This is a genomic window from Streptomyces sp. NPDC053541, from assembly GCF_044544705.1.
GTDB lineage: Bacteria > Actinomycetota > Actinomycetes > Streptomycetales > Streptomycetaceae > Streptomyces.
The window spans coordinates 300,157-356,925 of sequence record NZ_JBITXM010000012.1 but is presented as its reverse complement, the minus strand read 5'-3'; the positions used below and the strand labels follow the sequence as shown (position 1 = coordinate 356,925).

Annotated in this window: 47 protein-coding genes and 1 pseudogene (2 of these 48 cut by a window edge); 26 read left to right on the top strand and 22 right to left on the bottom strand. The window is 72.8% G+C overall.

Annotated elements, in window-relative coordinates; translation table 11 throughout:
• Positions 1 to 511, top strand: the final stretch of a protein-coding gene (locus tag ACIGW2_RS30325; RefSeq protein ID WP_399847127.1) for a hypothetical protein. The gene continues 689 nt to the left of window position 1, outside the view; 511 of the gene's 1,200 nt are visible here — the last part of the coding sequence; the start codon falls outside the window, past its left edge; the stop codon is at positions 509 to 511.
• 48 nt (positions 512 to 559) lie between these two features.
• A complete protein-coding gene (locus ACIGW2_RS30320; protein ID WP_356075260.1) occupies positions 560 to 682 on the top strand; it encodes a hypothetical protein in 123 nt (40 codons plus the stop codon).
• A 151-nt stretch (positions 683 to 833) separates the two neighbouring features.
• Here the strand turns inward: ACIGW2_RS30320 and ACIGW2_RS30315 are convergent, their stop codons facing one another.
• From ACIGW2_RS30315 to ACIGW2_RS30305, 3 genes are all read right to left on the bottom strand, one after another.
• Positions 834 to 1,781, bottom strand: a complete 948-nt coding sequence (locus ACIGW2_RS30315) for a 3-oxoacyl-ACP reductase (protein ID WP_399847125.1) — start codon at positions 1,779 to 1,781, stop codon at positions 834 to 836.
• 196 nt (positions 1,782 to 1,977) lie between these two features.
• Positions 1,978 to 3,054 (bottom strand): Zn-dependent alcohol dehydrogenase, encoded by a 1,077-nt coding sequence (locus ACIGW2_RS30310; protein ID WP_399847124.1) that lies wholly within the window; start codon positions 3,052 to 3,054, stop codon positions 1,978 to 1,980.
• Positions 3,055 to 3,078: 24 nt separating this feature from the next.
• Positions 3,079 to 3,936 carry a MaoC/PaaZ C-terminal domain-containing protein gene (locus ACIGW2_RS30305; RefSeq protein ID WP_391654397.1) on the bottom strand — a complete coding sequence of 286 codons (858 nt, stop codon included), beginning with the start codon at positions 3,934 to 3,936 and terminating at the stop codon, positions 3,079 to 3,081.
• Between the two features lie 320 nt (positions 3,937 to 4,256).
• On the opposite strand from ACIGW2_RS30305, the gene ACIGW2_RS30300 reads away from it, so the two are divergent.
• The 3 genes from ACIGW2_RS30300 to ACIGW2_RS30290 are packed head-to-tail and all read left to right on the top strand — an operon-like array spanning position 4,257 to position 7,225.
• Entirely contained in the window at positions 4,257 to 5,255 is a 999-nt protein-coding gene (locus tag ACIGW2_RS30300; RefSeq protein ID WP_399847122.1) for an ATP-binding cassette domain-containing protein, read from the top strand.
• A complete protein-coding gene (locus ACIGW2_RS30295; RefSeq protein WP_391654393.1) occupies positions 5,252 to 5,974 on the top strand; it encodes an ABC transporter permease in 723 nt (240 codons plus the stop codon). The genes ACIGW2_RS30300 and ACIGW2_RS30295 overlap by 4 nt, the downstream gene beginning before the upstream one ends.
• A 27-nt stretch (positions 5,975 to 6,001) precedes the next feature.
• Positions 6,002 to 7,225, top strand: a complete 1,224-nt coding sequence (locus ACIGW2_RS30290) for a sensor histidine kinase (protein ID WP_399847120.1) — start codon at positions 6,002 to 6,004, stop codon at positions 7,223 to 7,225.
• Between the two features lie 41 nt (positions 7,226 to 7,266).
• Here ACIGW2_RS30290 and ACIGW2_RS30285 read toward each other — a convergent pair whose 3' ends face one another.
• Entirely contained in the window at positions 7,267 to 7,461 is a 195-nt protein-coding gene (locus ACIGW2_RS30285) for a hypothetical protein (protein WP_356075250.1), read from the bottom strand.
• 77 nt (positions 7,462 to 7,538) lie between these two features.
• Here ACIGW2_RS30285 and ACIGW2_RS30280 point away from each other — a divergent pair, with 77 nt between their 5' ends.
• Positions 7,539 to 8,171, top strand: a complete 633-nt coding sequence (locus ACIGW2_RS30280) for a response regulator (protein WP_399847176.1) — start codon at positions 7,539 to 7,541, stop codon at positions 8,169 to 8,171.
• A gap of 133 nt (positions 8,172 to 8,304) precedes the next feature.
• Positions 8,305 to 9,081 (top strand): annotated as a pseudogene (locus ACIGW2_RS30275) (transposase family protein).
• Between the two features lie 208 nt (positions 9,082 to 9,289).
• Here the strand turns inward: ACIGW2_RS30275 and ACIGW2_RS30270 are convergent.
• The 6 genes from ACIGW2_RS30270 to ACIGW2_RS30245 form a co-directional block, all read right to left on the bottom strand.
• A complete protein-coding gene (locus ACIGW2_RS30270) occupies positions 9,290 to 9,643 on the bottom strand; it encodes a hypothetical protein (protein WP_399847119.1) in 354 nt (117 codons plus the stop codon).
• Positions 9,644 to 9,782: 139 nt separating this feature from the next.
• Complete coding sequence (locus ACIGW2_RS30265; RefSeq protein WP_399847118.1) at positions 9,783 to 16,175, bottom strand: RHS repeat-associated core domain-containing protein; 6,393 nt, start codon at positions 16,173 to 16,175, stop codon at positions 9,783 to 9,785.
• A 210-nt stretch (positions 16,176 to 16,385) separates the two neighbouring features.
• A complete protein-coding gene (locus ACIGW2_RS30260) occupies positions 16,386 to 20,015 on the bottom strand; it encodes a LamG domain-containing protein (RefSeq protein WP_399847117.1) in 3,630 nt (1,209 codons plus the stop codon).
• Positions 20,016 to 20,487: 472 nt separating this feature from the next.
• Positions 20,488 to 21,918 carry an MFS transporter gene (locus ACIGW2_RS30255; RefSeq protein WP_391654388.1) on the bottom strand — a complete coding sequence of 477 codons (1,431 nt, stop codon included), beginning with the start codon at positions 21,916 to 21,918 and terminating at the stop codon, positions 20,488 to 20,490.
• 33 nt (positions 21,919 to 21,951) lie between these two features.
• Positions 21,952 to 23,154 (bottom strand): thiolase C-terminal domain-containing protein, encoded by a 1,203-nt coding sequence (locus ACIGW2_RS30250; protein WP_399847116.1) that lies wholly within the window; start codon positions 23,152 to 23,154, stop codon positions 21,952 to 21,954.
• A 12-nt stretch (positions 23,155 to 23,166) separates the two neighbouring features.
• Positions 23,167 to 25,416: an acyl-CoA dehydrogenase gene (locus ACIGW2_RS30245; protein WP_399847114.1), complete on the bottom strand. Its 2,250-nt coding sequence runs from the start codon at positions 25,414 to 25,416 to the stop codon at positions 23,167 to 23,169.
• Positions 25,417 to 25,584: 168 nt separating this feature from the next.
• Between ACIGW2_RS30245 and ACIGW2_RS30240 the strand changes: the two genes are divergently transcribed.
• The gene (locus ACIGW2_RS30240) at positions 25,585 to 26,019 is read left to right on the top strand and encodes a DUF4259 domain-containing protein (protein ID WP_399847113.1); all 435 of its coding nucleotides are present in this window, start codon (positions 25,585 to 25,587) and stop codon (positions 26,017 to 26,019) included.
• Here ACIGW2_RS30240 and ACIGW2_RS30235 read toward each other — a convergent pair.
• From ACIGW2_RS30235 to ACIGW2_RS30225, 3 genes are read right to left on the bottom strand one after another with little or no spacing between them, the layout of a single operon-like run.
• On the bottom strand, positions 26,016 to 26,474 hold the full coding sequence (locus tag ACIGW2_RS30235) for a hypothetical protein (RefSeq protein WP_391654384.1): 459 nt from the start codon (positions 26,472 to 26,474) through the stop codon (positions 26,016 to 26,018). The two genes, ACIGW2_RS30240 and ACIGW2_RS30235, sit on opposite strands and share 4 nt — an antisense overlap.
• Before the next feature lie 7 nt (positions 26,475 to 26,481).
• Positions 26,482 to 27,804 (bottom strand): hypothetical protein, encoded by a 1,323-nt coding sequence (locus ACIGW2_RS30230; RefSeq protein ID WP_399847111.1) that lies wholly within the window; start codon positions 27,802 to 27,804, stop codon positions 26,482 to 26,484.
• Positions 27,801 to 28,811, bottom strand: coding sequence for a hypothetical protein (locus ACIGW2_RS30225; protein ID WP_399847110.1), 1,011 nt, complete (start codon positions 28,809 to 28,811; stop codon positions 27,801 to 27,803). Before ACIGW2_RS30225 ends, ACIGW2_RS30230 begins: the two co-directional genes overlap by 4 nt.
• A gap of 248 nt (positions 28,812 to 29,059) precedes the next feature.
• On the opposite strand from ACIGW2_RS30225, the gene ACIGW2_RS30220 reads away from it, so the two are divergent.
• Positions 29,060 to 29,689: a class I SAM-dependent methyltransferase gene (locus tag ACIGW2_RS30220; RefSeq protein WP_361587672.1), complete on the top strand. Its 630-nt coding sequence runs from the start codon at positions 29,060 to 29,062 to the stop codon at positions 29,687 to 29,689.
• Between the two features lie 141 nt (positions 29,690 to 29,830).
• On the opposite strand, the gene ACIGW2_RS30215 is transcribed toward ACIGW2_RS30220, so the two are convergent.
• Positions 29,831 to 31,432, bottom strand: coding sequence for a hypothetical protein (locus ACIGW2_RS30215; RefSeq protein WP_399847109.1), 1,602 nt, complete (start codon positions 31,430 to 31,432; stop codon positions 29,831 to 29,833).
• A gap of 662 nt (positions 31,433 to 32,094) precedes the next feature.
• On the opposite strand from ACIGW2_RS30215, the gene ACIGW2_RS30210 reads away from it, so the two are divergent.
• The 3 genes from ACIGW2_RS30210 to ACIGW2_RS30200 all read left to right on the top strand — a co-directional run bounded on the left by ACIGW2_RS30210 (position 32,095) and on the right by ACIGW2_RS30200 (position 35,119).
• On the top strand, positions 32,095 to 33,003 hold the full coding sequence (locus ACIGW2_RS30210; RefSeq protein WP_399847107.1) for an N-acetylmuramoyl-L-alanine amidase: 909 nt from the start codon (positions 32,095 to 32,097) through the stop codon (positions 33,001 to 33,003).
• A 103-nt stretch (positions 33,004 to 33,106) separates the two neighbouring features.
• A complete protein-coding gene (locus ACIGW2_RS30205) occupies positions 33,107 to 33,964 on the top strand; it encodes a hypothetical protein (protein WP_356070189.1) in 858 nt (285 codons plus the stop codon).
• A 141-nt stretch (positions 33,965 to 34,105) separates the two neighbouring features.
• Positions 34,106 to 35,119 (top strand): LLM class F420-dependent oxidoreductase, encoded by a 1,014-nt coding sequence (locus tag ACIGW2_RS30200; protein WP_399847106.1) that lies wholly within the window; start codon positions 34,106 to 34,108, stop codon positions 35,117 to 35,119.
• Between the two features lie 6 nt (positions 35,120 to 35,125).
• Here ACIGW2_RS30200 and ACIGW2_RS30195 read toward each other — a convergent pair whose 3' ends face one another.
• From ACIGW2_RS30195 to ACIGW2_RS30180, 4 genes are all read right to left on the bottom strand, one after another.
• The gene (locus ACIGW2_RS30195) at positions 35,126 to 35,686 is read right to left on the bottom strand and encodes a hypothetical protein (RefSeq protein ID WP_391654377.1); all 561 of its coding nucleotides are present in this window, start codon (positions 35,684 to 35,686) and stop codon (positions 35,126 to 35,128) included.
• A 118-nt stretch (positions 35,687 to 35,804) separates the two neighbouring features.
• Positions 35,805 to 36,881 (bottom strand): prenyltransferase/squalene oxidase repeat-containing protein, encoded by a 1,077-nt coding sequence (locus ACIGW2_RS30190; RefSeq protein WP_361587679.1) that lies wholly within the window; start codon positions 36,879 to 36,881, stop codon positions 35,805 to 35,807.
• On the bottom strand, positions 36,878 to 37,654 hold the full coding sequence (locus ACIGW2_RS30185; RefSeq protein ID WP_399847104.1) for a class I SAM-dependent methyltransferase: 777 nt from the start codon (positions 37,652 to 37,654) through the stop codon (positions 36,878 to 36,880). The genes ACIGW2_RS30190 and ACIGW2_RS30185 overlap by 4 nt, the downstream gene beginning before the upstream one ends.
• A 60-nt stretch (positions 37,655 to 37,714) precedes the next feature.
• Positions 37,715 to 39,049: a glycosyltransferase family 4 protein gene (locus ACIGW2_RS30180; protein WP_391654375.1), complete on the bottom strand. Its 1,335-nt coding sequence runs from the start codon at positions 39,047 to 39,049 to the stop codon at positions 37,715 to 37,717.
• Positions 39,050 to 39,277: 228 nt separating this feature from the next.
• Here ACIGW2_RS30180 and ACIGW2_RS30175 point away from each other — a divergent pair, with 228 nt between their 5' ends.
• The gene (locus ACIGW2_RS30175) at positions 39,278 to 39,916 is read left to right on the top strand and encodes a TetR family transcriptional regulator (protein WP_391654374.1); all 639 of its coding nucleotides are present in this window, start codon (positions 39,278 to 39,280) and stop codon (positions 39,914 to 39,916) included.
• Between the two features lie 26 nt (positions 39,917 to 39,942).
• Here ACIGW2_RS30175 and ACIGW2_RS30170 read toward each other — a convergent pair whose 3' ends face one another.
• From ACIGW2_RS30170 to ACIGW2_RS30160, 3 genes are all read right to left on the bottom strand, one after another.
• On the bottom strand, positions 39,943 to 40,485 hold the full coding sequence (locus ACIGW2_RS30170) for a hypothetical protein (protein ID WP_399847102.1): 543 nt from the start codon (positions 40,483 to 40,485) through the stop codon (positions 39,943 to 39,945).
• A 71-nt stretch (positions 40,486 to 40,556) separates the two neighbouring features.
• Positions 40,557 to 40,790 (bottom strand): ferredoxin, encoded by a 234-nt coding sequence (locus tag ACIGW2_RS30165; RefSeq protein ID WP_356070171.1) that lies wholly within the window; start codon positions 40,788 to 40,790, stop codon positions 40,557 to 40,559.
• On the bottom strand, positions 40,790 to 42,250 hold the full coding sequence (locus ACIGW2_RS30160) for an aldehyde dehydrogenase (protein ID WP_391654372.1): 1,461 nt from the start codon (positions 42,248 to 42,250) through the stop codon (positions 40,790 to 40,792). The genes ACIGW2_RS30165 and ACIGW2_RS30160 overlap by 1 nt, the downstream gene beginning before the upstream one ends.
• A gap of 140 nt (positions 42,251 to 42,390) precedes the next feature.
• Between ACIGW2_RS30160 and ACIGW2_RS30155 the strand changes: the two genes are divergently transcribed.
• The 7 genes from ACIGW2_RS30155 (at position 42,391) to ACIGW2_RS30125 (ending at position 50,268) form a co-directional block, all read left to right on the top strand.
• Positions 42,391 to 43,458, top strand: coding sequence for an MBL fold metallo-hydrolase (locus ACIGW2_RS30155; protein WP_399847100.1), 1,068 nt, complete (start codon positions 42,391 to 42,393; stop codon positions 43,456 to 43,458).
• A gap of 272 nt (positions 43,459 to 43,730) precedes the next feature.
• Positions 43,731 to 44,987: a prenyltransferase/squalene oxidase repeat-containing protein gene (locus ACIGW2_RS30150; protein WP_399847098.1), complete on the top strand. Its 1,257-nt coding sequence runs from the start codon at positions 43,731 to 43,733 to the stop codon at positions 44,985 to 44,987.
• A complete protein-coding gene (locus ACIGW2_RS30145) occupies positions 44,984 to 45,706 on the top strand; it encodes an SCO2322 family protein (RefSeq protein WP_399847096.1) in 723 nt (240 codons plus the stop codon). Before ACIGW2_RS30150 ends, ACIGW2_RS30145 begins: the two co-directional genes overlap by 4 nt.
• Positions 45,703 to 46,845 (top strand): energy-coupling factor transporter transmembrane component T, encoded by a 1,143-nt coding sequence (locus ACIGW2_RS30140; RefSeq protein ID WP_399847095.1) that lies wholly within the window; start codon positions 45,703 to 45,705, stop codon positions 46,843 to 46,845. The genes ACIGW2_RS30145 and ACIGW2_RS30140 overlap by 4 nt, the downstream gene beginning before the upstream one ends.
• Positions 46,842 to 48,563, top strand: a complete 1,722-nt coding sequence (locus ACIGW2_RS30135; protein ID WP_391654367.1) for an ABC transporter ATP-binding protein — start codon at positions 46,842 to 46,844, stop codon at positions 48,561 to 48,563. The genes ACIGW2_RS30140 and ACIGW2_RS30135 overlap by 4 nt, the downstream gene beginning before the upstream one ends.
• The gene (locus ACIGW2_RS30130) at positions 48,560 to 49,534 is read left to right on the top strand and encodes an ECF transporter S component (protein ID WP_391654365.1); all 975 of its coding nucleotides are present in this window, start codon (positions 48,560 to 48,562) and stop codon (positions 49,532 to 49,534) included. Before ACIGW2_RS30135 ends, ACIGW2_RS30130 begins: the two co-directional genes overlap by 4 nt.
• Positions 49,535 to 49,866: 332 nt before the next feature.
• A complete protein-coding gene (locus tag ACIGW2_RS30125) occupies positions 49,867 to 50,268 on the top strand; it encodes a transglycosylase SLT domain-containing protein (RefSeq protein WP_361587856.1) in 402 nt (133 codons plus the stop codon).
• 111 nt (positions 50,269 to 50,379) lie between these two features.
• Here ACIGW2_RS30125 and ACIGW2_RS30120 read toward each other — a convergent pair whose 3' ends face one another.
• Positions 50,380 to 51,558 carry a steroid 3-ketoacyl-CoA thiolase gene (locus tag ACIGW2_RS30120; RefSeq protein WP_356070150.1) on the bottom strand — a complete coding sequence of 393 codons (1,179 nt, stop codon included), beginning with the start codon at positions 51,556 to 51,558 and terminating at the stop codon, positions 50,380 to 50,382.
• 231 nt (positions 51,559 to 51,789) lie between these two features.
• On the opposite strand from ACIGW2_RS30120, the gene ACIGW2_RS30115 reads away from it, so the two are divergent.
• From ACIGW2_RS30115 to ACIGW2_RS30090, 6 genes are all read left to right on the top strand, one after another.
• Positions 51,790 to 53,043, top strand: a complete 1,254-nt coding sequence (locus ACIGW2_RS30115; RefSeq protein ID WP_399847094.1) for a cytochrome P450 — start codon at positions 51,790 to 51,792, stop codon at positions 53,041 to 53,043.
• 151 nt (positions 53,044 to 53,194) lie between these two features.
• Positions 53,195 to 54,316 (top strand): DUF2330 domain-containing protein, encoded by a 1,122-nt coding sequence (locus ACIGW2_RS30110; RefSeq protein ID WP_399847093.1) that lies wholly within the window; start codon positions 53,195 to 53,197, stop codon positions 54,314 to 54,316.
• Complete coding sequence (locus ACIGW2_RS30105) at positions 54,313 to 55,002, top strand: O-methyltransferase (RefSeq protein WP_399847092.1); 690 nt, start codon at positions 54,313 to 54,315, stop codon at positions 55,000 to 55,002. The genes ACIGW2_RS30110 and ACIGW2_RS30105 overlap by 4 nt, the downstream gene beginning before the upstream one ends.
• Positions 55,003 to 55,131: 129 nt before the next feature.
• Entirely contained in the window at positions 55,132 to 55,470 is a 339-nt protein-coding gene (locus ACIGW2_RS30100; protein ID WP_356070140.1) for an antibiotic biosynthesis monooxygenase, read from the top strand.
• Positions 55,471 to 55,535: 65 nt separating this feature from the next.
• Positions 55,536 to 56,021 carry a GNAT family N-acetyltransferase gene (locus tag ACIGW2_RS30095; protein WP_361587705.1) on the top strand — a complete coding sequence of 162 codons (486 nt, stop codon included), beginning with the start codon at positions 55,536 to 55,538 and terminating at the stop codon, positions 56,019 to 56,021.
• Positions 56,022 to 56,235: 214 nt separating this feature from the next.
• On the top strand, positions 56,236 to 56,769 hold the 5' portion of the coding sequence (locus ACIGW2_RS30090) for a peptidoglycan-binding protein (protein WP_399847090.1). The gene runs 504 nt beyond the window's last position; 534 of the gene's 1,038 nt are visible here — the first part of the coding sequence; its start codon is at positions 56,236 to 56,238; its stop codon lies beyond the right edge, outside the window.

Below are 56,769 nucleotides of genomic sequence, written 5' to 3'. Positions count from 1 at the left end.
CAGCAACGACCGCCTGCTGCTCGCCGACCCGGACAGCGGACTGCTCCTCATCCGCTCCGACGCCCCCTCCCCCGGCCACGACCGGCTCGGCTGGGGCGTCCTCGGCAGCCTGCTCCCGGTGCGCTTCCCCGACTGCCTGCGGCTCGACGACGCGGCGGTGACGCCGTTCGCGGTCCAGCCGGGCCAGGTGCTGATGCCGGAGAGCTGCGGGGTCGCGCTGCGGATCGACGCGGCCGCCGGCAGCTGGGTGGGGATGTGGCGGCCCTCCTCGCGCCGGCTGAACCAGCTGTGCGCACCGGCGGGCTGGCTGGCGGGCGCGGGCCTGTGGACGGCGGACGGGGTGCTGCGGCTGCCGTACGCGACGGAGGGCACGCCCTGCGGGCTCGCGGACCTCACGGAGCCGGCCGAACTCCCCGTACCGGAAGCGGAACCTGTCACCCCGGAGCCCAAGGTGTGCCGGCCCGTGCCGTTGCAGCAGGCTCCCCTCACGGACGGCAGAATCGCTGGCTAGACTCTCCGAGCCGCACAGCAAGAGCGACACAACGGGGTGAGTTCCACCATGAGCAACACGGACGCGCAGCAGCCCGACGGCTCGGGCAAGCACCGCGGGCCGGCCGCACCGGCGGAGGACTCCTCGTCCTCCCCGCACGGCCGCCACCGGCGCGAGCCCGAGGGGCAGTGACGGCCCGTACAGGGCGGTCACGCGCGACACCGAGCAGGCGAACGGCCCCCGGACCTCGTGTCCGGGGGCCGTTCGCCTTCCCCTCCGCACCCCCGGGTCGCGGGACGGACTCAGGACCCTTCTCCCGGCCTCAGGAACCCTTCTCCAAGCCTCAGGCGCCCTTCTTCAGGCCGAGCACCTCGGCCGCCGCGAAGGTCTCGCCCGCCGGGCGGGCCGCGTAGTGCGGGGTGAGCAGGGCGTCCAGCTCCTCGTAGCTGAAGACGTCCTTGGCGGTGTCGAACTTCGCGGACACCCGCGGCCGGTCCACGATCGCCACCATGCCGCCGTGCACGACGAGCAGTTGGCCGTTGACGCCGGCCGCCGCCGGGGAGGCGAGATAGCCGACGAGCGGGGCCACGTGCTCGGGCGACAGCGGGTCGAGCTCGTCCTCGGCGGTCGGCTCGGCGAAGCCGGCGAACACGTCCTCGGTCATCCGGGTGCGGGCGCGCGGGCAGATGGCGTTGGCGGTGACCCCGTACTTGGCGAGGGCCAGCGCGGTCGACGTCGTCAGGCCGACGATCCCGCCCTTGGCCGCCGCGTAGTTGGGCTGGCCGGCCGAGCCGGCGAGGAAGGCTTCGGAGGAGGTGTTGACGATCCGTCCGTAGACGCCGCTCTCGCCCGCCTTGGCCCGGCCGCGCCAGTGCACGGCCGCGAAGTGGGTGGTGTTGAAGTGGCCCTTGAGGTGGACCCGTACCACCGCGTCCCACTCGTCCTCGCTCATCGAGAAGATCATCCGGTCGCGCAGGATGCCCGCGTTGTTGACCAGGACGTCCAGCTTGCCGAACTCGGCGACGGCCAGGTCGACCAGGCCGCGGGCGGTCTCGAAGTCGGCGACGTCGCCGAGGTGGGCGACGGCCCGCCCGCCGGCCGCCCGGATCTCGGCGGCGACCTCCTCGGCGGGCGCCGCGGAGGCCTCGCCGGAGCCGTCGCGGCCGGGCTGCCCGTAGTCGTTGACGACGACGGCGGCGCCGAGCCGGGCCAGTTCCAGGGCCTCGGCGCGGCCGAGGCCGCGGCCGGCGCCGGTGACGATCGCGCTCAGTCCCTCAAGAGGGAGTGACATGAAGATCGGTTCCTCTCGGATCGACGCGGTGCTCGGATCTCTGGTCTCGGACCCCGGGACCCGGGCCTTGGACCTCTGCTCTCGGACCCCGGGACCCGGGCCTTGGACCTCGGATCGCGGGTCTTGGACCTCGGGACCCGGCTCTCGGACCTCAGGGGTCCCGGACCCCGGATTCCCGGCTCTCGGCCCCCGGGGCTCAGATCTCGATGCAGGTGCGGAGCGCCACGCCCGTCCGCATCTGCTCCAGGGCCTCGTTGATGCCGGCCAGCGGCACCCGGTGGGTGATCAGCGAGGCCAGGTCGATGCGGCCGGCCCGCCAGAGCGCGATGGCCCGTTCGTACGAGCGCAGCACGTCCCCGCCGCCGTACATGGACGGCAGAATCCGCTTCTCGTCGAAGAACAGCTCGAACATGTTGAGCTGGAGGAAGTCGTCGAGGGCGCCCGCGCCGACCACGCACAGCGTGCCGCCGCGCCGGGTGGTCTCGTACGCGGTGCGGGCGGTGGCGGACCGGCCGACGACCTCGAAGACGTAGTCGAAGCCCTCGCCGCCGGTGATCCGCTGCTTGGCGTCGGCGAGCGCGTCGGGCGCGACGGCCTCGGTGGCGCCGAAGCGGAGGGCGGCCTCCCGGCGGGACGCGACGGGGTCGACGGCCACGATCTGGGCGGCGCCCTGGAGCTTGGCGCCCTGGATGGCGGAGATGCCGACGCCGCCGCAGCCGATCACGGCCACCGACGAACCGGCCTCCACCTTCGCGGTGTTGATGGCGGCGCCGAGACCGGTGGTGACGCCGCAGCCGATGAGCGCGGCGATGTCGAAGGGCACGTCGTCCGGGATCGGCACGGCGCAGCCGGCGTCGACGACGACCTCCTCGGCGAAGGTGCCGGTGCCGGCGAAGCCGAAGACGTCACCGCCGGGGCGCTTGAAGTTGGGGGTGCCGGCGTTCAGGAAGCCGGCCAGGCAGAGGTGGGTCTGGCCGCGCTTGCAGGCCGGGCAGCTGCCGCAGGCGGGCAGCCAGCACAGCAGCACCCGCTGGCCGGGGGCGAGGCCGGTGACGCCGTCGCCGACGTCGACGATCTCGCCGGCGCCCTCGTGCCCGGGGACGAAGGGCGCGGGCTGGGGCAGCACGCCGCTCATGGCGGACACGTCGGAGTGGCACAGGCCGGTGGCCCGGATCCGGATCCTCACCTTGCCGGGGCCGAAGCCCACCGCCTCGACGTCGTCGAGGACTTCGAGTTTGTCCTGGCCGATCTCGTGCAGTACGGCTGCGCGCATGGTGCGGCTCCCTCCGGGACGGGTCTACGAGTGTTCGACGACGGTGTCGGCGAGGACCGGGGCGTCGGCGCGCTCGACGGCGGTGACCGTGAGCTGGATCCGGTCCCCGGCCGTGCGCCACATCCGGATGCGCAGGGTCTCGCCCGGGAAGACGACGCCGGCGAAGCGGGTGCGGTAGGCGCGGACCCGGGTGACGTCCCCGCCGAGGAGGGTGTCCACGACCGCCTTGAGGGTCATCCCGTACGAGCAGAGGCCGTGCAGGATCGGCCGGTCGAAGCCCGCGAGCTTGGCGAACTCGGGGTCGGCGTGCAGCGGGTTCCAGTCGCCGGACAGGCGGTAGAGCAGGGCCTGGTCCTCGCGGATCGGGCGCTCGGCGGTGGCGTCGGGGGCGCGGTCCGGGACCTCAAGGCGCTCGGAGGGCCCGCGGTCGCCGCCCCAGCCGCCCTCGCCGCGGACGAAGATCTGGGCGTCGCTGGTCCACAGCGGCCCGTCGGCGTCGGCGGCCTCGGAGCGCAGCACCAGGACGGCGGCCTTGCCCTTGTCGTACACCGCGGCGACGCGGGAGGTGGAGACGGCCCGGCCGGAGACCGGGAGCGGGCGGTGCAGGGTGATGGACTGGCCGCCGTGCAGGACGGCGGCGAGGTCGATGTCGATGCCGGGGGCGGAGAGCCCGCCGACGACGCCCATGCCGGCGCCGGCCACGGTGGCGAAGCTGGGCAGGACGTGCAGCCGGGATTCGAGGGTGTAGCGCAGCTCGTCGGGGTCGTTCGCGGGAACGCCCGCGCCCAGGCCGAGGTGGTAGAGCTGGACGTCCTTGTGGTCCCAGGCGATCTCCGCGCTGCGGGGCTCGGCGGCGACGGCCTTGGCGGCGTCAATGGGCATCGCTGTGCTGCTCCTTGTGGCTGGTGGAGACCTCGGCGCGGTCGTCCGCACCGTCGACCGCGCCGAGGCCGTGCGGGACCGCTCCCGGACGCCTTGTAGAACGCGTTCTAAGAACGGTGATCCCCATGTATAGCCGAGGGGTCCGGCGATGGGAACCCTTCTGACGTTACGTCAGATACCGCCGGTAAGGCGCGCGGTGGGACCCCTTCCCGTCCTCCCGCCCTCCGCCCCGGGGAAGGCCCGGCCGGGACATTTGTCACGGCCGGGTCCGTACGCCCGGACCTGCCGGGACCCGCCCCCCGCTCCGTAGCGTCGAGGGCATGACGACGAACGAACCGGCGGTCGCCTTCGAGGCCGCGACCAGGACCTACCGATCGGCACAGGGCGGCGAGGTCCGCGCCGTGGACGGCGTCGACCTGCGCATCGCGCGCGGCGAGACGGTCGCGCTGCTCGGGCGCAACGGCGCCGGCAAGTCCACCGCCATCAACCTCCTCCTGGGCCTCGACGAGCCCGACGGCGGCCGGGTCCGGCTCTTCGGCGGCCCCCCGGCCCGCGCGGTCGAGGCCGGCCGGGTCGGCGCGATGCTCCAGGACGCCCGCCCGGTCCCCCGGGTCACCGTCCGCGAGCTGGTCGAGTTCGTGGCGCGCACCTACCCCGCCCCGCTGCCGGTCGCCGAGGCCCTGCGGCTGGCCGGCCTCACCGAACTCGCGGACCGCCGCGTCGACCGCCTCTCCGGGGGCCAGGCCCAGCGCGTACGATTCGCCGTCGCCCTGGCCGGCAACCCCGAGCTGATCGTCCTGGACGAGCCGACCGCCGCCCTGGACGTCGAGGCCCGCGAGGCCTTCTGGGACGCGATGCGCGGCTACGCCCGGCGCGGCAACACCGTCCTGTTCTCCACCCACTACCTGGAGGAGGCGGACGCCCACGCCGACCGGATCGTCGTGGTGGACTCCGGGCGGGTGCTGGCCGACGGCACCAGCGAGGAGCTCAAGCGGGCGGCCGGCGGCAATCTGGTCTCCTTCGACCTGGCCGGGATGCCGACCGAGGGCCTGACCGGGCTGCCCGGCGTGACCTCCGTGGAGGTCCGCGGCGACCGCGCCCACCTGCGGAGCGACGACTCCGACGCGACCGTCCTCGCGCTGGCCGCCGGGAACGCGGTCCGCCGCCTGGAGGTGAGCCCGCTCTCCCTCAACGACGCCTTCCTGACCCTGACCCGCGGGACCACCGCCGCTCGCCCCACCGCCCACGGGACCACCGCCGCCCGCACGACCGCCCCCGGAACCTCCCGCGCCCACAAGAACCTGGAGCCGAACCGATGATCACCGCGTACGTCCGCCTCGAAGTCCGCCGCACCCTGCGCGACGTCGGTTTCGCGATCTCGTCGATCGGCGTGCCGGTCATGATGTACCTCCTCTTCACCAACCTCGGCGGGCAGAACAGCGCCGAGTTCAAGACCGCGGCGATGGTCGGCATGGCGGCGTACGGCGCGCTGGGCGCCGCGCTGTCCCTCGGCACGGGGGTCGCCGAGGACAAGTCCTCGGGCTGGCTGCGCCAGTTGCGGGTCACGCCGATGACCCCGCGCCAGGTGGTCACCGGCCGGGCCCTGACCGGCACGGTCGTGGTGCTCCCCGCCATCGTCGCGGTGCTGCTCGCCGGCGGCCTCGCCAACGGCGTACGGCTCGAAGCCTGGCAGTGGGCGGTGACGGCCGTCGCCCTGTGGGCCGGTTCGCTCCCCTTCACCCTGCTCGGCCTCGGGAACGGCTACCGTCTGTCGGCGCAGACCACGGGTGTCGTCAACGTCGCCTGCAACCTGGGCCTCGCGGTGGTCGGCGGCCTCTGGTTCCCGGTCGAACTGTTCCCGAAGTGGCTGGCCACGGTCTCCTCGTACACCCCGACCAACCGCTTCTCGGAGCTGGGTCGCGCGGTCGCGGAGGGCGTGATGCCGAGCGCGGCGGCGCTGACGATCCTGGCGGCCTGGGCGGCGGCGTTCGGCGCGTACGCGGCGATCTCCTACCGTCGTTCGGGGAGGGCGGCGTAACGGATCGGGAAGAAGGAAGGAACGGGGATGAGGGACTGGTGGCGGTGCCGGCGCGCGGCACTGCGGGATCTGGCGGAGCGGCGGCACAAGGAGGGTCCGAGCGGGCTGAGCCTGCTGCCGTGGCTGCTGATGGGCCTGGGGGCGCTGTCCCACCTCGTGAGCGGCGAGGCCCCGAACCCCTGGCTCGGCGGCCTGGGTCTGCTCGCCTTCAACACCCTCTACATCGCGATCGTCCTCCGCGCCTTCGACGAGCACCGCCGCGAGAACGCGACCACCTGGTGGCTGCTCGCCGCCCTGGGGGCCCTCACCTTCGCACTGGCCATCGGCTACGGCCGGGAGTGGCTGCTCCTCTTCCCGCTCCTGGGCCTCGCGGTCGGGGCGATCGTACGCGGCGCGGTGCGCCTGCGGCTGATCGTGTTCCCCCTGGTCCTGGCGGTCGGGGTGGTGACGCTCTGGCGGGACGGCTGGGACTCGTTCGGGATCGTGTACGGCACGTTCATCTCGATCATGGTGACGGCGGCGATCCTCACCCTGAACAGCACGGTGGAGGAGCTGCGGGCCACCCAGGAGGAACTCGCCCGCACGGCGGTGGAGAAGGAACGCCTCCGCTTCTCCCGCGACCTGCACGACCTGCTGGGCCACACGCTGTCGGTCATCGTCGTGAAGGCCGAAGCCGCCCGCCGCCTGGCCCCCCGCGACCTGGAGGCGGCCCTCACCCAGCTCTCGGACATCGAGTCGGTGGGCCGCCAGGCCCTGACCGAAATCCGCGAGGCGGTGACGGGCTACCGCGAGGGCAGCCTCACCACGGAACTCGACCGCGCCCGCGACGCCCTCTCCTCGGCCGGCATCGAACCGGTGGTCCTCCAGTCGGGCCCGCCCCTCGAACCTCAGACGGAGGCCCTGCTGAGCTGGGTGGTCCGCGAGTCGGCGACCAACGTGGTCCGGCACTCCGGCGCCACCCGCTGCGAGATCGAGCTCGGCGGCACCCCGGAGCGGGTCCGCCTCACGGTCACGGACAACGGCCGGGGCCCCGGGGGTACGGGCCCTGGCTCGGACGGTACGGGCCCGGGCGCGCCGGGCAGCGGCCTGAAGGGCCTGCGGGAACGGCTCGCTGCGGCGGGCGGCACCCTGGAGACGGGCCCGGCCCCGCGCGGCGGCTTCCAGGTGACGGCGGAACTCCCGCTGGAGGAGCTGCCGGTGGCGGGGCTCGCGGGGGCGGGGCTGCCGCCGGAGGAGCCGGCGCGGGGCTGAGCCGCCAGGCGGCCGCACGACCCGCGCCCGGAAGAGACGGCCTAGCCGATCTCGGACACGGAGTCGTTCCCGCCGATGGTCACCGAGGTCCCGTCACCTCCCTTGCTGCCGTCGTGCAGCCCGAGCAGTCCGACGAGCCCGAGCCCGTCCTCCGCCGCGGCCTGCGGGGCGCCGCCCGCGCCGAGGGCGGCACCGGCGAGGAGGAGGGCGGCGAGTGTGCGCTTGACGTCGTTCATGCCCTTCCCAACGACCCGGCCCGCTCCGTGGATGCGCCCCGGACGGCCGCCCGCCCTACCCTGGTCAGGTGAACGAGATGCCGCGGGACCACCGTCCGACGAAGTCCGTCCGCCTGCTGCTGGCCGAGGACCAGGGCATGATGCGGGGCGCGCTGGCACTGCTGCTCGGGATGGAGCCGGACCTGGAGGTCGTGGCCCAGGTGGGGCGCGGCGACGAGATCGTGGACGCGGCGCTGACGGCCCGGCCGGACGTGGCGCTGCTCGACATCGAACTGCCGGGCATGTCGGGCCTGGACGCGGCGGCGCGGCTGCGCGACGAGGTCCCGGACTGCCGGGTCCTCATCCTCACGACCTTCGGCCGCCCCGGCTACCTCCGCCGCGCGATGGAGGCGGGCGCGGCGGGCTTCCTGGTGAAGGACGGCCCGGTCGAGGACCTGGCCGAGGCCATCCGCAAGGCCCTGCGCGGCGAGACGGTCATCGACCCGGCCCTCGCGGCCGCCGCCCTCAGCGCGGGCCCGAACCCCCTGACCGCCCGCGAACGCGACGCGCTCGGCGCCTCGGTGGACGGCGCGACGATCGCGGACATCGCGGCGAAGCTCCACCTCTCGGAGTCGACGGTCCGCAACTACCTCTCCTCGGCCATCGGCAAGACGGGCACCCGCAACCGCATGGAGGCGGTCCGGGCGGCCCGTCAGCAGGGGTGGCTGTAAGTTCTCAAACAGCAGAAACTAGTGAGCTCTTTCAGGGTGGCCACTGGTCGGGTGACGGGCCAGCGTCCCGCAACACACGAGGCTCCTGTGCCGTTAGGGAGGTGGTCGAAGTCTCAACTCATCACTGAACCGGATGGAGCGCGGGAGCCTCGCTGGTTCCCTATCCTGCCGCACTCGACCTGCCTCATGCTCTGGTCGAGTGGGCAAGTATCGATGCTCATCGTCACCCGTGAGGGTGACCGGCGCTGCAAGCTACCGCTCCCCCCAACGTGCCCTCGTGGGCCTGGTCTACCTTCGCCACCAGGACACGCTCGCGCAGATCGCCGCCGGCTTCGGCAGATCCGTCGGTACCGCCCACGCCTACGTCCAGGCCGTCGTCCAGCACCTGTCCGGCCGGGTGCCGGGCCTCCTGCGGGTCCTGCGCGAGGCCGATCCCGACTACGTCCTGCTCGACGGGACGCTCGCCGAGTGCGACCGTGTCGGCGACAGCCGGGCCGACTTCTCCCAAGAGCACCACCGTCACGGTGTGAAGGTGCAGGTCGCAGCCGATCCCACCGGGAACCTGCTGTGGATCTCACCCGCCCTGCTCGGCCGCACGCACGACCTGACCGCCGCCCGCACCCATCGCATCATCCGGATCTGCGAACGCCAGGGCCTCCCCGTCCTCGCGGACCGTGCCTAGATCGGGGCGGGCAGGCCCATGGGTGACCACACCCATCAGACGCCTTACCGGCCGGGCCTCACCACAACCCAGCAGACGATCAACCGGGCCCTGTCAGCGGCACGAGCACCAGTCGAACGAAGCGTCGCGCGCTTCAAGTCCTGGCACATCTTCCGCAAAGCCCGCTGCAGCCCCAACCGCATGACCGTCATCGCCGCAGCCATCCTCACCCTTGAGCGTCAACGCTGAAAATGCTCACTGACTTGGAGGTCCTTGACGATCACCCAGCTCGCCTCGCCTGGGCGAACCGCTCCGCCGCCTTGAGCCGTACCCCGTCGCGGACTGCTGCCGTTCGGCGGTCAGCCCGCCTCCTTGTGGATACCGCCTGCTTCGATGACACCGCCCGGTCGACGAGCCGCCAGCCCCTAAAACTCACGAGTTCAAGCTCAATAACCACTCAGCGATAGTAGCGAGACCGCTGCTCAACCTCATTCAGGAGTCTACTCCCCGCAAAATCTTGAAACCTAGCCCAGTTCTCCGGATACCCGAGGAGATGGTCAGTAATTCGAATGCTCGTCAACTCCAAGAGCGCGGGCCTCTTACTACCGAGAAGCCTCTCGATGAACTCAGCAGAGCGCCTCATCAGTTCCACGTCACCCCTTTCCAGAGCAGAGTACAAGATTTTGGCCACAAAAACCTCTGTAACCAAGGCGTACGCCCGCACCCCAATCTCCCCGTCGACTGAATCACCAAACACCGCCCGCTCTTCCTCCTCCAGGTCCAGCAGATCATCAAGGTAATCAGGAAACAAACCACAAAACACCCCCCTCACGAACGATCGGTCAGAATTAGCGAATGAATTAAGTCCCACCACTAAGCCAATCTTGGAGATCCCGAAGCACCCCCCAAGGGGTACTCCCTTGAGGGGTGCAGAATACGCCAGCCTCTACCTACGCCACATTCTCTCCCGCAACCGGACAATCACCGTACAGGTCGCACGTACGCTCACCTCGAAATGGAGCCAGGATCCCGTCCACGAGGAACAGGATGTCTCCCGCGACCCCCAGGCCGTTCAGCAACTTTGGAAGCCTTGCTCCACCAAGAGGCTTAGGGGATCCACCGCGAGGATTTATATCATACGTTTCACCCGTGATGGATGCCATTGAAGGTGCACGAATGGCTCTTTCGACGGCAGCTTTAACCGTACTCTTCACCTCCGGATTAGTTTCCATAATCTCCGTAATTTTCCCCGCCTTATCCTCGGTGTCCAGCGCGTTCCAAATCTCCTCCGCCTCGGCGAGCGCAACCTCCCTATCGCTTTCTGACAGACGCAACGACCTGTCAGGCTTCCTATCGTTCTCAAGTAGCTTTATTAGGCGTATCAAGAGGTCGGATGCGTCCGCGACATGCCAAAGATTCCTGGTGGGAACCCCCTTTTCGAGCTCATTCAGAAGCGCCGCGCTGACCTTTCCATTCCCCACTGCCGGAACAACCCCGGGCTTTATGTATATATCCCCCAAGATCCTACGCAGCTCTTCGTTCTCTACCGCGGGAGGCTTGGCGGCGTTACCACCCTTGGTGCCGCCCTTCTTACCGCTCGTGTTGCCGCAGGATGGGTAGCAGCCGCCGCCGGTCCCTCGACCCGGCTTTCCCGGCGTGCTGCTTTCGTGTCCACCCAGGGGGCCGCCGGGTTCTGCGTGCCCCGCTCCGTCGTCGATCCACAGGCCCGTGGAGTCACTCGACGTGACAGGGGTGTTGTTGGCGTACGCGTAGCCGTTGAGCGACTGGTGCTGGTCGAGGCTGAGGGCGGGGTCGACGCTGATGAACTGGCCGATGGTCGGGTCGTATTCACGGGCGCCGATGTGCGTGAGGCCCGTGGTCTTGTCGGCCGTCTTGTCCAGGAAGCCCCGGTCTGTCGGCCAAGTACCGACGGAGCCATCGCGCTCGGCGCCAAAGGGCGTCATGTAGCGCTTGGTGATCTGCTGGGTGGCGTCCGCGCTGATTGCGAGGCTCTGGGTGCCGTGGTGGTCGCTGGCGAGGAACTGGATCTGCGTTGCGCCGGACCGGTTGGTGCGGACCGCGATCGTGGCTGCGCCGGCCGTGTAGGTGCGCTGGGCCCACTTCGTGCCGTCGGCCCGCAGGTGGAGTTCGGTGGCACCGGCGTAGAGGACCCGCTCGCCGTCCTTGGTGTTGCGGATGAGCAGAGTGCCGTCGGCGTCGTAGAGGTAGTCGGTGGACTTCGTGCCCTCCGTGAGGGCGGCAAGCTTGCCCTCGTCGGACCAGGTCAGGTTCTGCTGCCCTGTCGTGCCGGGCCGCTTGGTGGTGTTACCGGTGGTGTCGTAGTCGTAGACCTTGTCCTTGGTGGGGTCGGCGGCGGTGCCGCAGTCGGTGCGGGTGGTGGTGTAGCGCAGCGCGTGCGGCTGCTTGGCAGGGTTGTAGCAGTACGTGGTGGTGGTGGTGTCTCCACTGGCCGCGTGCTGCGTCTCCAGCTGCCGCTGACCGCCCTGGTTGTACGTGTACGAGGTCCAGTACGGAGCCGGGCCGCCGAGTGTGCTCGCGGAACGGGGGTCCGAGCAGTTCCGCGACGCGGGGGTCCATGCCTCGGCCAGGCGCCGGAAACCGTCATAGGCGAAGCACTGGGTCTCGGCCTTGCCCGTTCCCCCCAGGGTCGCGGGGTCGGCGATCGAGAGGACGTTGCCGGCCTGGTCGTAGGTGTAGGTGAGGTCCTGCGGCATGAAGGAATGCGTCTGGTCCGTGACGTGGCTGTTCGTCAACCGGCCCGTGCCGTACTCGTAGGAGTTGGTGACGTAGACGTTCCGGTCGCCCGGACCCCCCTTGCCCAGGATCAGCTGCTGGAGCTGGCCGAGGGCCGAGTAGTCGGCGTTCTGCAGGTACCCGGTCAGGCCCATCATGGAGGTGAGCTGGCCGAACGCTCCATAGCCGTACTCGGTCGTCTCGGCAGGCAGGCCGCCGAGCGCGGGCTCGCTGGTGCTGCCCAGCGTGCCGTCGAGGCGGTAGGTGCTGGTGAAGGTGAGCTTGCCGTTCGGCACGGACGCGTACAGCGTGTCGGTGGCCGGCAGGGTCAGCTCGGTCGTGGTCGGGCGGTTGAGCTCGTCGTATGCCGTGACCGTCTTCGTGTAGGCCTTCGAGTCCGGCTGCCCCTTACCGCCCACATAGCGGATCGAGGACCTGGGCAGTGCCTTGCGGGTCTCGTCGTAGGTTCGCTCCGTCAGGAGGTTTGCGTCAGTCTGGGTGCCGGCCCAGGTGTAGGTGGGGCGGCCGATGTCGTCGTAGGCGGACAGGATGGTCTTGCCGCCGGTGGTCGTCTTCGTGACGCGGTCGAGCTTGTCGTACTCGGACTCGGTTGCGCCCTTGTCCGGGTCGGTGGCGGTCTTCTGGCGGCCGTACTGGTCGTAGGTGTAGGACCACACGGCACCGTCGGGGCCGGTGATCCTGGTCTGCTTGCCGTCCGGCGTGTACTCGAACTTGGTCGAGGTGTACGGGGTGCCGAGGGTCGCTCCGTACTGCGTGTCCGTGGGGCTGGTGCCTGCGTACTCACGGGTCTCGACGGTCTGGCCGCGCGCGTCGACGATGGTCCGGGCGGCCGTGCCGCCCTCAACCGCGGTGGTGGCCGTCGAGTCACCGGTGTATCTGGTGCTTGTCGTCCACTTCTCGACGCCGGCCACAAGAAACGTCTTCGACGTGGGCCTCTCCGCGCCGTCGAACACCGTCTTGGTCTGGGCTGGTGCGGCACCGTACGCGACCCGCGTGTAGGTGCTGTTGGGCGTGCTGCCGGTGTCGAAGATGTCGGCGTGCGTCTCGTACGCCAGACCGCGGCTGTCGTAGCGGGTGTCCGTCAGCAGTCGTCCGCCCTGCGGCGTCGGCGACTGCGTCTGGAGCGGTCGCAGGAGCGCGTCGTAGATGGCATAGCTGGTCTTGTACGTCGTGCCGTCGGCCTTGAGGGTCGAGGTCGCCACCCAGGACTGCGTGGTGTTGCTAACCACGTACTGGTAGGTGGTGTTGGGCGGGTCGATGCCGCGGATGCGGTTGGGGAGCCAGACGTCGGTGAGGCGGCCGAGTGCGTCGTAGGCGATCTCGGTCTTCTTGAGGTTCGGATCAATGGTCCGGACAGCGAGCCCACGGCGCGGGTCGAGGTAGGTGTAGGTCTTGTGGGTCGCGGCGTTGGTGACGAGAGTCCTGGTCAGCGGGCCGGCGTCGGCCGGCGTGTACGTCGTTGAGGTCGACTTCTCGTCGGCATTCGTGACCGTTATCGGGCGGCCGAGGCTGTCGTATCCGGTCGACGCGATCTTCTGCCACGTGATCGGCGTGCCGTAGCTCTCGGCTCGGCCTGTCCACGTGGGAAGCCCCTTGGTCGGCTTCATCGTGTCCGACCAGGTCAGGTTGTCGTACGCCGTCACCGTGTCCGACAGGACGTTGCCGCGGGTGCCGTCTGCGTTCTGCAGCTTCAGGTCCGCCTCCGCGAACGAGCAGCTGCCTGCGACGGTTCGCACGCGCGAGACGAGGCCGGTAATGCCAAGGGCGTCGTTGTCGGCGTACCAGGTCTGGGTGCAGGTCTCGTCGCCGGTCACGGCCAGGTCCCCGTTGTCGACAACCTTGACGGCACGTCCCCTGGCGTCGAAGGAGACGGTGTCCTTGTCGCTGCTCCGCCACCGCTGGGTGGCGGTGAGGTAGGTGTACGAGGTGGTCTTCTTCGTCCGGACGAAACGGGCCACGTGGTCGCCCGCGTCGGGCACGCCGCTCTGCCGCGCGGTCTCCTGCGACCACGGATAGTTGGCGCTGGCCGAGATGGCGGTCGCGCCGTCGTACGTGACCTGCTCGCGGAGAGTTCCGCTGTAGTGGTCGCTGTCCGTGAGAGTGGCGAGCCCGATGGCCGGCTGGGCGAGTTTCGCGACGGAGACGGACTTGGTGGTGCCGTCCTTGTTCGGGTCGCCGTCCATGCCCTGCATGTACAGGGAGACGGTCTTGCTGCGGACGGGAGCGTTCCGCGACCCCTTGTAAACGGTCACCTCACGGTAGCCGCGCCACTCGGACCAGGTTCGCTCGGCCTTCGGCGTGAGGGGCTCGTCGTTGTAGTGCCAGGCGGCGCCGCTGTAGACATACTCGTTCTCCACGGGGTCGTTCGGAGTCGTCGGGTCTGTCGTCACGACACCGAGAACCCGATATTTGTGGAACCAGTCCACTGAAGCTTCCGGGGCACCGTTGATGTTCCAGAACTGCGGGTAGCAGTTGCGGGTGTTGGTGTCCTGCGGTGCGCTCAGCACCTGGCTGCGGACACACTCGGGACCCGAGGTCGTCACCGTGGTGACGGCACCCGTCTCCGTGGTGACGGTGGCGATGCGGGGCCGGGTGAGCGGCAGGATGTCGTCGGTGCCGTCCACACGGTTCGGGCGCATGTGGTACGTGAAGGAGATCGGCTTCACCTCGATCTCCGTACCCGCCTTGGCCCACCGCGTGATGGTCTTCAGGGTCAGCACCTGGTCGGACGAGTCGCCGATGTCACCGCCGTCCAGGTATTCCTGGCCGAACTTCCAGGAGTCGACCGGGTCGTACTTGGTCAGCGAGGCGTTCCAGGACGAGGTGTCGACGCCGGTCAGGCGCTTGCGGGTGAAGAAGGAGGGAGACGCCGAGAGGCACTCCGTGGAGTCCTGGGCGCAGATCGCGTCAAAGGGGACGTCGGGCCAGTTCGGCGCGGTCTCCTTGGTGAGCGAGGTGCAGTCCGCGGCGGTGCACCGCTCGGCGTAGCCAAAGGTCACCCTGGCGTCGGCGTTGTCCGTGAACAGGCTGCCGTTCACGTCCTTGCGGAGGCCGTACTTGATTTCCGTCAGGTAGCCCCCGCGGACGTATGCGGTGTCCGCCTTGGCGGCCTTGTTCTTGTTGTAGTAGTTCTTCTCCTGCGTGTACCAGTACGTGGCCGCGTTGCCGCTGGTGTCCTCGACGTAGTCGAGGTTCCACCGCCAGGCCTGGGTCACGGCCCGGTCCGCGAAGGTGCTGCCGGCGCTGTAGCCGGGCTCGCCTGAGTCGTCGCCGAAGACCGGGACAGTCCAGGTGGAATTGGTGCGCTCGGTGGTGGCGCCCGCGAGCTTGTTCAGGCCGAAGACGTACTTCGTGCCGTCGCCGGTGGTGACGGTCCAGTACTCGCCGTCGTTGTCGCCGTTGTCAGCGCCGATCGAACGGGTCACCTTCGAGGCGTCGTCGTTCTCCAGCTTCCACACACCGGCCGTGATCGTCTTCACGAGCCGGGACGACTTGCCGTTGAGAACAAGGCGGGCGTTGTCGTACTTCCAGCAGCGGTCGAAGACACCGGTCTGCCCGTCGTCCTCACAGCTGCCATAGGCGCGCTCGATGTAGGACTCCGTCAAGGAGAAACCCTCACCGACCGAGGTGCCCTGGTTGTTCGTCGTGGCGGTGCGCCCGTCGATGCTGCCCGAATCGTAAGCGAGCTTCAGGGACGGGGCCGGACCTGCCGCAGCCGGCGGCATCGTGAAACCGTAGGACCAGGTGAACGAACCAGAGTTGCCGCCGGCCGACCACGAGGACGACGCGGCCAGTGGCGTCGCGCTGTAGTCACCGGTGCCCTTCGGGGAGGCGCTGCCCGTGCCGGTCGCGGTCAGGGCCATCACCGTGGTACCGGAGGAGACCGCGGAGTTGAGTTGCGTGGCCGGCCCCTTGGCGCTGTCAGCAATGGGCACACGGGCGGTTACGGTCTGCCCCTTGGCATCGTTGCGCGAGGCGAGCGGGGTCCGAGTTCGGCACTCGGCCCTCTGTGGGGTGGTCAGGGCACATGCCGGCAGCCGGACAAGGTGGAGGCGTCCTGACCAGCCGCCTCCGACGGCAGAGGCGAAGGGGCCGTAGCCGACGCTCACGTCAGCAGTGCCGGCAGTGCTGGCCGTGGCCGTAAGGACGACGCCAATAACACCAAGCCGGGCGGCAGCCTTCTGGTCGAGGACGGCAACGCTGGCATCCGTTCCGCTCGTCAGCCCGTTCTTGCCCGAGACCGGGGCCATGGATACGGGGAGGCCGCCAGGCTTCACCTGGGCCGCCTTCGTGGCCAGCGTCAGGTCGGCGGCGCCGGCTGTCGGCCAGGTGGCACGCTGCTGTTCAGCACGAGCCCGGCGGGACTGTTCCGCGTTGGTACGCAGGCCTTCGGCCACCTTCTCCCGGACGTTCTTCCCGAGCTGACCGACGCCTGCTGGCGCGACCTTGGTGACATGCTCCGGGGGCAGGTCAGGGCGGCCCAGGCCTGTACCTCCGTCGGCTACCGCGACGGGCGTGAGCCCCATCGGAACCGAAAGGGCCACGGCAAGCGGAAGGACCGCGAACATGCTGTGACGCCTGGGGCGATCCTCCCTCCTCTTTCTGCCCACGATGTTCAAACCGGGTTTCACGAGTACCCCCACCTTGTAGATGTACGTGGCAGCGCGGATGCGCCGCTCCGTCTGCGGGCCCGGGGCCTTTGCACCGGGCCCGCAGACGGAGCGGGGGCAGCACTGCGGGAGCAGTGCCGCCCCGCTCCGTGCTCGGCGAGTGCCGGATCAGGAGCCGATCAACGTCTCGATCTGGGTCGAGTTGTTCATGGCGCCAGCCCAGACCCGCACATCACTGATGCGGGCCGGCAGGTAGTTCTTCCACGCTCCATCCGCCATGCCCGTGCCGAGGGCGAACGTGCTGGTGCCGAACTTGTCCGTGATCGATGTCCGCCCGTTGAGCGTGGTGCCCACCCTGAGGGAGACGGTGCCGTCCTGGGCGTCGTAGACGCCGGTCAGACGGACGTCCGTACCCACTTCCGCCTCGTCCGTCGACCTGACCAGGTGGGTACGGCTCGCGTCGCGGACGCCGAAGTACCAGTGCCCCACAGGGCGTTGTACGTCGACGAGCTCCTGGGTGACGGGGTCCTCGATTGTCACGGTCTTGGTGCCGGTGACCTCGTACCACAGCCCCCAGCCGTTGCCATTCGCGGTCCACTGCCCGAGGACCTGGCCGACGTATCCCACGCCCTTCGCGTTGATCTTGCCGCTGTCCAGCGCGACCTTCGTCGACACCGTGAACGAACCGGAGTCGTCGAGCAGCGGTAGGTTCGTGGCCGTCAGCGCGGTGCCGGCCACGGCCGAGTCGTCGGCGCCGTCGAAGACGAGCTCCTCACCGGCCGCGGTGGCACCCGACAGGGTCAGCGTCCGGCCGTAACCGGAGTTGCGGTCGGTGACGGTCGTTCCCGAAGCCCCTGCACCGGACCAGTCGGCCACCAGCTCGGCCGCGTGGAATCCGCCGTCCAGCTTGGTCCGCGCCTCGTCGGCGATCTCAGAGTCGACCAGCGCCCGCTGCCAGGCCTTGACCTCGTCGATCTGGCCCTTCCAGTAGTCGCCGTACGCCCCGCGCCACCATGCGCGGCCGATTTGGAACGCACCCGTGGACGTCCACGACGGAGCGACGGTGTAGGAGCCCTGGTTCTCTCCGTTGACATAGAGCTTGATCTGCTTGGTGGTGTTGTCGTACACGGCCGCCAGGTGGGTCCAGGCGCCGATGGCCGCCGGCCGCTTGGCCTTCACGATCTGGTAGCTGATGTCGCCGTCGGTCGCGTCCTTGGGCGAGGTGCGCAGCTCCCAGGTCTTCGAATCCGCCCGGTAGGTGAGGTAGAAGGCGCTGTACCAGCCGTCTGCCGTCATGCGTGGGTCCTGCGAGACCACGATCGAGTTGCGGTCTCCCGCTTCGAGACGGGCCCAGGCCGAGACGGTGTACGAGGAGCCGGTCTGGACGACCGGGCCGGCGGTGGCGGCGTAACCAGTGCCGTTGAGGCCGAGTCCCTTGTCGGTCTCGGGCGACGGCAGCGGGTCTCCGTTCTTATCGTGGGTGATCAGGCCGCGCCGGCCGCGATCGGTGCGGGTCGCGCCACCCGTCAGGGTGGCGTTGGAGGCTCCACCGGGCGCTGCGGTGTCAAGGGCCGCGCCGGAATCCTCCGTGAATTGCCAGTGGCCGACCGGTGCGTCCCCGCTGGCGACCTGGAACTCCACCTTCCGAGGGGGACCGGGCCGGTTGAGAGTGTCGATGGCGCGTACCTCAAGCGCGTACGTGCCGGCCTTCTCGGGCGTGACCTTGGCCGTGACGGGTGATCCGGTCAGTGTGGTCCAGCTTGAGCTGGTCGTGTCGGCCACGTCTTTCGGATCGGCCGTGATGTACGCGAGGTAGTACTGGTACGACTTGACCGCGTCGCCGGTCGCCGGGCTGAACGTGAACGTGCCGGCCACCCCGGGCGCGCCGGCTGCCGTGCATGGGTCGGTCAAGCACTGCGTGTAGGGAGCGCCGAAGGTGACCGTGGGGGCCTTCGGGGCGGTGGGGTCGACCTTGAAGTAGCACCAAGGGGCGTAGCCGGAGGACTGTACGTGGTTGCCGGCGTCGTCGAAGACCTGGGTCAGGGACGAGTAGCGGTACAGCGTGCCTTCGCCCAGGGTGCTCGGCCATGTGGCGTACAGCTTTTGGCCGTCGCCGGCGAAGTTGGTGCCAGTGGGGGTGGAGATGCCTGAGCCGGACCAGGTGCCGTCGGCGGCCTGCTTCTCGATGCGGAACCAGGCGTGCAAGCGGGCGCCGGCCTCGCCACCCGCCGCGGTCTGCGGCGTGGAGGTCAGCGCCGGTGTCGGGTCGTCGATCACGGTCGGGTCGGAGGCGTTGCCGGTGCAGACCGTACCGCCACCGGTGACGATGCCGACACCCGTGGGCGTGGCCGGGAGGGCGACGTAGCTGACGGCCAGAACGGCGTCGCTCTTGAAACGCTTCCAGGCGGAGGTGTCGGTCTCGTCGTGGGCGCGGATCTCGAGGGTCAGTCGGGAGAACTTGCCGGCCGCGAAGTCACGGACGGTCGGGGTGAGGTTCTCGTTGGTCTCCTCCGGGTTGTCGTTGAACTCGATCGGCGCGTCCGGGGAGTTCGGATCGCACAGGGAGCCTCGCCCGGCGGACACCCATCGGTCGACCATCCAGTCGAGCTCGGCGGGTCGGCTCGACCAGGTCGTGGAGGAGGAGATGTTGTTCGTGCGTACGAGGTCGACCAGGCGCGCCTCGCACTGGAAGGCCCAGGGCTCGGTCACCCGGAACGTCGCGTCCAGCACGCGCTTGCCGCGCAGGCTGTCCGGCGCGAACTCGAAGTAGAGCTTCTGGACGTAGCCCGGGCCGCAGGGGTAGCCGTTCCAGGAACCGCACTTGCCAGCGCCCTGACCGTTGTTGTCGGATCCGTCGCCCCAGCCGTAGGACTCGTAGCCGTCGGAGCGGAGCAGGGTGCGCTCGGACTCGCCCCACGTGACGGTCGGGTCGATGAACAGCGGGTAGGCGCCCGGGTCGGTGCTGGCCAGCATCCCAGTGTCCGGGAGGACAGAGAGGCTGTTCTGGGTGACGGTCACGTCCATGCGGGAGACGTTGTCGCCCTGACCGGGCTCCAGGCCGGTGCCGGAGGCCGCCAGCTCGGATGGGTCGGCAGGGGTCGACTGACCCTCGGCGGTGGTGACGTCGGCGCGGAGCATCTGCGTCGCGGTGCCAGAGGTGGCGCTTGGCTCCGCGGCGCCCTTGCCGGCTGAGTCCCACATCCGGGCCGGCGGGGAACGGAAGACGGTGTTGCCGTTGCCGTCGACGGCGGCGAGGCTGCCTGCGGCGCCCTTGCGGACGGCCAAGCCGTCCGTCTTCAGGTCGAAGGTGAGTTCCTTGAGCGCCGGGTTCGCGGCTGCCGTGGGCGTCTTGACGACGAGGACCTGCTGGAAGCTCTCGACCGTGGCTGTCAGCTTGAGGTCGACGTCCGGCAGGACGTTGCGGTAGACCGCGTTCGCCCCGTCGAGTTCGGGTGCCGGGAGGTCCCCCTTCCAGTCCAGTTCGAGGGACCGGCCCCGGTCGGAGATCTTCACCAGGGGCGTCTTGTCCGACCCGTCCGAGAAGGACATCTCCGCCGACGCCGCCTTCGGCCCGACCGTCCCGTCGGCGCGGCGCTCCAGCGTGGCGTCCGGCACCTGCCATCCGCCACCGGGCTTGGCCACACGCACCGGCACGGAATGCTGTTCCAGCGTGAAGGTGAAACCGTCGGGATTCGCGAACACCGAGGTCCGCTCCCCGCGCTCGTTCTCGACCTCGACGCGCTTCCCGGTCTCCTTGGCGTCTTCGAGCGCCTGGTGCGCTTCGTCGAGCGCGGGCATGTCCGCAGTCGGCACGGCGGCGAACGCCGCCGGTACCGGAACCACGAGCCCCACCGTCATGGCCGATAGAGCGACCACCGTGCTTCGGGCACGCCGAAGCACCCCCTGCCTCTTCACAATCCCCACCCCTGCATTGCACAAAGTTCACAGTCGGGGGGTCACCCAACGACATGCGTTCACGTCACGTCAAAGGCGTATGTCAGGTCCGAATGCTGCGCGTCCGACCGAGAAAATGCGGCCATAAGGAGATACACCGACCGGGCTTCAGCGCCCACCACGGAACGACTCCCCGCAACGCAGAGTGACGAAGCGCGAACCCGGCAGCCAGCGCATCGTCAGGCCATGACGGCGTTCCCTCGCGGCGAGGCACCCACGAGGACGTAGCGGATTATGAGATTCCAATTAATGCGCAGAGAGCGATGCCCGACCCCGATCCGCGAACGTGACGCAGGTCACGTGGCCAAACAGTCCCTCACTTCTCCTCCCGCGGCAGCCACACCCCCATCACCACCGCCGTCCCCAGCAGCACCCCCGTCGCCACCCGGAAGGCCGCCGCGTAGCCGGCGGTCAGGGCCTCGGGGGTGGTCGCGTCGGCGGTGATCGAGGCGGCGACGGTGGAGAGGACCGCGAGGCCGAGGGCGCCGCCCATGGTGCGGGAGGTGTTGATGAGGCCGGAGGCGAGGCCGGCGTCGGGGGTGGGGACGCTGGTCGTGGCGAGGACGGCGAGGGGGGTGGAGCCGAGGCCGATGCCGAACATCATCAGGACGCCCGGCAGCAGGATCGCCGTGAGGTAGCCGCCGGCTGCGGTCATCGTGGACTGCCAGGCGAAGCCGCCGGCCGCGATGAGGACGCCGAGGACGGCGACCGGACGGGCGCCGAGGCGGGGCAGCAGGCGGGGGGCCAGTTTGGAGCCGGCGATGACGCTGGCCGAGCTGGGGACGAGGGCGAGGCCCGCCTCCAGGGGTTCGTAGCCGAGGACGTTCTGGGCGTAGAGGGTCATGAAGAACCACATGCCGAAGGAGGTCGAACCGCACAGCAGCATCGTCACGTTGGCCGCCGACACCGCCCGCGTGCGGAAGATCCGCAGCGGCATCAGCGGCTGCGCCGAGCGGGCCTCGACGAGCACGAAGGCCGCGAGCAGCAGCAGGCCGGCGAGGAGCGGCAGGACGGTCGCGGCGGAGGTCCAGCCGGACTGCTCGGTCTGCACGATGCCGTACGCGAGGGTGGCCAGGCCGGCCGTGACGAGGACGGCGCCCGGCAGGTCGAGGCGGCGGCCGCCGTCGACCCGGCTCTCGGTCAGCCAGCGCAGGGCGCCGGCCAGGACGAGGACGCCGATCGGCACGTTGATGAGCAGCACCCAGCGCCAGGACAGCAGGTCGACGAGCGCGCCGCCGACGAAGCCGCCCGCGGCGCCGCCGGCCGCGCCGACCGCCGTCCAGGTGCCGACCGCCCGGGTGCGGGCGGGTCCGGCCGGGACGGCGGCGGTGACCAGGGTGAGGGTGGCGGGGGCGAGGGCCGCCGCGCCGAGGCCCTGCACGGCGCGGGCCGCGAGGAGTTGCCAGCCCTCCTGGGCGAGGCCGCCCGCGACCGAGGCGAGGGTGAAGAGGGACAGGCCGACGAGGAACATCCGCTTGCGGCCGAAGAGGTCCGCCGCGCGCCCGCCGAGCAGCATGAAGCCGGCGAAGGCGATCGAGTACACGTTGACGACCCACTGGAGTCCGGGCGCCGTCAGGCCGAGCGCGGCCCGCATCGAGGGCAGGGCCACGTTCACCACGGACACGTCGAGGACGACGAGGAACTGGCCGGCGCAGGCGATCAGCACCACCAGCCAGAGACGGGACGGGGCGGGTATCGGCGGGGCGGAGGACGGGGCGGTGGTCTCGGTTCGCGGCATGCGGGTCATGGTCGCACCCCGGCCCCGCCCCGTACACGCCGATTACCGGCGCGGTGCCCGCAGCAGGGTCACCACCGCCGCCCCGCCGAGGCCGATGTTGTGCGCGAGGCCCACCCGCGCCCCGCCGACCTGCCGCGGGCCGGCCTCGCCGCGCAGCTGCCGGACCAGTTCCGCGGCCTGCGCGAGGCCGGTGGCGCCCAGCGGGTGGCCCTTGGAGATGAGGCCGCCGGAGGGGTTGACCACCCAGCGGCCGCCGTAGGTGGTGGCGCCGGACTCGACGAGCTTGCCGGAGGCGCCCTCCTCGCACATGCCGAGCGCCTCGTAGGTGAGCAGCTCGTTGATCGAGAAGCAGTCGTGCAGCTCGATCACGTCCACGTCCTCGATGCCGAGGCCGGACTCCTCGTACGCCAGGCGGGCAGCGGCCCGTGACATGGGGCGGCCGACGACGTCGATGCAGGAGCCGGAGGCGAAGGACTCCTCGGTGTCCGTGGTCATCGCCTGGCCGGCGATCTCGACGGCCCGGTCCTCCAGTTGGTGGGCCGCGACGAAGCGCTCGGAGACGACCACGGCGGCGGCCGAGCCGTCGGAGGTGGGCGAGCACTGGAGCTTGGTCAGCGGCCGGTGGACGGTCCTGGCGGCGAGGATCTCGTCGACGGTGTGGACGTCCTGGAACTGCGCGTCGGGGTTGCGTGAGGAGTGCTGGTGGTTCTTGGCGGCGACGGCCGCGAGCTGCACCTCGGTCGTGCCGTACCGGTCCATGTGCTCGCGGGCCGCGTTGCCGAAGATCTGCGCGGTCGGCGGATTCGCCTCGAAGCCGTGGGCGGCGGCCATGATCCCGTAGTGCCGGGCGACCGGGGACGTCTGGAAGTCCCCGGCACCGGCGGCGCCGCCGCCGAGCGCGCCGCGTGCCATCTTCTCGAAGCCGAGCGCGAGCACGCAGTCCGCGGTCCCGCCCGCCACGAACTGCCGGGCCATCATGAGGGCGGTCGAGCCGGTCGCGCAGTTGTTGTTGACGTTGTAGACGGGCACGCCGGTGAGCCCGAGTGCGTAGACGGCGCGCTGGCCGGCCGTGGACGGCTGGAAGCAGTAGCCGACCGGCACCTGCTCGACCAGCTCGTACGGGATGCCGGCGTCGGTCAGGGCGGCGGCGCCTGCCTCCTTCGCCATGTCCCAGTACTGCCAGTCCCGGGTCTCCGGCTTCTCGAACTTCGTCGTGCCCACGCCGACGATGTACGCCTTGCCCATGTCCGGGCCCCCTCAGTCTCTCGGCAGGCCGAGCAGGCGCTCGGCGACGACATTGAGCTGGACTTGCGTGGTGCCGCCCGCGATGGTGAGGCAGCGGGACATCAGCAGCCCGTGCACGGCCCGTTCGCCCGCGCCCTCGGCCACCGCGCCCGCGGGGCCGAGGAGTTCGAGGCCGAGTTCGGCGACCTTCTGCTGGTGGACGGTCTGGACGAGCTTGCGGACGCTGGCGCCCGGGCCGGGGTCGAGGCCGGACACCTGGAGCAGGGTGGTGCGCAGGCCGATGCAGGCGAGGGCGTGCGCCTCGGCGACGAGGGCGCCGATCCGCACGCGTACGGAGGAGTCGGCGGCCTCGGTGCCGGCGGCGGCGATCAGCGCCTCCAGGCCGGTGTCGAAGGCGACCTGGTCGGCCATGTGGACGCGCTCGTTGCCGAGGGTGTTGCGGGCGACCCGCCAGCCGTCGTGCACCTCGCCGACGACGGCGTCGGCGGGCAGGACGGCGTCGTCGAACCACACCTCGTTGAAGAGCGCCTCCCCGGTGATCTCCTTGAGCGGCCGGATGTCGATGCCGGGGGTGCGGCGCATGTCGACGAGGAAGTAGCTGAGTCCGCGGTGCTTGGGCGCGTCGGGGTCGGTGCGGGCGAGGAGGATGCCGAAGTCGGCGGTCTGCGCCGAACTCGTCCACACCTTCTGTCCGTTGACCCGCCAGCTGCCGTCCTCCTGGCGCTCGGCGCGGGTGCGCAGGGAGGCAAGGTCGGAGCCGGCCTCGGGTTCGGAGAAGAGCTGGCACCACTGCTGTTCGCCGCGCAGGGTGGGCAGCAGGTGCCGCTCCTTCTGCTGCTTGGTGCCGTACGCGAGGAGGGAAGGGATCACCCAGGTGGCGATGGACAGCGGGCTGAGCCGGATGCCGGACTCGGCCATCTCCCGTTGTACGGCGAGCTGGTGGACCGGGCCCGCGCCGAGGCCGTACGGCTCCGGGAGGTGCGGGGCGGTGTAGCCGGTGGCGGCGAGGGCCTTGCGGGCGGCGTGCGGGTCGAGTCCGGCGGCCGGGGCGAGGGCCTCGCGGGCGGCGGCGCGGAACTCCTCTGCCTCGGCGGGAAGTTCGAGGCGCAGCTCGCGGCGGGTGCCGGCGGCGGCGCGGGCGAGGGCGGCGAGCCGGTGGGTGTCTCCGGCGCCGAGCAGCTGGCGGGCGACGAGGGCGCGGCGCAGCAGCAGGTGGGCGTCGTGCTCCCAGGTGAAGCCGATGCCGCCGAGAATCTGGATGCAGTCCTTGGCCACGGTGTACGCGGCGTCGAGCGCGGTCGCGGCGGCGAGGGCGGCGGTCAGGGACCGCACGTCGTCGGCGCCCCCGGCCCCTCCGGTCTCACCGGCCTCACCGGTCTCGCGGGCGGCACGGGCGGCGTCCCAGGTGAGCGCCCGGGCCTGTTCGAGGCGGACGAGCATGTCGGCGCAGAGGTGCTTGACGCCCTGGAAGCGCCCGATGGGGTGCCCGAACTGGACGCGGGTGCGGGCGTGTTCGGCCGCCACGTCGAGGGCGCGGGCGGCGGTGCCGCAGGCGTCGGCGGCGAAGAGCACGGCGGCGAGGTCGCGGACGAGGCCGGAGTCGAACCGGGAGCCGGGGCCGGGGCCGCCGCCGGAGCCCTGGCCGAGGACGCGCCCGCCGGGCACGAGGACGCCGTCGGCGCGCACCTCGGCGGTCGGCCGGGTGGGGTCGGCGGAGGCATGGGGCCGCACGGCGAGGGCGTCGGCGTCGACCGCGAGCCACACGGTGCCGTGCAGGGCGCGCGCGGGCAGGATCAGCAGGTCGGCGCAGGCGGCGCCGAGGACGGGCGGGGCGAGGCCGTCGAGGACCAGGCCGTCGGCGGTCAGGGAGGGCGCGGCGGTGAGGCTGCCGGGGCCGAGGGCGACGGCGGCGACGCGCTCGCCGGCCGCCACGGCGGCGGCCTCCTCGCCGCGGCCGGCCCGGTGCAGGAGTTCCGCGGCGAGGACGCAGGGGAGGTACGGGCCGGGCAGCACGGCCCGGGCGGCCTCCTCCAGGACCACGGCCAGGTCCACGAGGTCGCCGCCCCCGCCTCCGTACTCCTCGGGGAGGTGCACGCCGAGGAGCCCCTGGCCGGCGACGCCGTCCCAGTGGGCGGGGCGGGCGGTTGCGAGCCCGGGCAGGTCGAGGTGCTTGCGGACCTGCTCCGGCGGTACGGCGCGGGTGAGCCAGCCGCGGACGGATCGGGCGAGCTCCCGCTGTTCGTGCGTGATGGCGATGCCCATGGCGCGCAGATTAGAACACGTTCCAATCTGACGGAAGGTCAGATGCGGGGGAAGTCGGCGGCGGGCGGCGGCGACCGCCCGTCCACGGACGGGCGTTGTCAGTGGCGGGTGCCACGATGCGGAGCAGCGGCCGAAGCGGCCGTCCGGACCTCGGAAAGTGGACTCGCCATGGGCACCTGGGACATCGGACCCTTCGACAACGACACCGCCGCCGACTTCTCGTACACGGTGGACGAGGCGCCCGAGGATCAGCGGGCCGGCGTGCTCCTGACCGCCTTCCACGAAGTGACCGGCGTCGGTGACGAGTACCTGGACGCCGACCAGGCGGTGGAGGCGATCGCCGCCGCTGCCCTGGTCGCCGCCCAGTGCCCGGGCGGTGACCCGGTGACGTCCTCGTACGGTCCGAAGCAGCCGATACCCCCGCTCCCGGACGCGCTCCGGCCGGCCGCCGTCGAGGCGCTGGACCGGGTGCTCACCGAGCCGTCCGAACTGCTCGAACTCTGGGAGGAGTCGGACGCCGAGGAGTGGAAGGCGGGGGTGCTGCGGCTGCGCGCGGTGCTGGCGGGGGGTGCTGCTCAGGAGCAGGCCGGGGAACAGGCCTAGAAGTCGTCCCCGGCGTCGGTACGGGCGGCGACCCGGCGTTCCGCGCGGGCGCGGGCCGCGAGGACGACGGACGTGACCGTCGCCGCGAGGCCCGTGCCGCCGAAAAGCAGCAGGGCCGGATTGACCCAGCCCGGGACGATCTCCTCGCCGTTGCACACCAGGCTGACCGGCAGGGCCCCGGAGGAGTCCGGGGTGACCTTCGCGCCCGCGTTGAACCAGCAGGCGTCCTCGGGGAAGAGGGTGGGCAGATAGGTCAGGCCGTACGCGTGGACGGCGCCGCCCGCGAGGAGCGCGAGGCCGGCCGTCAGGGCGGCCAGCCGGGCGGGCGACGGGCGCGGCCGGGGCGGGCGCGGCAGCCGGCCGGCGTTCCGGGCCCGGGACCAGCCCACGACGGTGGCCCCGGCCCAGAAGGTCAGGGCGCCGGCGAGGACCAGCATGCCGAGGAGCGTCGCCATGCCGCCCTCAGCGCCCCGCCCCGGTGCCGGTGCCGGTGCCGACGGCCGTGACCTTCTCCGGGCCGCAGCCGATCCGCTCGGCCTCGGCCGCGACGTACGCGGGCAGCAGTTCGCGGGTGAGGCGGGTGGGGTCGTCCTCGTAGGAGTCCATCTGCTCGACCATGAACAGCACGCGCCCGGTCTGGCAGTCCGCCGCGTACACCGCGCGGTTCGCGTTGAACGAGCCGTACCCCTTGGTGCCCTTGACCTTCGTGCCGCTGTGCCGCACCGCCTTCCCGAACAGCGCGCTCAGGCCGCGGTCCGCCACCGTCGTCAGCCGCACCGAGGGCCCGAGGCTCTTGTAGCCCGCCTCGCACACCCGGGCCGGGCCGCCGTCGCCGCTCGACCGGGACCAGGTCAGCGACTCGCGGGCACCGGCCGGCGGCCGCAGGCCCGCGATCCCGCAGAAGGCGGTCGGCGAGACCGGGCCCCGCTCGGGCAGGGCGGGGAGCCGGTCGGGCACGCGGTAGGCGCCTGAGCAGCCGAGGTCGCGCATCACGCCGTTGGCCGCGGCGACCAGCGCCCGGGTCAGGTCGGTCCGGTCCTGGGCCTGGTACTCCCACTGGATGTCCAGGCCCGAGCCGATCGACAGGTCGACCACGGTCGCCCCTTCGAACTCGCCGACCCGACCGGTGCAGCTCTCCGGCAGGGCCAGCCAGGCGCGTTCGGCGGAGGTCATGCCGGGCAGCCCCTCCCCGAGCGGGACCATCCGCGACGTGAGGAACTCGCCCGGCCAGCGGTGCGCGTCCGTGCCGTAGAGGCCGTCGAGGACGTGGACGTCGACCCGCAGCCGGCGGCTCATCCGCTCGCCCTTGTAGCTGGTGATCCGGCACTCCCCGTAGCTCCGGTCGCGGGGGCGGTCGTCGCTCTCCAGCACCTGCTCCTCGACCCTGGTCTCGCGCTCGCCGAAGAGCCCCTTCATCGTCTCCTCGTCGAAGGAGTCCCAGCAGGGCGCGGCGCCGCCCACCAGGGGCAGCGTGTCGGTGCGCCAGGCGACGGTCCCGGCGCCGAGCAGCGCGCCCACGAGGGCGGCGACGGTCGCGGTGCGGGCGGTACGGCTGCGCAGCAGGCGCCGCAGCCGGGAGGGCGGGACGGCGGACGCACCGTCGGCGCTCGCGCCCCGGGCGGTGTCCGTGCGGTCGCCGGCTCCGGCGGCCTCGGTGGCCCCGGCTCCCGCCGCCCCGGCGGCCACCCCGGCCTCACCGGCCTCACCGGCCTGACCGGTCTCACCGGCCACCCCGGCCACCCCGGCCAGCCCGGCCTCCGTCTTCGCGGTCGTGTCCTCGGTCATCGTGCTCCTCCCCCGGTCGCGCATCCGATGCGCTCGCTCACGGACGTGACGAAGTTCCGGAACACCCGCCGGTCGTCCGGCCGTCCGTGTCCCTGGAGTCCGGGGCGGACGTCCCCGTAGAAGACGGTCTCGCGCCCGTCGCACGCGGCCCACACGAGCCCCTTGTCCTCGCCCTCGGGCAGCCCGGCGAACAGGGCGACGAGGCGCGGTTCGCCCGTCATCACGAACTGGGCGACGAGCTCCCGGGCGCTGCCGCGCGCGTCGAACCAGGCCGAGCAGGTCTGGAGCCGGTCCCCGACCGCGCCGACCTGCTCCTCGTAACGGGGGTTCTTGTCGTACTCGAAGGTCACACCGGGGATCCGGCACAGCGGCGAGCCCGCGAAGGTGTCCTCCTCGGCGACCTTCACCAGCGGGGAGTCGAGGCGCAGGGGCTGCTCCGGCGCACAGCCCGCCTTCTCCATCAGCACATTGGCCGCGTCGACGAGCAGCCGGCCCACCTCGGCACGGGGCGCCATGGAGAAGTCGCCGCTGCTGAGCCTCACCGCCACCGGCCGCCCGTCGGCGTCGCAGGCCGGGGGCAGGACGAGCATGCCCCGCTTGCCCGAGACGAGCCCCGGGAGGCCGTCGGGCAGCGGGGACAGGGAGCCGTTGAGGTTCTCGCCGATCCACTGGCGGCGCGCGTCGGCGCCCTCGGGCACCGCCCCGTACTCCAGGAGGACCCTGGCGTCCTCGGGCGACGAGGTGAGCCTCACGGTGCAGGTGGCCCGCGGCCGGCCGGCGGCGGGCGGCGCGGACTCGGCGGCGGAGCGCTCGCCGGAGTCGCCGAGCGCCTCCTCGCCCAGGAAGTCCGGGCCGCTGTTCTCCTGCCAGGCCCCCCAGCAGTAGCTCTCCCGGAACGGGCCGGTGCCGGTGGCCCACAGGCCGATGCCCACGCCCGCGGCCACGATCGCTCCCGCGATCACCGCGGCGAGCGCCTTTCGGCGCCGCTTGGGCCTGTTGTCGTCCACGCCGTTCCCCCCTGCGAAGTGTCCGCGCCCCAGCAAACAGGCCGATGGTACGACCCCGGGAACTCCCGACGGCCTCCGGGGTCTTCGGGAGCCGCGGGGCCCGCGAGGCGTACGGGGCCTCCGGGGCCCCGGAGGCTTCGAGGTCTGCGAGGTCTGCGGGGTCTGCGGGGGCCTCCGGGTGGGACGCGGGGCGGGGGCATGGGGCACGATGGGCGCCCGCACGTCCGTACTCGCCAGTAGGAGCCAGCATGTCCGAGCCGACCCCCGAGATCCTCGCCGCTTTCGAGGCCGCGAAGGGCTTCATGCCGGTGAAGGAAGGGCTCGCGCTGTACGCGGCGGCCGCGGAGGCGGCGCGGCTCGGGCTGCCGCTCCTGGAGGTCGGCACGTACTGCGGGCGCTCGACCATCCTGCTCGCGGACGTGGCCCGGGCGGCCGGGACCGTCGCCGTGACCGTCGACCACCACCGGGGCAGCGAGGAGCAGCAGCCGGGCTGGGAGTACCACGACCCGACCGTGGTGGACCCGGAGGTCGGCCTGATGGACACGCTGCCGACCTTCCGGCGCACCCTGCGCAAGGCCGGTCTGGAGGAGCACGTGATCGCGGTCGTGGGACGTTCGCCGCAGGTGGCGGCGGTCTGGGGCGGACAGCTCGGCTTCGTGTTCATCGACGGCGGGCACACCGACGAGCACGCCACGGGCGACTACGAGGGCTGGGCGCCGAAGGTCGCGCCCGGCGGCCTGCTGGTGATCCACGACGTGTTCCCGAACCCGGAGGACGGCGGCCAGGCCCCGTACCGGATCTATCTGCGCGCCCTGGAGTCCGGCGACTTCGAGGAGGTCTCGGTCACGGACTCGCTGCGGGTGCTGCGCCGCCGCTGACCCGTAGGGGACGGTGCACGTCCCGTACGGGAAGGCGAACGCCCCTTGCGGGACGCCGAAGGCCCGTACGGGACGGCGGAGGGCCCGGACGCCCATCGGGGTGTCCGGGCCCTCCGCAAGGGCGACCCTCTCGTACGGCGACTAGTACAGCGAGGTCACGTACAGGCAGTTGGTGTAGCTGTAGCCGGACTCGATCTTGGCCGTGCTGCCCTTCTTCACCTCGGCCGAGCTGCGCGTGCTGTCCCGCTTCTGGAGCATCTGGTACGAGCCCGGGGGCAGCGTCAGGGTCCGCTTCGGGTACTTCGACGACGGGCCCGAGCAGGGCTTGATGCCCGACTTCGGGATCACGATGCCCGGGTAGGCCTTGCAGCTGCCGCAGGCCGGGAGGGTGACGCGGCCGGTCACGGGGCCGGTGTAGAGGAGCTCGACCTCGCCCGGGCCGTCGTTGCTGATGACCATCACCATGCCGGAGCCGTCGGCGGTCGCGGCGGAGGGCAGCTTGTTCCCCGCCGCCGGGGTCTCCTCGGCGATCTCGGCGGCGATGGCGATGTTGCGCGCCTGCGGGGTCTGCGGGCTCGACGGGTACGCCTTGACGTACTCGTTCATCGTCGCGAGCGCCTCGGTGAACTCCTTCTTCTTGAACTGGTCGACGCCGCACGCGAAGTCGCCGCGCTGGATCGACCGGTCCACGTCCTTCCCCAGGGACGCGAAGGACGCCGGCGGCAGCAGGCCCACCGTGGTGTCGATGCGGCGCAGCTCCTCGGCCGTGCCGCAGGGCGCGACGCCCAGCGCCTGGTCGCGGGCGCGCAGCACCTCGCGCAGCGTGGGCTGGACCTTCGCCGTGAACGGCGACTGCGGGAAGGTGCTCATCAGGGCGTTGAGGTGGTCGGCCGAGGACTTCTCCTGGCCGGTCGTGCCGACGGTGCGCGTGCCGCACTCGAACCAGGACTCCGCCAGCGGCTCGTCGGCCCGCCCGACGAGACCGCCGAGCAGCTTGCGGTCCACGGTCTCGGGCAGCGCGCGCAGGTGCTGGAGCGCGGGGACGGCCCGGCAGTAGTCCTTCTTGGCGTACGGGGCGGAGACCGACGTGTAGTACGCCTGGAGGCGGTCGGGCACGAGCTTCCCGGCGCGCGAGCCGGCGTGCTCCGTGCCGATCCGGCGGTAGGTGTCGAGGGCGGAGCGGTAGGTGGCCTCGACGCTCGTGAAGCTCTGGCCCTCGGAGTCCTTCACCAGCTTGTCGGCGGCGGCCAGCTGTTCGAGCAGCCGCTGCTCGCGCGCCTCGTCGCGGGCCGCGCCGTAGGCGAAGCCGCCGCCCACCGGCACCGCGAACAGCACGAGCGCCAGCGGCAGGACGAGGCCCTGGCGGGCCGAGGCCCAGGGGGCGAGCGGGGTGCGGCGGGCCCGGCGCAGCACGTCCAGGGCGGCGAGGACGAGGAAGACGCCGTACGCGACGAGGACGCCGGCCGGGATGCCGTCGGGGTCGGCGGGCAGGACCGCGACGACCAGGGCGACGGTGGCGGCCCAGCACACGACGGCGCCGACCCACTGGCGCAGGACGACGTAGCCGAGGCCGAGGCCGGACAGGTTGAGCAGCGCGGCGGCCACGGCGGCCGGCCAGGGCTGCGGCGGCGGAGGCGGCCCGGCGGGCGCGAACCCCGGACCGGCGAACCCGGGCGGCGGGAAGGCGCCCGCCGGTCCGGGCAGGGCGCCGAGCTGCAGCGTGCCGTCCGGCGGCGCGGGCACGGCGCCGTACACGGGTGGGTGCGCGGGCGGCGGCGGAGGCGGCGTCTGGGGTGCCTGGGGTGCTTGGTGCTGGTGGGGCACCTGGGGTGCCTGGGGCTGCTGCGGCACGTGCGGCGCTTGGGGTGCCTGGGGCTGCTGCGGTATGTGCGGTGCTTGCGGCTGCTGCGAGGCCTGGGGCTGCTGAGGCGCCTGGGGCTGCTCCGGAATGCGGGGCCGCTCCGGCGCGACCCGCGGGTCCGGCACCGGTGGCCGGGCGTCCTGCGGCTCGACGGCGTCCTGCGGCTCGACGGCGTCCCGGGGCTCCGCGTCCCTGGGTTCGGCGTCCCTGGGCCCGCCGGGCCCACCGGGGCCGGTGTACTCCCAGGGTGACGGATGTCTCCCCGCGCTGCCGTGGTGGTCGTGTTCTTCCCCCGCCACAGGTCCCCCCTCGTGGTCGTGTGATGGGTCGTCTCATGGTCGCGCAGCCGTCACCCTCGTGCGGCACCGGGCCCCCCGGGGCGGCGCGGCCGTTTCCCCCACTTACCCTTCACCTTCCTCTCACACACGTGACGGGCGTTCGGTTCCGTCCTCCCCCCTCCTCCTTCTCCCCCCTTCTCCCTCCTCCTCGCCCCTCCTCGGTTCCGCTACGGGCATTCCGGCTCCGGAGCGCCTACAGTCGCGGGGTGCCGAACGACCGCCGAAAGCCCCTCGCGCCCGCCCCGCCCGTCACGCCCGTCACCCTGCCCCTCGCCGTACCGCCGGCCCTGACCCTGGCCCTGACCCTGGTCCTGACCCTGACCGGGTGCGGCGGGGCCGCCGCGCCGGCGACGCAGGCCGGGCACGGTGGGGACGCCAAGGCCGCCCCCACCGTCACCTCGGGCGGGACGCCGGGCGCGGCGCCCGCGTCCTCCTCCGCGCTGCCGCTCGCCGGGCGGACGGTGGTCGTCGACCCGGGGCACAATCCGGGAAATTTCCGGCACACCTCGGACATCAACAAGAAGGTGGACATCGGCACCGCGCGCAAGGAGTGCGACACCACCGGCACGGCCACGAACGGCGGCTACACCGAGGCCGCCTTCACCCTCGATGTTTCACACCGTCTTCGCGACCTCCTCGAAAAGCAGGGCGCGAAGGTGCTCCTGGTACACGACGCCGACCGCCCCTACGGGCCGTGCATCGACGAGCGGGCCGCGTTCGGCAACGCGGCGAAGGCCGACGCCGTGGTCTCGGTGCACGCCGACGGCTCGGCCGTCGGCCACCGCGGCTTCCACGTGATCCTGCCCGCCCGGGTGAGCGGCGGCGGCGCCGACACCGCGAAGATCGTGGGCCCGTCCCGTACCCTCGGCGAGAAGCTCGTCACGCGTTTCGCCCGCGCCACCGGCACGCGGCCCGCCAACTACATCGGATCCGGCACCGGGTTGGACGTCCGTGACGATCTCGGGGGTCTCAATCTGTCGACCGTTCCCAAGGTCTTCCTCGAATGCGGCAATATGCGTGATCCGAAGGACGCCGCACTGCTGACGGACGCAGCGTGGCGCCAGAAGGCGGCGTGGGGGATCGCGGACGGCATCGGGGCCTACCTCCAGGGGTAGGCCCGAGGAGCGATCGGGCGAACGATAGATTCGCTCCGTACGATGGGGCGCCCCCCGTGCTTCGCGCCACTCCGACGAGACGACCCGACGAAGGACTCCTTACGTGAATATCCGCTCCCTCACCCGAGGCGATGGCGTGCTGATCGGCGCAGCGGTGGTGCTGTTCATCGCCTCGTTCCTCGGCATCTCCGGCTGTGACGCCCCGGGCAACTACTGCGACAGCTACGACGCGGCGTTCTCGTGGGAGATCTCGCCGCTCGGCTGGGGCTCCTTCCTGCTGGGCATCGCCGGCGCCGCGCTCGTCGTGCTCTCGCGCGCCCTGCCGCAGCCGCGCAAGGTGGCCGGTCTGGAGCTCGGCCAGGTCGGCACGGCCTTCAGCGTGGCCGCCGCCTGGACCATCCTGATGTGGGTCTTCGAGTCGGCGAACGTCGGTGCCGGCCTGGTCCTGGGCCTGATCGCCGCGCTGGCGGGCGCCGCCGGCGCGATCGCGGGCCCGCTGGTCCCGGCCCTGCAGGCCCCGCTGCTCGGCGCCCCGAAGCCGCAGACCCCGCAGCCGTACGGCATGCAGCCCGGCCAGCCGGGTCAGCCGGGCGTCCCCGGTGGCTACGGCTACCCGGGCGCCCAGCAGGCCCCGGCCCCGTACGGCGCGCAGCCCGACCCGTCGCTCGGCGGCCAGCCGTACGGCGCCCAGCCGCAGCCGGCCCCGGGTCCGCAGGACGCCGCCCCGCAGCAGGCGCAGACCGCGGCGCAGGCGCCGGCCGGCGACTTCGCCCCGTTCTGGTTCGCGGTCCCGGCGGCCCGCCCGCTGTACGCGGAGGACGGCTCGGCGGCGCCGATCGCCGAGCTGGCCCCGGGCACGTGGTACCTGGCGGTCGAGCAGCGCGGCCAGGCGCTGGTCGCGCAGACCCAGGACGGGCGCCGCGGCGTCCTCCAGGACACCACCGGCATCCAGCGCGGCTGACCCCGCCGCCCCCTTCGGGGCCCGGTTCACCCTCCAGCGGCCCTCCGCCCGGATCCCTTCCGGGCGGGGGGCCGTTGGCGTACAGTGCGCACCGCACCGGCGAACTGACGATCCGTCAGCATCGGGGAAAGGCGGCGCGGCATGCGACTCGGACTCGCCCTCGGCTACTGGGGCCGCGGCCCCTCCCCGGACCGTCTCGCGCTCGCCCGCGAGGCCGAGGAGCTGGGCTACGACTCGGTGTGGACCGCCGAGGCCTGGGGTTCCGACGCCTTCACCGCGCTCACCTGGATCGCCGCGCACACCTCGCGGATCCGGCTCGGCACGGCGGTGGCGCAGATGGCCGCGCGCACCCCGACCGCGACCGCGATGCACGCGCTCACCCTCGACCACCTGTCCGGCGGGCGCCTGACGCTCGGCCTCGGGCTGTCCGGTCCGCAGGTCGTCGAGGGCTGGTACGGGCGGCCGTTCCCGCGCTCGCCGCTCACCGCGACCCGTGAGTACGTGGACGTGGTGCGGCAGGTGCTGCGCCGCGAGGGCCCGGTCGTCCTGGACGGGCGCTACCACCCGCATCCGTACGACGGCCCGGACGGCACCGGCCTGGGCAAGCCGCTCCGGCCGATCGCCCACCCGCTGCGGGCGGACCTGCCGGTGCTGCTGGGCGCCGAGGGGCCGAAGAACATCGCGCAGACGCTGCGGATCGCCGACGGCTGGCTGCCGCTCTACTGGTCGCCCACCCGCTGGGCCGAGGTCTACGCGCTGCCGGAGGCCCTGCCGAAGGGCTTCGTCGTGGCGCCGCTGGTGCGGGCCCAGGTGTGCGCGGACGTCTCCGCGGGACTGCTGCCGGTGAAGGCGATGCTCGGCTTCTACATCGGCGGGATGGGGCACGCGGCCCGGAACTTCCACGCGGACCTGATGGGGCGCATGGGGTACGGGGCGGAGGCGCGGCGGATCCGGGAGCTGTTCGCGGCGGGGCGGCGCGAGGAGGCGGTGCTGGCCGTGCCGGACGCCTTCGCCGACGAGATCTCGCTGGTCGGGCCGCGGCAGCGGATCGCGCGGCGGCTCGCCGCATGGCGCGCGGGCCCGGTGACGGACCTGCTGGTCACGGCACCGGACCCGGCGACGCTCCGCGTGCTCGCGGAGCTGAACCGCGGGTGAGGGGGCTCAGCCTCCGCTGAGCTGGGAGGCGCTCGGCACCTTGTCGACGACCTCGGCGCCGGCGCTCTTGCCGGCGTCCTTCACGCCGTTGATGACCGACTCGAAGGAACCGACGTCGGCGTCGGTGGCCTCGCCCTTGCGCAGCTTGGTGCCGAGGTCCTTCAGGGAGTCGATGCCGGCGCTGAGCGGCGCGACCGCCTTGGAGAGCAGCGGGTCGCCCTTGGCGTTGTTCACGGCGGCCTTGAGCCGGTTGTAGGTGAAGGCGCCCGCGAGGCCGGCCTTGACGAGCGCGAAGGTGCGTCCGTCGGCGCCCTTCTTGAACTTGCCCGCGCGGTACGGCTTCACGATCCACTGGTAGGTGGCACCGGCCGCGAGGCCCGCGTTGGCGACGAATCGGGTCTTGGCCAGCTTCTGCTTCTCGAAGCTCGCCGAGGCGGTCGGCGTGGAGTCGGCGCTGGTCGTCATGGACTGCTCGCTGTCGCCGCCGCAGGCGGCGGTCGTGACGAGCAGCGCGCCGGACAGGAACAGCGCGACGACGGCACGGCGCGCGCGCATGAGGCTGGGCACGGTGGACCTCCCTGGGGACTGTGCCGCCAGCCTCACCCGGGCGCGCGGCACGCGCACCCGGGGTCCGCCAGGGGGGTGACCGGCCGGGAGGGGCCGGGTCGGGCCCGGAAGAGACGGTCTAGCCGCAGCAGTCGGGTTCCAGGCCGCGCGGCAGGCGTTCGCCGCCGAAGACCGCGACCGTCGCCTCCTCGCCGCCGAGGGCCGCGACCGCGAGCAGCAGCGAGCCGGCGGTCCAGGTGGTCTGCTCCTCCGGCCAGACCGCGCGGTTGCCCTCGAAGACGTAACCCGTCCAGTAGTTGCCGTTGTCCGCGCGCAGGTGCCCGATGGAGGTGAGGATGTCCAGGGCCCGGTCGGACTCCCCCATCGCCCAGAGGGTGAGGGCGAGTTCGCAGCTCTCGCCGCCGGTGACCCAGGGGTTGGGCAGCACGCAGCGCACGCCGAGGCCGGGGACGACGAAGTCGTCCCAGCGCGCGTCGATGCGGGCCTTGGCCTCGGCGCCGGTGACCGCGCCGCCGAGGACCGGGTAGTACCAGTCCATGGAGTAGCGGGACTTGTCGAGGAAGCGCTCGGGGTGGCTGCGTACGGCGTGGCCGAGCGCGCCGGCCGCGAGCTCCCAGTCCGGCTGCGGCTCCTCGCGCGCCTCGGCGATCGCCAGGGCGCAGCGCAGCGCCTGGTGGATGGAGGAGCTGCCGGTGAGCAGGGCGTCGGCGACGGGGGTGCCGTCGGCCTCGCGCTTCCAGCCGATCTGCCCGCCGGGCTGCTGGAGCCCGAGGACGAACTCGACGGCCGCGTAGACCACCGGCCACATGCGGTCGAGGAAGGCGTCGTCGCCGGTCGCGAGGTAGTGGTGCCAGACGCCGACGGCGACGTACGCGACGAAGTTGGACTCGCGCCCGCGGTCGGTGACGTCGTCCGGGTCGCCGTCGCGGTAGGCGGCGTACCAGGACCCGTCGGCGTTCTGGTGCCGGGCGAGCCACTCGTAGGCGCGGCGGGCGGCCTCGTGCTCGCCCGCGGTGTCCAGGGCCATGGCGGCCTCGGTGTGGTCCCACGGGTCCAGGTGGTGCCCGCGGAACCACGGTATGGCGCCGTCCTCGCGCTGGACGGCGAGGATGCCGGCGACGGTCGCGGCGGCCTGTTCGGCGGTGAGGACACCGGGGAGCACGAGGTGCTCCGCGATCCGCTCGGGAGAGGTCACTGGGCGTCGGCCTTCACGGCGTCGGCCTTCTCGGCGCCGGCCTTCGCGGCGTCCGCGGGCAGGTGCGGCTTGGTCGCGTAGGCCACGAAGCTCTTGCCGACGACCGGGTTGAGCAGCTGCTCGGCGACCCGGGTCAGGGCGGGCTTCTTCATGATGTCCCAGACCAGGAGCTTGTGGTACGCGCGGACCGGCAGGGCCTTGTCGTTGTCGACGCCGAAGGCGCACTTGAGCCACCAGTACGGGGCGTGCAGCGCGTGGGCGTGGTGGGTGCCGTAGGGCTTGAGGCCGGCCTGGCGCATCTTGGCGAGGAGTTCGTCGGCCTTGTAGATGCGGATGTGGCCGCCCTCGACCTCGTGGTACTCGTCGGAGAGCGCCCAGCAGACCTTCTCGGGGCCGTAGCGCGGGACGGTGACGGCGATCCGGCCGCCGGGCTTGAGGACCCGGACCATCTCGGCGAGCACGCCCTTGTCGTCCGGGATGTGCTCCATGACCTCGGAGATGATGACGACGTCGAAGGACTCGTCGGGGAAGGGCAGGTTGAGCGCGTCGCCCTCCATGGCGGTGGCGGTGGCCCCGGCGGGGGCCTCGCCGGCCTCCTTCATGGCGGCGAACCACTTGGCGACCTCGCGGATCTCCTCGCCGTTCTGGTCGAGGGCGACGACCTGCGCGCCGCGCCGGTAGCACTCGAAGGCGTGCCGGCCCCCGCCACAGCCCAGGTCGAGCACGCGGTCGCCGGGGGCGAGCGGGAAGCGGGTGAAGTCGACGGTCAGCACGGCGTCTGCCTTTCGGGGGCTGCTACGGGGGCGATCGAGGGGTACGGGGCGGGGCGCGGGTCAGGAGCGGCGTGCGGCGGCCTGTCGGGCCACGGCCTCCCGGTACAGCTCCGCGGTGCCCTGGGCGGCGCGGGCCCAGGTGAAGCGGTCGAGGACCCGGGCGCGGCCGGCGTGGCCGAGGCGGGCGCGCAGCTCGCCGTCGCCGAGGACCCGGCCGAGGGCAGCGGCGAGCGCGCCGGCGTCGCCGGTGGGCACGGCGAGGCAGGTCTCGCCGTCGGGTCCGGCGACCTCGGGGATGGCGCCGCCGGTGGTGGCGACCAGCGGGGTGCCGGTGGCCATGCCCTCGGCGGCGGGCAGCGAGAAGCCCTCGTACAGCGAGGGCACGCAGGCGACCTGGGCGGAGCGGTAGAGGTCGACGAGTTCGGCGTCGCTGATGCCCTTGACGAAGCGGACGGCGCCGTCGAGCCCGTACCGCTCGATGGCCTGGGCGACGGGCCCGTCCTCGGCGCGCTTGCCGACGACGACGAGGTGGGCGTCGGGGTGCTCGGTGCGCAGCTTGGCGAGCGCCTCGATCAGGTAGACCAGGCCCTTGAGGGGGACGTCGGCGCTGGAGGTGGTGACGATCCGGCCGGGGACCTCGGGGACGGAGGGGTCCGGGGACCACAGCTCGGTGTCGGCGCCGATGTGGACGACCTTGATGCGGTCCTCGCGGACGCCCAGGTGCTCGATGATCTCCTGGCGCGAGGTGCCGGAGACGGTGAGGACCGAGGGCAGCCGGCGGGCGACCCGCTTCTGCATGCGGGTGAAGGCGTACCAGCGGCGGACGGAGGCGCGGCGCTTCCAGTCGGCGGCGGCGTCGAGTTCGAGCCGCCGGTCGACGGTGATCGGGTGGTGGATGGTGGTGACCAGCGGGGCGCCGAGGGCGCGGGGGCCGCCGAGGAGTCCGTACCCGAGGGTCTGGTTGTCGTGGACGACGTCGAAGGCGCCGCGGCGGGCGGCGAGCATGCGCCGGGCGCGCAGCGAGAAGGTCAGCGGCTCGGGGAAGCCGCCGGTCCACATGGTGGCGACCTCCAGGGCGTCGATCCAGTCCCGGTACTCCTCGCGCGCGGGGGTGCGGAAGGGGTCGGGCTGGCGGTAGAGGTCGAGGCTGGCGATCTCGGTGAGGGACAGCCCGTCGAGTCCTTCGCCCTCGTCGAGGACGGGGTAGGGCTGGGAGCCGATGACCTCCACGCTGTGCCCGAGGCGGGCGAGCTCGCGGGAGAGGTGGCGGACGTAGACGCCCTGGCCGCCGCAGAAGGGGTTGCCCTTGTACGTGAGGAGAGCGATCCGCAACGGACGGTCACCGCCCGGGCCGGCACCCTGTCGGGGGCTTGCCTCTATGGCCTCCGCGGTCAACTGGGACCCCCTTCGAGCGTGCTTTTCGCGGGAGCGTAACCGCCCGCGCTAATCTAGAACAAGTTGCAGACTTGATCGTTCTCGATCCTTCGAGGAGCACAGAATCTACCGGCAGGTAGCTCCTTGGTGAGATCCGGAACAGGTGATTCGCGCCACGGCGGCGGCCGGGCCCATACTGACGCTCCGCCATCGCACCGCACCGCACGGCACCGCACGGAACGGGACCTCATGAGCGTGGAAGACAGACCTGCGTCGCCGCCCCTGACCGAACGCCAGGAGGCGCGCCGCCGGCGCATCCTGGGCGCCAGCGCCCAGCTGGCCGGGCGGGGCGGTTTCGACGCCGTACAGATGCGGGAGGTCGCGGAGGCGGCCGGAGTGGCGCTCGGCACGCTCTACCGCTACTTCCCGTCCAAGATCCACCTGCTGGTCGCCACCATGCAGGACCAGCTCCAGCACATGCACACGACCCTGCGGAAGCGTCCGCCGGCCGGCGACGACCCGGCCGAGCGGGTGGCCGAGACGCTGATGCGGGCCTTCCGGGCGCTGCAGCGCGAGCCGCAGCTCGCCGACGCCATGGTGCGGGCGCTGACCTTCGCGGACCGCAGCGTGAGCCCCGAGGTGGACACCGTGTCGCGGCTGACGACGGCGATCATCCTGGACGCGATGGGGACGGAGCACCCGACGCCGGAGCAGCTGTCGGCGGTGCGGGTGATCGAGCACACCTGGCACTCGGCGCTGATCACCTGGCTGTCGGGGCGGGCCTCGATCGCACAGGTGAAGATCGACATCGAGACGGTCTGCCGGCTGATCGACCTGACCGCGCCGGCGCCCGCGCCCGGGCCCGCGGGGGGCTCCGGGCGCGGCTGACCCGCCGGCGGACGCCGGCTCCGGGGTCAGGAGGTCTTCGGCGGGGCCACGGACTTGAGGGCCTCGCCGCAGGCGGGCTTGGAGTCGGTGGCGATGAACATGACCAGCTTGAGCGCGCCCATGTTGTGCGCCTTCAGCACCCACGTGCCCTTGTTGAGGCTCTTGATGGTGGTGCCGGCCTGGTCGATGCTCTGCCCCTCCTTCCAGCCCTCCTTGCCGAGCGCGGCGACCGTCTCGGTGTAGGACTTCTTCGGGTCGGTGGCCTTCTTGCCGTCGGCGTTCCACATGACCATGCACTGCTCGGTGCCGGCCGGCACCTGGTCGGCGGCGGGGTCCTGCTGGAGGCCGGCGCCGGTCGCGGCGGTCTCGATCTCCTGCTTCACGTCGTCCGCCGACAGCTCCTCGCCGCCGCCCGCTCCCGAACCGCCGCTCGCCCCGGCCGAGACGGAGCCCGAGGAGGACGAACCGCCCTTGTCGGACCCGCCGTTGCTCCCGCAGCCCGCCACCAGCAACACCACACCGGCAGCCGCGGCCACCATCTTCGCCTTGCGCACAATTCTCCCAAACACGTGCGCACGAAGGCCCCTTGCCCCCGTGATCGAGGCAGTAGTTTTGCATAAGGGAAGCAGGCACGGCCGCGCTACTCCTCGGGCGGGAACACCGGTTCCCCGCCATCCGCCAGGGTGATCGTGATCGCCTCCACGGGGCAGCCCTCCGCCGCCGCGAGGACGCGCTCGTTCGCGTCCGACTCCGGCTCGCGCGGGTGGGACTGGCGGGCCGGGTCGAGGCGGAAGGCGGCCGGGGCGTGGTTGACGCACATGCCGGAGCCGATGCAGACGGCCCGGTCGACCTCGACGTGCCAGCGGTCGCCCATCACCGCTCCCCGTAGCCGGCCGGGAGGTGGATCATCTTGTGCTCCAGGTACGCCGACAGGCCCTCGGGGCCGAACTCCCGTCCCACGCCGCTGTTCTTGTAGCCGCCGAAGGGGCCGAGCATGTCGAGGCTGAAGGTGTTGACGTTGAAGGTGCCGGTGCGGACCTTGCGGGCGAAGTCGACGCCGTGCTCGACGTCGCCGGTCCAGACGCTGCCGGACAGGCCGTAGTCGGAGTCGTTCGCGATCCGCAGGGCCTCGTCCTCGTCGCCGTACGGCAGCAGGCAGATGACCGGTCCGAAGATCTCCTCGCGGGCGATCCGCATCGAGTTGTCGACGCCGCCGAAGAGGGTCGGCTCCACGTACCAGCCGCGCTCCAGGCCGGCCGGGCGGCCGCCGCCGGTGAGCACCTTGGCGCCCTCGGCCTGGCCGATGCCGATGTAGTCGAGGGAGCGCCGCTGCTGGCGCCGGGCGACCAGCGGGCCGACCTGGGTGGCCGGGTCGAGCGGGTCGCCGACCACGAGCGCGCCGGCCGCGGCGGCGAGGGCCTCGGCGAGCTCCTCGTAGCGGGAGCGGGGGGCGAGGATCCGGGTCTGGGCCACGCAGGCCTGCCCGTTGTTCATCCAGGCGGCCGGGACGATGCCGGCGACGGCGGTCGCCACGTCGGCGTCGGGCAGGATCACGGCGGCGGACTTGCCGCCGAGTTCGAGGGTGACCCGGGTGAGGTTGCGGGCGGCGACCTCCATCACGCGCTTGCCGGCGGCGACGGAGCCGGTGAAGGAGACCTTGTCGACGCCGGGGTGCCCGACCAGGTACTCGCTGACCTCGCGGTCGGCCGGGAGGATGCTGAGCACCCCCTCCGGCAGCCCGGCGTCGGCGGCGATCTCGCCGAGGATGTACGAGTCGAGCGGGGCCTCCGGCGAGGGCTTGAGGATCGCCGTGCAGCCGGCGAGCAGCGCGGGCCCGAGCTTGGCGGCGGCGGTGAACTGCGGCACGTTCCACGGCACGACGGCCGCGACCACCCCGACCGGCTCGCGCCGCACCAGCAGCGGCCCGAGGACACCGGCGCGCCGCTCCTCGTAGGCGTACTGCCGGGCGACGGTGATCGCGGAGTCCCAGACCATCATCGCGCCGAGCGCCTGGGCGAGCACGGACCAGGAGTACGGGGAGCCGTTCTGGGCGCTGATCGAGCGGGCGATCTCCTCGTGCCGGACCGCGATCGCGTCCTTGATCCGTCCGACGACCTCGATCCGCTCCTCCAGCGTCATCCGCGGCCAGGGCCCCTCGTCGAAGGCCCGCCGCGCGGCGGCCACGGCCCGGTCGACGTCGGCCTCGGCGGCGTGCGGGACGCGCCCGATGACCTCCTCGGTGTGCGGGGAGACCACCTCGATGACGCCCTCGCCGAGCGGATCGGTCAACGCGCCGCCGATGAACAGTTTTCCGTGCTCCACAAGCTCGGTCATGACCGACTGCCTCCCGGAACCCGCGCCGCTGCGGACGATTCTGACGATGCTTCAGAACTGATACCAGTTCTAGTTATGATGGGCAACGGTCGGGTACGGTCCGCGAAGTCCCGTCACGCCGCAGAGAGATGAGGACGCTCATGACCCAGGTGGCCGAGACGGTGACCGAACACGGCGGTGGCGTCTGGTCGTTGCGGGTGCCGATCCCGGACAACCCGCTCGGGCACACCCTGGTGCACGTCCTCGACACCGATCGCGGGCCGGTGCTCGTGGACACCGGCTGGGACGATCCCGCGTCCTGGGCCGAGCTCGGCGCGGGCCTCGCGGTCCTCGGGCTCTCCCCCGCCGACGTGCACGGGGTCGTCGTCACCCACCACCACCCCGACCACCACGGCCTGTCCGGCCGGGTGCGCGAGGCCTCCGGGGCCTGGATCGCCATGCACGCCGCCGACATCGCCGTGGTCCGCCGCACCCACGAGTCCGCGCCCGGCACCTGGCTCGACTATCTGGCCCGCAAGCTCGCCGCCGTCGGCGCCCCCGAGGAGCACCTCGCCCCGCTGCGCGCCGCCCGCGCCGCCGGCGGGCGGATGCGCACCCTGCCCGGGCTGCGTTCCGCGCTGCCCGACCGGGAGATCGTGCCGGGCGAGCTGCTCGACCTGGCCGGGCGGCGGCTGCGCGCGGTGTGGACGCCGGGCCACACCCCCGGCCACGTCTGCCTCCACCTGGAGGAGGAGCACCCCGCCGGGCTGCCGGGCCACGGCCGGCTGTTCTCCGGCGACCACCTGCTCCCCGGCATCAGCCCGCACATCGGGCTGTACGAGGACCCCGACGAGGCCACCGTCACCGACCCGCTCGGCGACTACCTCGACTCCCTCGAACGGATCGGGCGGCTCGGCGTCGCCGAGGTCCTCCCGGCCCACCAGCACGCCTTCGCCGACGCGGCGGGCCGGGTCCGCGCCCTCCTCGCCCACCACGAGGAGCGCCTCGGCGGCCTGCTCGCGCTGCTCGCCACGCCCCTCACCCCCTGGCAGCTCGCCGAGCGCATGGAGTGGAACCGCCCCTGGGACCGCATCCCGCACGGCTCGCGCACCATCGCCGTCAGCGAGGCCGAGGCGCACCTGCGGCGCCTGGTGAAGCTGGGCCGGGCGGAGGCGGTGGCCGGCACGGACCCGGTGGCCTACGTGGCGGTCCGAGGCCGCGCGGTGTGACGCACGGCGCCCCCGGGGCGCCGGGACCCGGCCGGTAAAGTGGGCGGTCGTCGTCATGCCCGTCCAGGGGGAAGCCGGTGGAAGTCCGGCGCCGCCCCGTCCCCTCGCCCGGTGCCGCGCGCGGGCCGGGGGCGCCCCGCCCCGCGCCGCCCACCCGGGTGGCGGGAGCGATCGCCCGGTACGGGACATGAGCGCCGGCACCGTCGAGGAACACGGCGCCGGAGGCCGGGCCCCCGGGGCCCCGGTGTCCGGTGCCCGCAGGAGAGGGACCCATGATCAGCGTTCGCCGCGCCGCCGCCGCACTCGCGGCCGGTGCCGTGCTCAGCACCACCGCCGCCACCGTGGCCGCCGCCGCGCCCTCGCCGACCCCCTCCCCGGCCAAGGTCCCGGCCGGGCTCTACGGCACCACCGACCCCACCTACGACGGCGTCTGGCGCCAGTCGCTGGCCTTCCTCGCCCAGCGCGGCTCCGGCATCCAGCCCGCCGACCGGGCCGTCGACTGGCTGCTCGGCCAGCAGTGCGCCAACGGCGCCTTCGCCTCGTACCGCCCCGACCCGGCCGCGGCCTGCGACGCCAAGACCATGCTGGACAGCAACGCCACCGCCGTCGCCGTGCAGGCGCTCGACGCGGTCAAGCGGCAGTCCGCCGACCCGGCGAAGGCCGAGAAGGCCGCCAAGGCCGGCGCCGCCTGGCTGAAGAGCGTGCAGAACAAGGACGGCGGCTGGAGCTTCACCCCGGGCGGCCCCAGCGACGCCAACTCCACCTCGATCGTCATCGGCGCGTTCGCCGCCACCGGCGAGCAGCCCGGTGGGGTGAAGTCCGCCGACGGCAAGACCCCGTACGACGCCCTGCTCACCTTCGCGCTCCCGTGCACCGAGAAGGACGGCCCGGGCGCCTTCGCCTACCAGCCCGACAAGGCCGGCAAGCTGCTCGCCAACGCCGACGCGACGGCCGCCGCCACCCTGGCCGGCCTCGGCAAGGGCATCACCGCCCGCGGCGCCCAGCCCCAGCAGCGGCCCGTCTGCACCGACCCGTCCGCGAAGCCGACGCCCGAGCGGGCCGCCCTCAACGGCGCCTCCTACCTCGCCGCTCAGCTCGCCCGGACCGGCCACCTCGACACCCCTCCGATGCCCGGCGCCGCGGCCGGCAGCGCCGCGCTGCCCGACTACGGCAACACCGCCGACGCCGTCGTGGCGCTCGCCGCCGCCGGGGCCAGGAAGGAGGCCACCGCCTCCCTCGCCTGGCTGGAGAAGAACGCCGCCGACTGGGCCAAGGCCAACGGCCCCGCCGCCTACGCCCAGCTGGTCTTCGCCGCGCACGCCATGGACACCGACCCGCGCAGCTTCGGCAGCACCGACCTCCTGGAGCAGCTGAACGCGACCGGCCCGGCCCCCAAGGCGCCCGACAACTCGCAGGCCTCCGCGGGCGCCGGCGAGGACGAGGGCGGCTTCGACGTGTGGTGGATCATCGGCATCGGCACGGTCGTCGGCGTCGGCATCGGCTTCCTGCTCAGCGGCCGCAAGAAGTGAGGACCGGGCTCGCCGCGGGGCTCGGCGCCGCGCTCGTGACGCTCGCCGCGGCCGTCCCCGCCCAGGCCGCGGGGACCGGCTACCGCTACTGGTCCTTCTGGGAGGACCGGGGCACCACCTGGACCTACGCCACCCAGGGCCCGGCGACCGCCCGGCCCGCCGACGGCGACACGATCGGCTTCCGCTTCGCCGTCAGCCGGGACGCCGCCGACGCCACCCGCCCCACCGCCGTACCCGACTTCACCCGGATCTGCTCGGGCGTCGGACCGGAGGCCGGGACGAAGCGGGTCGCCGTGGTCATCGACTTCGGACGCCCCGAGGACGCCCCCGAGGGCGAGCGGCCGCCGGCCCCGGCGCTGCGCACCGCGTGCCCGCGGGTCGGGGAGGACGCGACCGCCGCCGAGGCGCTGGCCGCCGTCGCCAAGCCGCTGCGCTACGACGCCAACGCGCTGCTCTGCGGCATCGCCGGCTACCCGGCGCGGGGCTGCGGCGAGCAGGTCGCCCTGCCGGAGTCGAAGCCCGCCGGAGCCACCCCCGGCACCGGCACCCCCGCACCCGCGGCCTCCGGCTCCGCGACCGCGTCCGGTTCCGCTTCCTCCTCCGATGCCGCTTCCGGTTCCGATTCCGGCGGCCCGTCCGTGGGTCTCGTCGCGGGCGGCGCCGCGGTGCTGCTGCTCGGCGCGGCGGGCGTCTGGCAGGCCCGCCGCCGGCGCGGATGACGCCGCTCGGCGCACCCGGCGGGACCCCCGCCCCGGCCGGCCGGCTGCGCGCGCCGGTGGCGAGCCGGGCGAACGCCCTGCACCCCGGGGCCTGGTGGCTGTGGGCCCTCGGCCTCGCCGTGGCCGCCTCCCGCACCAGCAACCCGCTGCTCCTCGGGCTGGTCGTCGGCGTGGCCGGCTACGTGGTGGCCGTGCGCCGCACCGACGCGCCGTGGGCCCGCTCGTACGGCGCCTTCGTGAAGCTGGGCCTGGCCGTCGTCGGCATCCGGCTGGTCTTCTCGCTGCTCCTCGGCTCGCCGGTCCCGGGCGCGCACCTGCTGGTCACGCTGCCCGAGGTGCCGCTGCCCGACTGGGCCCAGGGCATCCGGATCGGCGGCCGGGTGACCGCCGAGCAGCTGGTGTTCGCGCTCTACGACGGCCTGCGGCTGGCGGCCCTGCTGATCTGCGTGGGCGCGGCGAACGCGCTGGCCAACCCCTCGCGGCTGCTCAAGTCGCTGCCGGGCGCGCTGTACGAGGTGGGGGTCGCCGTGGTCGTCGCGATGACCTTCGCCCCGCACCTGGTCCAGGACGTGGTGCGGCTGCGCACCGCCCGGCGGCTGCGCGGCCGGCCCACCGGCGGGGTGCGGGCGCTGCTCCGGATCGGCCTGCCGGTGCTGGAGGGCGCCCTGGAACGCTCGGTGGCGGTGGCGGCGTCGATGGACGCGCGGGGCTACGGGCGGACGGCCCGGGTGCCGGCCGCGGTGCGGCGCACCACCCATGTGCTCACCCTGGGCGGGCTGCTCGGGGTGTGCGCCGGTTCGTACGGCCTGCTGGCCGCGCAGGGCGCCGGCTACGGGCTGCCGCTGCTGGTGGCGGGGCTGCTCGCGGCGGTCGCCGGGCTGCGGCTGGGCGGCCGGCGCACGGTCCGCACCCGCTACCGGCCGGACCGCTGGGGCGCGCGGGCGTGGCTGGTCGCCGGCTCGGGGGTGGCGGTGGCCGCCCTGGTGACCTGGTCGGGCGCGGCGGTGCCGGGGGCGATGCGCCCCGGGGTGGTCCCGCTCACGGCCCCCGAGCTGCCGGTGTGGCCGGCGCTGTCCGTCCTCGTGGGGCTGCTGCCCGCGTTCGTGGCCCCGGTGCCGGAGGAGAGTGTGCGTCCGTGATCCGCTTCGAGAACGTCTCGGTGACCTACGACGGCGAGTCCGCACCCACCCTGAAGGACGTGGACCTGACCGTGCCGGAGGGCGAGCTGGTGCTCCTCGTCGGCCCCTCGGGCGTCGGCAAGTCCACCCTGCTCGGGGCCGTGTCCGGGCTCGTCCCGCACTTCACGGGCGGCACGCTGCGGGGCCGGGTGACGGTCGACGGGCGCGACACCCGCACGCATCCGCCGCGCGAGCTGGCGGACGTGGTGGGCACGGTGGGTCAGGACCCGCGGGCCCACTTCGTCACCGACACGGTCGAGGACGAGCTCGCCTACGGCATGGAGTCGCTGGGCCTCGCCCCCGCCGTGATGCGCCGCCGGGTCGAGGAGACGCTCGACCTGCTCGGCCTCGCCGAGCTGCGCGACCGCCCGATCGCCACCCTCTCCGGCGGCCAGCAGCAGCGCGTCGCCATCGGCTCCGTGCTCACCCCGCACCCCCGGGTCCTGGTCCTCGACGAACCGACCTCGGCCCTGGACCCCTCGGCGGCCGAGGACGTCCTCGCCGTGCTCCAGCGCCTGGTCCACGACCTGGGCACGACGGTCCTGATGGCGGAGCACCGCCTGGAGCGGGTGGTGCAGTACGCGGACCGGGTGCTGCTGCTGCCGGAGGCCGTCATGGGTCCGCCGGCCGAGATGATGGGCGTCTCCCCCATCCACCCGCCGGTGGTCGCCCTCGGCCGTGCGGCGGGCTGGTCCCCGCTGCCGCTGACGGTGCGGGACGCGCGCCGGGCGGCGGGCCCGCTGAAGCGGAGGCTGGCCGGGCGCGTCCCGCCGGCCGCCCCGGCCCCCGCTCCCGCTCCTCTCGTCCCGGGCGGCGCCCTTCCCGGGGCGGCCGCCGCGCCCGTACCCGAGGCGCGCGGGCTCTTCCGGCGGCGGCGCACCGCACCGCGGGCCCCCGGACCGGCGCAGGCCCCCGCTCCGGACGCCCCGCTCGTGGACGTCTCCCGGCTGGCCGTCCGGCGCGGACGCGTCGAGGCGCTGCGCCAGGTCACCCTCCGGGTCGCCGCCGGCGAGACCGTCGCCCTCATGGGGCGGAACGGGGCCGGGAAGTCCACCCTGCTCGGCACGCTGGTCGGCACGGTCGCGCCCACCTCCGGGAGCGTGCGGGTCGCCGGGCTGACCCCGCACACCACCGATCCGCGGCGGATGGTCCGGACGGTCGGCCTGGTCCCGCAGGAGCCGAGGGACCTGCTGTACGCGGACACGGTCGCCGCCGAGTGCGCGGCGGCCGACGCCGACGCGGGGGCGGCGCCCGGAAGCTGCCGGGAGCTGGTGTCCGAGCTGCTGCCGGGCGTGGCGGACGACACGCATCCCCGGGACCTCTCGGAGGGGCAGCGCCTCGCCCTCGCGCTCGCCGTCGTGCTGACCGCCCGGCCCCCGCTGCTCCTGCTCGACGAGCCGACCCGGGGTCTCGACTACGCGGCGAAGGCCCGGCTGGTCGCCCGGCTGCGGCTGCTGGCCCGGGAGGGCCGCGCGATCGTCCTGGCCACGCACGACGTGGAGCTGGCCGCCGAGCTCGCGCACCGTGTCGTCATCGTCGCGGGCGGTGAGGTCGTCGCCGACGGCCCGACCGCCGAGGTCGTGGTCTCCTCGCCGGCGTTCTCGCCGCAGGTCGCGAAGGTCCTCGCGCCGGAGCCGTGGCTCACGGTCGAGCAGGTCGAGGAGGCACTGCGCGCATGACCTCCCGTCCCGCCGCCTCCCGCTCCACGCCCTCCTGCCCGGGTCCCGCGAGCCCGGGTCCCGTGCGCCCCGGCCGCACGCCCTCCCGTCCTGAGACTCCCCCTCCGGCGGCTGCCCGTCCCGTCCGGCTCGGGCCGCGTTCGGTCGCCGCCCTGCTCCTGGTCTCCTTCGTGGGGCTCGTCGGCGTCGGCTGGCCGCTGTTCGCCGACGCGGGCTCGGCCGTCACCGACCACGCCGCCGACGCCCCCTGGCTGTTCGCCCTCGTCCTGCCGCTGCTCATCGCGGTCGTCGTGGCCACGATCGCCGACTGCGGCATGGACGCGAAGGCGGTGGCGATGCTGGGGGTGCTGGCCGCCGTCGGGGCGGCGCTGCGGCCGATCGGCGCCGGGACGGCCGGCCTGGAGCCGATGTTCTTCCTGATGGTGCTGAGCGGCCGGGTGCTCGGCCCCGGCTTCGGCTTCGTCCTCGGCGCGGTGACCATGTTCGCGTCCGCCCTGCTCACCGGCGGGGTGGGGCCCTGGATGCCGACCCAGATGCTGGCGATGGGCTGGTTCGCGATGGGCGCGGGCCTGCTGCCGGGCCCGGACCGGCTGCGCGGGCGCCGGGAGCTGGTGCTGCTCGCCGGATACGGCTTCGTGGCGGCCTTCGCGTACGGCACGATCACCAACCTGTACGGGTGGGTGACCGTCGGCGGCATGGACCAGGCGATCTCCTTCCGGCCGGGCGAGCCGGTGCGGGAGAACCTGGTGCGCTTCCTGGCGTACGTGATCGCCACCTCGCTCGGCTGGGACCTGGGGCGCGCGCTGCTCACCGTGGTGCTGACGCTGACGGCCGGCGGGGCGCTGCTGCGGGCCCTGCGGCGGGCCACCCGGCGGGCGAACTTCGAGGCCCAGGTCACATTCGAGGGCCCCGGAACGGGCCTGCGGGGTGAGGCGCCTCATAGGACCCAGGTCACGTACGACGTGGAATAGTAGGGTCCCGCAGCCCGCGCAAAACGGTCCATAGGGGGACGGGACCCGTGGAAACAGGGGGCTCCGGGCGCTTCCGGGCGTGGATCCGGCGGCCCGGGCCGGGGCGGCCGGGTCCGAACCTTCCTCGTACCGGGGGTGATTGCACCGCCCCGCCGGATTTGTTTCTGTAGTGGACGTCGCCAGGCAGCCGCCGCCCGGGCCCCGTCCGGAGCAGCGCGGCAGACCGCACCAGGCAGGCCGGTTCCCCACCAGTTCCCGGTTCTCCGGGGTCTGGTTCCGGCATGCCGAAACCGCCCGGCGCGACCCTTGTCCCCGACGTTAGGTATGACGCTTTGTTCCGCTCGATCGCCACGCGCGCCGTCTCCCGCAAGAAGTCCTTCGCCGTCTCCGCCGCCGTTCTCCTCGGCGCCTCGGGCGCGGTGCTCGGCAGCACGGGTTCGGCCTCGGCCGCCACCCCGCAGGAGATCGCCCGCCAGATCGTGCCGCCGTCGCAGTACGCGTCCTTCAGCAAGATCGTGGAGCACGAGTCCGGCTGGAACCACACCGCCACCAACTCCTCCAGCGGCGCCTACGGCCTGGTCCAGGCCCTGCCCGGTTCGAAGATGTCCTCGGCCGGCGCCGACTGGAAGACCAACCCCGCCACCCAGATCAAGTGGGGCCTGAAGTACATGAACGAGCGCTACGGTTCCCCGAACGGCGCCTGGGCGTTCTGGCAGTCCCACGGCTGGTACTGAGCCGACTTCCGGTAGCCCGTGACGCGCACGCGGCGCGAGCACGACGCAGCAAGGCCCCGGCCTCCCTCGTGGAGGAACCGGGGCCTGCGGCGTTCCCGGGGCCTTCGGGGCTCAGAGCCGCTGGATGATCGTGCCCGTCGCCAGCGCTCCGCCCGCGCACATCGTGATCAGGGCGAACTCCTTGTCCGTACGTTCCAGCTCGTGCAGGGCCGTGACGATCAGCCGCGCCCCGGTGGCGCCCACCGGGTGCCCGAGGGCGATGGCGCCGCCGTTGACGTTGACCTTCTCGAGCCCGTCCAGGTCCCGGTCGAACTCCTGGGCCCAGCTGAGCACCACGGAGGCGAAGGCCTCGTTGATCTCGACCAGGTCGATGTCCCTGAGGGACATCCCGGCCTTGCCGAGCACCGCCCGGGTCGCGTCGATCGGCCCGTCCAGGTGGTAGTGCGGGTCGGCGCCGACCAGGGCCTGGGCGACGATCCGGGCGCGCGGGCGCAGCTTGAGCGCGCGGGCCATGCGCTTGGACGCCCACAGGAGCGCGGAGGCGCCGTCGGAGATCTGGGAGGAGTTCCCGGCGGTGTGGATGGCGGTGGGCATGACCGGCTTGAGCCGGGCCAGGCCCTCCATGGTGCTGTCGCGCAGTCCCTCGTCGCGGTCGACCAGGCGCCACATGCCCTGCCCGGCGGCCTGCTCCTCCTCGGTGGTGGGCACCTGGACGGCGAAGGTCTCGCGCTTGAAGCGCTCCTCGGCCCAGGCGGTGGCGGCGCGCTCCTGGGAGAGCAGCCCGAGGGAGTCGACGCGCTCGCGGGTGAGGCCGCGGCGGCGGGCGATGCGCTCGGCGGCCTCGAACTGGTTGGGCAGGTCGACGTTCCACTCGTCGGGCCAGGGCTTGCCGGGGCCGTGCTTGGAGCCGGAGCCGAGCGGGACCCGGGACATCGCCTCGACGCCGCAGCTGATGCCGATGTCGATCACTCCGGCGGCGACCATGTTGGCCACCATGTGACTGGCCTGCTGCGAGGAGCCGCACTGGCAGTCGACGGTGGTGGCGGCGGTCTCGTAGGGCAGGCCCATGGTGAGCCAGGCGGTGCGGGCGGGGTTCATGGACTGTTCGCCGGCGTGGGTGACGGTGCCGCCGACGATCTGTTCGACGCAGTCGGCGTGGATGCCGGTGCGGCCGAGGAGTTCGCGGTAGGTCTCCCCGAGGAGGTAGGCGGGGTGCAGGTTGGCGAGGGCGCCTCCGCGCCTGCCGATGGGGGTGCGTACGGCTTCGACGATGACGGGTTCCGCGGCCATGTGGGCTCGTCCTCTCCTCGCCCGCACGGGGGTGTCCCGGCACCCCCGCCGGTCGACGTCACATAGAACTAGTACGCGTTCTAGTTCCGAGTGAAGTCTGATGACTGCTACCGCGGGTACGCAAGGGTCCGGGACGCAACAGTTCCCGCCGTGCGCCTTGCGAGTTGTAGAACTCGTTACTACCTTTCCCGGCAACTTCTGATGGTCCATCAGATACGGAGTGTGTTGCCGATGCGCTGTCCCCATCTCTCCGAAGGGTTCGACGCCACCGACCCCGATCTGCTGCAAAGCCGCGTCCCCCACCCGGAGTTCGCGCGCCTTCGGCAGACCGCTCCCGTCTGGTGGTGCGCCCAGCCCTCCGGCGTCACCGGCTTCGCCGACACCGGCTACTGGGCCGTGACCCGGCACGCCGACGTCAAGTACGTGTCCACGCACCCCGAGTTGTTCTCCTCCCAGGAGAACACCGCGGTCATCCGCTTCAACGAGCACATCACCCGCGACCAGATCGAGGTCCAGAAGCTGATCATGCTCAACATGGACCCGCCCGAGCACAGCCGGGTCCGCCAGATCGTCCAGCGCGGCTTCACCCCCCGCGCCATCCGCGGCCTGGAGAACGCACTGCGCGAGCGGGCCCGCGCCATCGTCGCCGAGGCCAGGGCGGCGGCGACCGCGCCGGACGCGGACGGCTCCTTCGACTTCGTCACCCGGGTCGCCGTCGAACTCCCCCTCCAGGCCATCGCCGAACTCATCGGCGTGCCCCAGGAGGACCGGGCCCGGATCTTCGACTGGTCGAACAAGATGGTCGCCTACGACGACCCCGAGTACGCCATCACCGAGGAGATCGGCGCCGAGGCCGCCATGGAGCTCATCGGCTACGCGATGAACCTCGCCGCCGCCCGCAAGCAGTGCCCTGCCAAGGACATCGTCTCCCAGCTCGTCGCCGCCGAGGGCCAGGGCAACCTGTCCTCCGACGAGTTCGGCTTCTTCGTGCTGCTGCTCGCCGTCGCCGGCAACGAGACCACCCGCAACGCCATCAGCCACGGCATGCACGCCTTCCTCACCCACCCCGAGCAGTGGGAGCTCTACAAGCGGGAACGCCCCGCCACCGCCGCCGAGGAGATCGTCCGCTGGGCCACCCCGGTCGTCTCCTTCCAGCGCACCGCCACCCAGGACACCGAACTCGGCGGCCAGAAGATCCGCAAGGGCGACCGGGTCGGCCTCTTCTACTCCTCCGCCAACCACGACCCCGAGGTCTTCGAGAACCCCGAGACCTTCGACATCACCCGCGACCCCAACCCGCACCTCGGCTTCGGCGGCGGCGGACCCCACTTCTGCCTGGGCAAGTCCCTCGCCATCAAGGAGATCGAGCTGATCTTCGACGCCCTCGCCGACGAACTGCCCGAGCTGTCTCTGGCGGGCGACCCGCGCCGGCTGCGCGCGGCCTGGCTCAACGGCATCAAGGAGCTCCGGGTCACCGTGGCCTGAAAGCGACGGGAGAGCGAGCGGGGGCGGGGCGAGGTGGGACCGGTGGCCGGGGGCGCCGCCGGTGCGGCCTGTGCGGCCTGTGCGGCCGGCGGCCGCGGGGGGCGGGGCCGGTGGCTGGAACCGGTGGCTCCCCTTGCACGTCCCAGCAGGCATGCGGGGGACACACAGACTTCTCACCCTGGTCGTCGCGCTGCTCGCGCTCCAGCTCGGCTCGCTCGTCGCGCCGGCCTGGGCCTGCGGCTGCGGCGCCATGATCACCAACCGGATGGACCGGATCGGCGTCGACCGGGAGACCTCGGCCGTGCACTGGGACGCGCGCACCGGCACCGAGCGGATCGTCATGCGCTTCACCGTGCACGGCGACGCCGAGAAGGCCGCCTGGGTGATGCCGGTCCCGCACCGTGCCGACGTCGCCCTCGGCGACCCCGCGCTCTTCGACCAGCTCGACGAGCTGACCGCGCCCGAGCGCCGCCCCCGCGACTACTTCTGGCCGCGCGGCCGCGACTGGCCCTTCTCCTCGAACGCCGACGGCGCCTCGGCCGGGGCGCTCCCGGGCAAGGGCCCGGGCGTCGGTGTCGTCGGCCGGGAACGCCTCGGCCCCTTCGACGTGGCCCGCCTCACCGCCACCGACCCCACCGCGCTCGGCGACTGGCTGCACCGCAACGGCTTCGAGCTGTCCGACCGGCTCTCCACCGAGCTGCGCCCCTACGTCGAGCGCCGGTGGGAGTACGTCGCCGTGCGCCTCGCCCCCGAGAAGGCCGGCGAGCCGCTCCACGGCGCCCTGGACCCGCTGCGCATCACCTTCGCCAACGACCGGCCCGTCTACCCGATGCGCCTGTCCCGGCTGGCCACCACCCCGCAGTCGCTCGGGCTCTACGTGCTCTCCGGCCACCGCATGGAGCCGAAGGACGCCATCGGCGGCGACCGCCCCGAGGTGCTGTTCGCCGGCGCCGTCGACCGGCCGAGCGGCGCGCTCGCCGAACTCACCGGCCCGGGCCGGGTGTTCCTCACCGCCGTCGACCAGTCCTTCCCCGAGCCGAGCCGGATCAGCGGCGACCACGAGCTGGTGAGGGCCGCCGCCGACACGCCGTACCGCGAGGTGATCTGGCGGGACCAGCTGTGGCGGGTGGGCGGGATCCCGGTCTGGCTGCTCACCGTCACCGGCGCGCTCCTGCTGATCGCCGCGGCCGGATTCGGCCTGGCGCGAACCCGACGCCGCAGGCGGCGGACCGCCGCCGCGGCCGGCCCCGCGGGTGTACGTTCGACCGCGTGACGACTCATGACGCATCCCAATGGAACGCTGTCGACGCCTACTTCACCGATGTGCTGGTCCCCGCCGACGAGGCGCTGACCGCCGCCCTCGCCGACTCCACGGCCGCCGGACTGCCCGAGATCGCCGTCGCCCCGAACCAGGGCAAGCTGCTCCAGCTCCTGGTCGCCACGCAGGGCGCGCGCCGCGTCCTGGAGATCGGCACCCTCGGCGGCTACAGCACCATCTGGCTGGCCCGCGCGCTGCCCGCCGACGGCCGGCTGGTCACCCTGGAGTACTCCCCCGACCACGCCGCGGTGGCCCGCGCCAACATCGCCCGGGCCGGACTCGCCGAGACCGTCGAGCTGCGCGTCGGCGCGGCCCTGGACACCCTGCCGCTCCTGGAGAAGGAGGGCGCCGGGCCCTTCGACTTCGTCTTCATCGACGCCGACAAGGTCAACAACCCGCACTACGTCGCCTGGGCGCTCAAGCTCTCCCGCCCCGGCACCCTGATCGTCGTCGACAACGTCGTCCGGGGCGGCAAGGTCGCCACCGAGCACCCCGACGACCCGTCGGTCACCGGCACCCGCGAGATGTTCGACCTGATCGCCCGCGAGCCCCGCCTCGACGCGACCGCCGTCCAGACCGTCGGCACCAAGGGCTACGACGGCCTCCTCGTCGCCCGCGTCCTCGACGAGCCGCAGGGCTGACCCCTCTCCGGCCGCCGGTCCCGGACCTCACGGCCCGGGTTCGGTCCGGTTCGGCCCGAGTCCGGGCCGGGGTCGGGGCCGGGCGGGGCGCGCGGCGGGGCCGGGGGCCGGGCTGCCTATGCTGCGGGCATGAGCATCGTGAAGATCAACGTCCTGACCGTGCCCGCCGAGCAGCGCGAGGTCCTGGAGCAGCGCTTCGCCGCGCGCGCCGGCGCCGTCGAGAACTCGGACGGCTTCGAGTGGTTCGAGCTGCTGCGCCCGCTGGAGGGCACCGACCAGTACCTGGTCTACACCCGCTGGCGCAGCGAGGAGGACTTCCAGGCCTGGATGAACGGCTCGATGAAGGCCGCCCACCAGGGCACCTCCGGCGGCGAGGGCGGTGCGGCGGGCGGCGAGCGCCCGAAGCCGGCCGCGACCGGCTCCACGCTGTGGTCCTTCGAGGTCGTCCAGCAGGCCTCCCCCAAGTAGCGCCCGTCCCACCGGCCGCACGGCGGGCGGTAATTCGGCGGCGGTCCGGGTCGTGCGCGGCCAGAATGGCGCGCATGACCTGGATCTTCACCCCCGAGAGCGTCGACACCCCGGACGCCACCGCCCTGCGCCGCGACTACTTCGGCGACGTCGCCGGCCGCTACTACGGCCGGGTGCTCGGCGAGGACGAGTACGACGAGGAGATGCTGAACGAGGGGCTGGAGCTGCTGGCGCCGCCCGCCGGGCAGTTCCTCGTCGGCCGTTACGAGGGCAAGCCGGCCGCCTGCGGCGGAGTCCTGCTCCTGGACGCCGAACGGGCCGAGCTGACCCGGGTGTTCATCCGCCCCGCCTTCCGCGGCACCGGCGGCGCCGACCTCCTCCTGCGCGGCCTGGAGGACGCGGCCCGCGCCCTCGGCGCCCGCCGCACCGTCCTCAACACCCGCCTCGACCTGGTGGAGGCGAGGGCCCTCTACACGCGCAACGGCTACGCCGAGATCCCGGCGTACTGCACCGGCCCGTACATGGAGATCTGGTACGGCAAGGAGCTGTGACCCCGCGTCCGAGCAGCCGAGCCTTCCGCGGCCTTTGCCCCGTTAAGGGCCGCTGAGGCGCACATCCGTTCACCTCCCCGCCGGGACCGGGCTGCATAATCGCTCGCAGTTGAACCGGGGAGGGGACCCAACGATGTCCGGACACGTCTGTCCTGAATGCGGTGTACACAGACCTGGCTGCGCCTGTGAGCGGGCACAGGCGCAGGCCGCGGCGATGGCCGCGGCCGAGGACTTCGACCCGCTGCGCATCCGGCCGTACGTGGCGCTGCCGACGCCCGAGGGCGGGGACGAGACGGCGGTGCTGCCGCCGGTGACGCCCGGGCCGCTCGCGGGTCCGCTGCCGCCGGAGGCGGTGCCCGCGACTCCCCTGCCGCACGCCGAGGGGGCCGGTCAGGGCGAGGAGCCCGAGACCATGCGGCTGCTCCTGCCGGGGACGGCGCCGAACCTCGCGTACGCGGGCGGGGTCCCCTACGGGGAGGGCGATGCCCCCTACGGGTACGGGGCGGCCGCGGAAGCCGGCGCGGGTGCCGACTCGGGGTCCGGCACGGAGTCCGGGTACCCGGAGGGGCACCCCGAGGAGGAGGGCGTGCACACCCTGGCGTACGCCCCCGAGGCGCCCGGCCGAGGGCGGGGCCGGGCCCGTACGGGAGTGATCGCGGGCGTGGTGGCGGCCGCCGTGGTCGGCACCGCCGCCCTGGCCGCCGCGCTGATCGGCGGGGGCGACGAGAGCGAGGACCGGGCCGGGGTG

Excerpts from the sequence above, each read along its gene's own strand:
- ACIGW2_RS30320 (WP_356075260.1), top strand. The coding sequence starts at position 560 with ATGAGCAACACGGACGCGCAGCAGCCCGACGGCTCGGGCAAGCACCGC.
- ACIGW2_RS30315 (WP_399847125.1), bottom strand. The coding sequence starts at position 1,781 with ATGTCACTCCCTCTTGAGGGACTGAGCGCGATCGTCACCGGCGCCGGC.
- ACIGW2_RS30310 (WP_399847124.1), bottom strand. The coding sequence starts at position 3,054 with ATGCGCGCAGCCGTACTGCACGAGATCGGCCAGGACAAACTCGAAGTC.
- ACIGW2_RS30305 (WP_391654397.1), bottom strand. The coding sequence starts at position 3,936 with ATGCCCATTGACGCCGCCAAGGCCGTCGCCGCCGAGCCCCGCAGCGCG.
- ACIGW2_RS30300 (WP_399847122.1), top strand. The coding sequence starts at position 4,257 with ATGACGACGAACGAACCGGCGGTCGCCTTCGAGGCCGCGACCAGGACC.
- ACIGW2_RS30295 (WP_391654393.1), top strand. The coding sequence starts at position 5,252 with ATGATCACCGCGTACGTCCGCCTCGAAGTCCGCCGCACCCTGCGCGAC.
- ACIGW2_RS30290 (WP_399847120.1), top strand. The coding sequence starts at position 6,002 with ATGAGGGACTGGTGGCGGTGCCGGCGCGCGGCACTGCGGGATCTGGCG.
- ACIGW2_RS30285 (WP_356075250.1), bottom strand. The coding sequence starts at position 7,461 with ATGAACGACGTCAAGCGCACACTCGCCGCCCTCCTCCTCGCCGGTGCC.
- ACIGW2_RS30280 (WP_399847176.1), top strand. The coding sequence starts at position 7,539 with ATGCCGCGGGACCACCGTCCGACGAAGTCCGTCCGCCTGCTGCTGGCC.
- ACIGW2_RS30265 (WP_399847118.1), bottom strand. The coding sequence starts at position 16,175 with ATGTTCGCGGTCCTTCCGCTTGCCGTGGCCCTTTCGGTTCCGATGGGG.
- ACIGW2_RS30260 (WP_399847117.1), bottom strand. The coding sequence starts at position 20,015 with ATGCCCGCGCTCGACGAAGCGCACCAGGCGCTCGAAGACGCCAAGGAG.
- ACIGW2_RS30255 (WP_391654388.1), bottom strand. The coding sequence starts at position 21,918 with ATGACCCGCATGCCGCGAACCGAGACCACCGCCCCGTCCTCCGCCCCG.
- ACIGW2_RS30250 (WP_399847116.1), bottom strand. The coding sequence starts at position 23,154 with ATGGGCAAGGCGTACATCGTCGGCGTGGGCACGACGAAGTTCGAGAAG.
- ACIGW2_RS30245 (WP_399847114.1), bottom strand. The coding sequence starts at position 25,416 with ATGGGCATCGCCATCACGCACGAACAGCGGGAGCTCGCCCGATCCGTC.
- ACIGW2_RS30240 (WP_399847113.1), top strand. The coding sequence starts at position 25,585 with ATGGGCACCTGGGACATCGGACCCTTCGACAACGACACCGCCGCCGAC.
- ACIGW2_RS30235 (WP_391654384.1), bottom strand. The coding sequence starts at position 26,474 with ATGGCGACGCTCCTCGGCATGCTGGTCCTCGCCGGCGCCCTGACCTTC.
- ACIGW2_RS30230 (WP_399847111.1), bottom strand. The coding sequence starts at position 27,804 with ATGACCGAGGACACGACCGCGAAGACGGAGGCCGGGCTGGCCGGGGTG.
- ACIGW2_RS30220 (WP_361587672.1), top strand. The coding sequence starts at position 29,060 with ATGTCCGAGCCGACCCCCGAGATCCTCGCCGCTTTCGAGGCCGCGAAG.
- ACIGW2_RS30200 (WP_399847106.1), top strand. The coding sequence starts at position 34,106 with ATGCGACTCGGACTCGCCCTCGGCTACTGGGGCCGCGGCCCCTCCCCG.
- ACIGW2_RS30175 (WP_391654374.1), top strand. The coding sequence starts at position 39,278 with ATGAGCGTGGAAGACAGACCTGCGTCGCCGCCCCTGACCGAACGCCAG.
- ACIGW2_RS30165 (WP_356070171.1), bottom strand. The coding sequence starts at position 40,790 with ATGGGCGACCGCTGGCACGTCGAGGTCGACCGGGCCGTCTGCATCGGC.
- ACIGW2_RS30160 (WP_391654372.1), bottom strand. The coding sequence starts at position 42,250 with ATGACCGAGCTTGTGGAGCACGGAAAACTGTTCATCGGCGGCGCGTTG.
- ACIGW2_RS30155 (WP_399847100.1), top strand. The coding sequence starts at position 42,391 with ATGACCCAGGTGGCCGAGACGGTGACCGAACACGGCGGTGGCGTCTGG.
- ACIGW2_RS30150 (WP_399847098.1), top strand. The coding sequence starts at position 43,731 with ATGATCAGCGTTCGCCGCGCCGCCGCCGCACTCGCGGCCGGTGCCGTG.
- ACIGW2_RS30140 (WP_399847095.1), top strand. The coding sequence starts at position 45,703 with ATGACGCCGCTCGGCGCACCCGGCGGGACCCCCGCCCCGGCCGGCCGG.
- ACIGW2_RS30130 (WP_391654365.1), top strand. The coding sequence starts at position 48,560 with ATGACCTCCCGTCCCGCCGCCTCCCGCTCCACGCCCTCCTGCCCGGGT.
- ACIGW2_RS30120 (WP_356070150.1), bottom strand. The coding sequence starts at position 51,558 with ATGGCCGCGGAACCCGTCATCGTCGAAGCCGTACGCACCCCCATCGGC.
- ACIGW2_RS30115 (WP_399847094.1), top strand. The coding sequence starts at position 51,790 with ATGCGCTGTCCCCATCTCTCCGAAGGGTTCGACGCCACCGACCCCGAT.
- ACIGW2_RS30110 (WP_399847093.1), top strand. The coding sequence starts at position 53,195 with ATGCGGGGGACACACAGACTTCTCACCCTGGTCGTCGCGCTGCTCGCG.
- ACIGW2_RS30100 (WP_356070140.1), top strand. The coding sequence starts at position 55,132 with ATGAGCATCGTGAAGATCAACGTCCTGACCGTGCCCGCCGAGCAGCGC.
- ACIGW2_RS30095 (WP_361587705.1), top strand. The coding sequence starts at position 55,536 with ATGGCGCGCATGACCTGGATCTTCACCCCCGAGAGCGTCGACACCCCG.